This is a genomic window from Streptomyces buecherae (assembly GCF_014295035.1).
Lineage (GTDB): Bacteria > Actinomycetota > Actinomycetes > Streptomycetales > Streptomycetaceae > Streptomyces > Streptomyces youssoufiensis.
In genome coordinates, this window is sequence record NZ_CP060404.1 from 3,752,501 (window position 1) to 3,810,171 (window position 57,671).

39 protein-coding genes, 1 pseudogene and 1 riboswitch (2 of these 41 running past the window's edge) are annotated in these 57,671 nt (G+C 74.1%); of the genes and pseudogenes, 15 read left to right on the forward strand and 25 right to left on the reverse strand.

What is annotated here, in order from left to right:
* Positions 1-1,240, forward strand: the 3' portion of a protein-coding gene (locus H7H31_RS14225) for an MFS transporter (RefSeq protein WP_232109832.1). Its footprint begins 101 nt before the window's first position; the window shows 1,240 of its 1,341 coding nt (coding positions 102-1,341); its start codon lies off the left edge, out of view; it ends in the stop codon at positions 1,238-1,240.
* A gap of 74 nt (positions 1,241-1,314) precedes the next feature.
* Here H7H31_RS14225 and H7H31_RS34985 read toward each other — a convergent pair whose 3' ends face one another.
* From H7H31_RS34985 to H7H31_RS14240, 3 genes and pseudogenes are all read right to left on the reverse strand, one after another.
* Positions 1,315-2,871: an ATP-binding SpoIIE family protein phosphatase gene (locus tag H7H31_RS34985; RefSeq protein ID WP_372455955.1), complete on the reverse strand. Its 1,557-nt coding sequence runs from the start codon at positions 2,869-2,871 to the stop codon at positions 1,315-1,317.
* A gap of 1,365 nt (positions 2,872-4,236) precedes the next feature.
* A pseudogene (locus H7H31_RS34990) lies at positions 4,237-4,575 on the reverse strand (PAS domain-containing protein); the annotation flags it as partial.
* A 239-nt stretch (positions 4,576-4,814) separates the two neighbouring features.
* Positions 4,815-6,110 (reverse strand): NAD(P)/FAD-dependent oxidoreductase, encoded by a 1,296-nt coding sequence (locus tag H7H31_RS14240; RefSeq protein WP_254391223.1) that lies wholly within the window; start codon positions 6,108-6,110, stop codon positions 4,815-4,817.
* A 371-nt stretch (positions 6,111-6,481) separates the two neighbouring features.
* Here H7H31_RS14240 and H7H31_RS14245 point away from each other — a divergent pair, with 371 nt between their 5' ends.
* From H7H31_RS14245 to H7H31_RS14255, 3 genes are all read left to right on the forward strand, one after another.
* Positions 6,482-7,345: a TetR/AcrR family transcriptional regulator gene (locus H7H31_RS14245; protein ID WP_187060087.1), complete on the forward strand. Its 864-nt coding sequence runs from the start codon at positions 6,482-6,484 to the stop codon at positions 7,343-7,345.
* A gap of 1,532 nt (positions 7,346-8,877) precedes the next feature.
* A complete protein-coding gene (locus H7H31_RS14250) occupies positions 8,878-10,698 on the forward strand; it encodes a sigma-70 family RNA polymerase sigma factor (protein ID WP_408648003.1) in 1,821 nt (606 codons plus the stop codon).
* Between the two features lie 364 nt (positions 10,699-11,062).
* A complete protein-coding gene (locus tag H7H31_RS14255) occupies positions 11,063-12,025 on the forward strand; it encodes a glycerophosphodiester phosphodiesterase family protein (protein WP_187060176.1) in 963 nt (320 codons plus the stop codon).
* Positions 12,026-12,189: 164 nt separating this feature from the next.
* Here the strand turns inward: H7H31_RS14255 and H7H31_RS33905 are convergent, their stop codons facing one another.
* Together H7H31_RS33905 and H7H31_RS14265 are read right to left on the reverse strand one after the other, a co-directional pair.
* The gene (locus tag H7H31_RS33905) at positions 12,190-16,353 is read right to left on the reverse strand and encodes an AfsR/SARP family transcriptional regulator (RefSeq protein ID WP_232109839.1); all 4,164 of its coding nucleotides are present in this window, start codon (positions 16,351-16,353) and stop codon (positions 12,190-12,192) included.
* Positions 16,354-16,598: 245 nt separating this feature from the next.
* A complete protein-coding gene (locus tag H7H31_RS14265) occupies positions 16,599-18,908 on the reverse strand; it encodes an asparagine synthase-related protein (RefSeq protein ID WP_232109840.1) in 2,310 nt (769 codons plus the stop codon).
* A 1,272-nt stretch (positions 18,909-20,180) separates the two neighbouring features.
* Here H7H31_RS14265 and H7H31_RS14275 point away from each other — a divergent pair.
* Both H7H31_RS14275 and lhgO read left to right on the forward strand, forming a co-directional pair.
* Positions 20,181-21,761 (forward strand): sporulation protein, encoded by a 1,581-nt coding sequence (locus tag H7H31_RS14275; protein WP_187117920.1) that lies wholly within the window; start codon positions 20,181-20,183, stop codon positions 21,759-21,761.
* A gap of 305 nt (positions 21,762-22,066) precedes the next feature.
* On the forward strand, positions 22,067-23,272 hold the full coding sequence (lhgO, locus tag H7H31_RS14280) for an L-2-hydroxyglutarate oxidase (RefSeq protein WP_187061133.1): 1,206 nt from the start codon (positions 22,067-22,069) through the stop codon (positions 23,270-23,272).
* A 155-nt stretch (positions 23,273-23,427) separates the two neighbouring features.
* Here the strand turns inward: lhgO and H7H31_RS14285 are convergent, their stop codons facing one another.
* From H7H31_RS14285 to H7H31_RS14295, 3 genes are all read right to left on the reverse strand, one after another.
* On the reverse strand, positions 23,428-23,691 hold the full coding sequence (locus tag H7H31_RS14285; RefSeq protein WP_187061134.1) for a hypothetical protein: 264 nt from the start codon (positions 23,689-23,691) through the stop codon (positions 23,428-23,430).
* Between the two features lie 244 nt (positions 23,692-23,935).
* Positions 23,936-24,364, reverse strand: a complete 429-nt coding sequence (locus H7H31_RS14290; RefSeq protein WP_187061135.1) for an MDR/zinc-dependent alcohol dehydrogenase-like family protein — start codon at positions 24,362-24,364, stop codon at positions 23,936-23,938.
* Between the two features lie 36 nt (positions 24,365-24,400).
* Complete coding sequence (locus H7H31_RS14295; RefSeq protein WP_187061136.1) at positions 24,401-25,960, reverse strand: eCIS core domain-containing protein; 1,560 nt, start codon at positions 25,958-25,960, stop codon at positions 24,401-24,403.
* Between the two features lie 512 nt (positions 25,961-26,472).
* Here H7H31_RS14295 and trmB point away from each other — a divergent pair.
* Positions 26,473-27,309: a tRNA (guanosine(46)-N7)-methyltransferase TrmB gene (gene trmB / locus H7H31_RS14300; protein ID WP_187061137.1), complete on the forward strand. Its 837-nt coding sequence runs from the start codon at positions 26,473-26,475 to the stop codon at positions 27,307-27,309.
* A 681-nt stretch (positions 27,310-27,990) separates the two neighbouring features.
* Positions 27,991-29,592 carry a PrsW family intramembrane metalloprotease gene (locus H7H31_RS14305; RefSeq protein WP_187117921.1) on the forward strand — a complete coding sequence of 534 codons (1,602 nt, stop codon included), beginning with the start codon at positions 27,991-27,993 and terminating at the stop codon, positions 29,590-29,592.
* Positions 29,593-29,626: 34 nt separating this feature from the next.
* On the opposite strand, the gene H7H31_RS14310 is transcribed toward H7H31_RS14305, so the two are convergent.
* From H7H31_RS14310 to H7H31_RS14335, 6 genes are all read right to left on the reverse strand, one after another.
* Positions 29,627-30,736 (reverse strand): methyltransferase domain-containing protein, encoded by a 1,110-nt coding sequence (locus H7H31_RS14310; protein ID WP_187063849.1) that lies wholly within the window; start codon positions 30,734-30,736, stop codon positions 29,627-29,629.
* 235 nt (positions 30,737-30,971) lie between these two features.
* On the reverse strand, positions 30,972-31,286 hold the full coding sequence (locus tag H7H31_RS14315; RefSeq protein ID WP_187063850.1) for a DUF7848 domain-containing protein: 315 nt from the start codon (positions 31,284-31,286) through the stop codon (positions 30,972-30,974).
* Entirely contained in the window at positions 31,283-31,840 is a 558-nt protein-coding gene (locus H7H31_RS14320) for a hypothetical protein (RefSeq protein ID WP_187117922.1), read from the reverse strand. Before H7H31_RS14320 ends, H7H31_RS14315 begins: the two co-directional genes overlap by 4 nt.
* Positions 31,841-31,863: 23 nt before the next feature.
* Positions 31,864-32,334: a hypothetical protein gene (locus H7H31_RS14325; RefSeq protein WP_187063852.1), complete on the reverse strand. Its 471-nt coding sequence runs from the start codon at positions 32,332-32,334 to the stop codon at positions 31,864-31,866.
* Between the two features lie 334 nt (positions 32,335-32,668).
* Positions 32,669-33,901: a helix-turn-helix domain-containing protein gene (locus tag H7H31_RS14330; protein WP_232109841.1), complete on the reverse strand. Its 1,233-nt coding sequence runs from the start codon at positions 33,899-33,901 to the stop codon at positions 32,669-32,671.
* A 146-nt stretch (positions 33,902-34,047) separates the two neighbouring features.
* Complete coding sequence (locus H7H31_RS14335) at positions 34,048-35,274, reverse strand: helix-turn-helix domain-containing protein (RefSeq protein WP_187063853.1); 1,227 nt, start codon at positions 35,272-35,274, stop codon at positions 34,048-34,050.
* Positions 35,275-35,483: 209 nt separating this feature from the next.
* Here H7H31_RS14335 and H7H31_RS14340 point away from each other — a divergent pair, with 209 nt between their 5' ends.
* On the forward strand, positions 35,484-35,966 hold the full coding sequence (locus H7H31_RS14340; protein WP_187063854.1) for an SAM-dependent methyltransferase: 483 nt from the start codon (positions 35,484-35,486) through the stop codon (positions 35,964-35,966).
* 102 nt (positions 35,967-36,068) lie between these two features.
* Here the strand turns inward: H7H31_RS14340 and H7H31_RS14345 are convergent, their stop codons facing one another.
* Entirely contained in the window at positions 36,069-37,538 is a 1,470-nt protein-coding gene (locus H7H31_RS14345) for an FAD/NAD(P)-binding protein (protein ID WP_187063855.1), read from the reverse strand.
* A gap of 221 nt (positions 37,539-37,759) precedes the next feature.
* On the opposite strand from H7H31_RS14345, the gene H7H31_RS14350 reads away from it, so the two are divergent.
* On the forward strand, positions 37,760-38,911 hold the full coding sequence (locus H7H31_RS14350; RefSeq protein WP_232109842.1) for a helix-turn-helix domain-containing protein: 1,152 nt from the start codon (positions 37,760-37,762) through the stop codon (positions 38,909-38,911).
* Between the two features lie 184 nt (positions 38,912-39,095).
* Here the strand turns inward: H7H31_RS14350 and H7H31_RS14355 are convergent, their stop codons facing one another.
* Entirely contained in the window at positions 39,096-39,536 is a 441-nt protein-coding gene (locus H7H31_RS14355; protein WP_187063856.1) for a DUF6010 family protein, read from the reverse strand.
* Positions 39,537-40,015: 479 nt separating this feature from the next.
* On the opposite strand from H7H31_RS14355, the gene H7H31_RS14360 reads away from it, so the two are divergent.
* The gene (locus H7H31_RS14360; protein WP_187063857.1) at positions 40,016-40,954 is read left to right on the forward strand and encodes a GlxA family transcriptional regulator; all 939 of its coding nucleotides are present in this window, start codon (positions 40,016-40,018) and stop codon (positions 40,952-40,954) included.
* Positions 40,955-41,128: 174 nt separating this feature from the next.
* On the opposite strand, the gene H7H31_RS14365 is transcribed toward H7H31_RS14360, so the two are convergent.
* Together H7H31_RS14365 and H7H31_RS14370 are read right to left on the reverse strand one after the other, a co-directional pair.
* Positions 41,129-41,653 carry a ricin-type beta-trefoil lectin domain protein gene (locus H7H31_RS14365; RefSeq protein ID WP_232109843.1) on the reverse strand — a complete coding sequence of 175 codons (525 nt, stop codon included), beginning with the start codon at positions 41,651-41,653 and terminating at the stop codon, positions 41,129-41,131.
* A gap of 514 nt (positions 41,654-42,167) precedes the next feature.
* Positions 42,168-42,674 (reverse strand): hypothetical protein, encoded by a 507-nt coding sequence (locus tag H7H31_RS14370; RefSeq protein ID WP_187063859.1) that lies wholly within the window; start codon positions 42,672-42,674, stop codon positions 42,168-42,170.
* Between the two features lie 751 nt (positions 42,675-43,425).
* On the opposite strand from H7H31_RS14370, the gene H7H31_RS14375 reads away from it, so the two are divergent.
* From H7H31_RS14375 to H7H31_RS14385, 3 genes are read left to right on the forward strand one after another with little or no spacing between them, the layout of a single operon-like run.
* Positions 43,426-44,952 carry an ATP-binding protein gene (locus tag H7H31_RS14375; RefSeq protein ID WP_187063860.1) on the forward strand — a complete coding sequence of 509 codons (1,527 nt, stop codon included), beginning with the start codon at positions 43,426-43,428 and terminating at the stop codon, positions 44,950-44,952.
* Positions 44,949-46,043, forward strand: a complete 1,095-nt coding sequence (locus H7H31_RS14380) for a PD-(D/E)XK motif protein (protein ID WP_187063861.1) — start codon at positions 44,949-44,951, stop codon at positions 46,041-46,043. Before H7H31_RS14375 ends, H7H31_RS14380 begins: the two co-directional genes overlap by 4 nt.
* A 1-nt stretch (position 46,044) precedes the next feature.
* The gene (locus H7H31_RS14385; RefSeq protein ID WP_187063862.1) at positions 46,045-49,011 is read left to right on the forward strand and encodes a Z1 domain-containing protein; all 2,967 of its coding nucleotides are present in this window, start codon (positions 46,045-46,047) and stop codon (positions 49,009-49,011) included.
* A gap of 35 nt (positions 49,012-49,046) precedes the next feature.
* On the opposite strand, the gene H7H31_RS14390 is transcribed toward H7H31_RS14385, so the two are convergent.
* The 6 genes from H7H31_RS14390 to H7H31_RS14415 all read right to left on the reverse strand — a co-directional run bounded on the left by H7H31_RS14390 (position 49,047) and on the right by H7H31_RS14415 (position 56,236).
* On the reverse strand, positions 49,047-49,676 hold the full coding sequence (locus tag H7H31_RS14390; protein WP_187063863.1) for a response regulator transcription factor: 630 nt from the start codon (positions 49,674-49,676) through the stop codon (positions 49,047-49,049).
* 845 nt (positions 49,677-50,521) lie between these two features.
* Positions 50,522-51,487 carry an aldo/keto reductase gene (locus H7H31_RS14395; protein WP_187063864.1) on the reverse strand — a complete coding sequence of 322 codons (966 nt, stop codon included), beginning with the start codon at positions 51,485-51,487 and terminating at the stop codon, positions 50,522-50,524.
* 139 nt (positions 51,488-51,626) lie between these two features.
* Positions 51,627-52,748, reverse strand: coding sequence for a M23 family metallopeptidase (locus H7H31_RS14400; RefSeq protein ID WP_372456034.1), 1,122 nt, complete (start codon positions 52,746-52,748; stop codon positions 51,627-51,629).
* A gap of 11 nt (positions 52,749-52,759) precedes the next feature.
* Positions 52,760-52,889: riboswitch (cyclic di-AMP (ydaO/yuaA leader) on the reverse strand.
* A gap of 185 nt (positions 52,890-53,074) precedes the next feature.
* Positions 53,075-54,244, reverse strand: coding sequence for a PP2C family protein-serine/threonine phosphatase (locus H7H31_RS14405; protein WP_232109844.1), 1,170 nt, complete (start codon positions 54,242-54,244; stop codon positions 53,075-53,077).
* 288 nt (positions 54,245-54,532) lie between these two features.
* Complete coding sequence (locus H7H31_RS33910) at positions 54,533-55,471, reverse strand: DUF6227 family protein (RefSeq protein ID WP_232109846.1); 939 nt, start codon at positions 55,469-55,471, stop codon at positions 54,533-54,535.
* A gap of 411 nt (positions 55,472-55,882) precedes the next feature.
* Positions 55,883-56,236 carry a winged helix-turn-helix transcriptional regulator gene (locus H7H31_RS14415; RefSeq protein ID WP_222625400.1) on the reverse strand — a complete coding sequence of 118 codons (354 nt, stop codon included), beginning with the start codon at positions 56,234-56,236 and terminating at the stop codon, positions 55,883-55,885.
* Positions 56,237-56,498: 262 nt separating this feature from the next.
* On the opposite strand from H7H31_RS14415, the gene H7H31_RS14420 reads away from it, so the two are divergent.
* Complete coding sequence (locus H7H31_RS14420) at positions 56,499-57,401, forward strand: alpha/beta fold hydrolase (protein WP_187117923.1); 903 nt, start codon at positions 56,499-56,501, stop codon at positions 57,399-57,401.
* Between the two features lie 12 nt (positions 57,402-57,413).
* Here H7H31_RS14420 and H7H31_RS14425 read toward each other — a convergent pair whose 3' ends face one another.
* Positions 57,414-57,671: the 3' portion of an SGNH/GDSL hydrolase family protein gene (locus H7H31_RS14425; protein ID WP_232109847.1), read on the reverse strand. The gene runs 996 nt beyond the window's last position; only the last 258 of its 1,254 coding nucleotides appear in the window; its start codon lies off the right edge, out of view — the gene reads right to left on this strand; its stop codon occupies positions 57,414-57,416.

The window sequence follows — 57,671 nt, forward strand, 5'->3', positions numbered from 1 at the left end:
GGCACAGGTTCGCGATCTTGGTGCGAGCACCGCGGGCGTGGTGCTCGCGACGTTCGCGGTGGCCGCGCTTGTCGTGCTCCCCTTCACCGGTCGGGTCATCGACCGGCGAGGGCCGCTGCCCGTCGCCATCGCGGGAACGGTCGCCGCGGCCGTCGGGTCCATAGGGCTCGGGCTCGCGTCCAGCGAGCCAGCGGTGATCGCGGCGGCCGGCATGCTCGGTGCGGGTATCGCGGTGATCCAGCCCGCGCTGGCCACGATGATCGTGTGGTGCTCGACGCCGGCGACGCGCTCGCGTGCCTTCGCGACGCAGTTCTTCCTCAACAACCTGGGCCTCGGTCTCGGTGGCCTGCTGGGCGGGCTGCTGGTGGACACGGCGCACCCGTCGAGCTTCGTTCGCCTCTTCGCGATCGAGTCCGTGATGTTCCTGGTGCTGGGCGCGGCGATCGCCACCGTGCGGTTGCCCCAGGTCCCGAAGGTCGAGGACGCGATACCGGCCGACAAGGGTGCCAAGGGCGGATGGCGTGTGCTGCTCGCTGACCGGGCGATGGTCCAGCTCTGTGTGCTGGGCTTCGTGATGTTCTTCGCCTGCTACGGACAGTTCGAGTCGGGACTCTCGGCGTTCGCGGTGGAGGTCACCCGCATCTCACCCGCGACGTTGGGTGTGGCGCTGGCGGCCAACACGGCGGTCATCGTGATCGCCCAGTTCGTGGTCCTCAAACTGGTCGAGGGGCGACGACGCAGCCGGGTGATCGCTCTGGTCGGGCTCATCTGGACGGTGGCCTGGGTGGTCGCCGGGGCTTCCGGCCTGATCCACGGCAGCCAGGCGATGGCCACGGCGGCGATCATCTCGACGTACGCGCTGTTCGGGCTCGGCGAGGCGATGCTGTCGCCGACCGTGGCGCCGCTGGTGGCCGACCTCGCGCCCGGTTCGCGGGTGGGGCAGTACAACTCGGCGTTCGCGCTGGTCAAGCAGCTCGCCCTGGCGGTGGGGCCGGCGGTGGGTGGCCTGATGGCGGGCGGTGGTCTGTACGTGGCGTACATCGTGATGCTCATCGGGTGCTCGCTCGGCATCACGGCGCTGGCGCTGCGGATGGGGCGGCGGCTCACGCCACTCCAGGACAACCCGCTGCACGCCGCGACAACCCCCGCGACCGTTCCCGGCCCCAGCCCGCGCGCGGAGGCCGACGCTGGGGCTCCGATAGCCGAGCCCCAGCGGGGGTCAGTGACCACGGCTGCCTGAGCCCGGAGGCTCCGGCGACGGGTGTGCTGAGCCCGGCCCCGCCACGACACGCCCCGGCTGACGCACGCCGGGGGTCAGTGGCGGGGCAGGGCGAACTCGCACCACACCGCTTTGCCTCCGTCGGGGGTTCGGCGTGAGCCCCAGGACGAGGCGATGGTGGCGATGATCGAGATGCCGCGGCCGGCCTCGTCGGCCGGTTCGGCGCGGCGGCGCCGGGGCAGGTGGTCGTCCCCGTCCGTCACCTCGATGATCAGTCGGCGATCGGTGCGCCGGAGGCGCAGGCGCATGGGGGGTGTGCCGTGTTGCAGGGAGTTGGCGACGAGTTCGCTGGTGGCCAGGACGCCGAGGTCGCGGAGCTCGGTCGGGAACCGCCAGCTCGCGAGGACGCCCGAGGCGAAGGCACGGGCGCGGGGCGCGGCCTCGACACCGCCGAGCAGTTCGAGCGCGGCGTTGTGGAAGAGCTCGGCGTCGTGCCCGGTGCGGGCGGGGTGCTGGAGCACCAGGACGGCGACGTCGTCGTCGTGGTCGGCGGTGATGCCGAGCGACCGGATCAGCCGGTCGCACATCACCTGGGGCGAGCCGGCGGCGCCGGCGAACGCGCGCTCCAGGTCGGCCACTCCCTCGTCGATGTCCCGGTCCCGCCGTTCGACCAGGCCGTCCGTGTACAGGACGGCGCTGGACCCGGGGCTCAGTGGTACCGAGCCCGAGGCGTGCAGCCACCCGCCGGTGCCCAGCGGCGGCCCGGTGGGCTCGGCGGCGCGGTGCACCGTGCCGTCGGGGTCGCGGACCAGGATGGGCAGGTGCCCGGCGGAGGCGTAGATGAGCCGGCCCTCGTTGGGGTCGTGGACGGCGTAGACGCAGGTGGCGATCTGGCTGGCGTCGATCTCGGCGGCTAGGCCGTCGAGGAGTTGCAGCACCTCGTGCGGTGGGAGGTCGAGACGGGCGTAGGCGCGTACGGCGGTGCGCAACTGACCCATGACGGCCGCCGCGCGCAGGCCGCGGCCCATGACATCGCCGATGACCAGGGCCGTGCGGCCGGCGCCGAGGGTGATCACGTCGTACCAGTCGCCGCCGACCGCCGCCTCCGTGCCGCCGGGTTGGTAGGTGGCGGCGACGCGTAGGTCGTCGGGTTGTTCGAGCTTCTGTGGGAGGAGGCTGCGCTGGAGGGTGACGGCGGCCTCGCGTTGGCGGCGCTCGCTGACGCGGAGGCGCTCGACCGCCTCGACCTGGTCGGTGACGTCGGCGGCGTAGACGAGGACGCCCCGGTAGAAGGTGGTGGGGTGCTGGGCGGGCGGGACGGTACCGAGCGGAGCGTCGTCGGCGGGGGCGGCCGGGGCCGGGTGGCTCGGCGTGCCGATGATCAGTCGGGCGGGTGACGGGCCGTCGTCGGTCGGCGCGTCAGGTGGAGTGGGTCGCGGGGCGTCCCCGTCCTGGGAAGCGTCGTGTGACGGTTCGGCGTGTGACGGCCGGGACGCGTCAGGTGCCGCCGGGGCTGCGGCGTTGTGCGCCCGGGACGGGTTCGTCGGGGCGCCGGGGGTGGAGTCCGCGAGCCGGGGGTCGGTGGGCGCGGAGTCGGTGACGGCGGGGGCCGGTGCGGTGTCGGCCTCGGTGGTCGGGTTGGCCTCGGGGATGGCGTGCGAGGCCGAGGGGGCAGTGCTGTGCGGGGTGGGGGTCGCTTCGGTGGCGGCGGCCGAGGTGGTGTCGGGGTGACTGGCGGCGGCGAGCGGTGGCGCGACCTGGATGGGGGTGCAGGTGAAGGTGTAGTAGCTGTCGCGGGCGCGCGGTGCGGCGGCGGGTGCCGCGCGCGGGGCCAGGCGGGCGGCGCCCGGCCAGTGCCAGCCGCGGGTTTGTCGCTCGGGCCCACCCCGGGCGCCGGGCACCGCGCGGGGTTCCGGGTCAGCGTGGTGGAGCGGCTCGATGGCCGGATCGGCGAGCGGGTCGGCGACTGCCTCACAGATGGGGTCGGCGGTCAGGTCGGTGGCCTGGGCTGGAGCCGACGCCGGGGCTGGAGCCGACGCCTGGGCTGGGGCTGGGGCCGGTGTCGCGGGCGAGTCCGTGGTGGACGCCGTGGCGGGCTCGGCGGGGGTGGTCGCGGTACGGGGTGCGCCGGCGTCTCGGGCCCCGCCGCGCATCACGCCCGGGGCCGGGGCCGGGGTCGCGCCGCGAGGGTGGGCGGCTTCGGCGGTGGTGTCCGTGCCGTGCGGGGGGCTCGGGGCGCGGTGCGGTGCGGTGGCCGGTTCGGGTGCCGCTGCCTGTGCCGCTGCCGGGCTGGCGTCCGGGCGACGTTCCGTGGCCGGGCCTCGGTTCGTCGCGGCGTCGCCTTCCGTGGCCGGGCCGTCGTCGGGGGCCGGGTCGCCGTCCACCGCCGGGGCGGGTCCCGTGGTCGAGCCATCTCCCGTGGTGGCCGCGGAACTGGCGGCGGCCGGGCCGGTCGCCGCCGACGCGGTCGGCGTGGTCGCGGTGGTGGCGGCATCGGCCGGTGCGTCACCAGGCGACGCCTCGGCGTGCGGCGTGGAGTCGGGCGGACGGGAGTCGGGCTGGGCCGACGTGTCCGGTTCGGGTGGTGCTGTCGGGCGGGAGGTGACGGGCGGGGCGGACGGTCCGCTGGCGCCGCGGAGCACGCCGCGGAGGAGGGCGGTTCCGCCGATGCGTACCGCCCCGCCGCCGGCGCGCGCCGGCCGGCCGTCGGTGCGGGTCGGGGCGCCGTCTGCCCGAGCCGGGGTGCCGGTGGCGCGGGACGGGGTGCCGTCCGTCGTGGGTGCGTCGTCGGTGGCGAGGGCGGGCGCCGGGCCGGTGGGTGCGGTCGGTGGCGTGTCGGGGCGCGGGGTTGGCTGGGTGGGGGCGCGCGGGCTCGCGTGCGCGGGTTCCGCGCCCGGTGCGGGTGGTGTCGCCAGGCCGCCGCGCGGCACGCGGCGCGACTTGACCGTACGGGGCGTGCCGCTGCGCAGCACCTGGTCCATCAGCGGCAGCAGCCCCATCTCCTGGAGTTCGGGGAGCGCCTCGCGGGCGGGCAGGCCGGGGGTGCAGGTGCCGAAGAGGGCCGCGTACGCCTCGTTGACGTACGCGATGCGGTGGTCAGGGCCGTAGACGACCGCGACCGGGGCCGGGACCTGGGTGAACAGGGCCTGGGCCGACAGTTCTTCGAGGGTGGGGACCTCGGCGGGGTCGGGGCGGGAGCCGGTGGTGGCCTCGGGGCCGGCTCCGGCGGTGCCCCGTTCGCCGCGGGCCGCCGGGACGGAGCCGGCGGCCGTCGACGGGGTGCGCGCCGCGCGGTCACCGCGAGCGGCACGTCGCTGGGAACCAGGGAAGAGGACGCTCCAACGCGTGAAGTTCACAGAGGATTACCTCGCGGAGTCGTGGCAGAGCGGCGCACCGACGCGGGGTGGCGGACAGCAGTGCGGGGGCGTGGCCCCTGGGAGATGCGGCAAACGTCCAGATCCTCGTGCTTGTCACTCTTCGCAGATACGAGCCCACCCATGGTCACACGTCCAGTGTGGCCGACCGGACTGACATCCGTCAGACGCCAGTCGCGCCGGGGGAGTTCCCGGCTCCGCGTGTGCGGTGCGACGCGCCGCTAGCTGGCTTCCGGGTGGCGGCCGGTGCCGGCGGCGAGTTCGAACTCGGCGCGCGGGTGTTCCAGCGAGCCGAGCGACACGATCTCCCGCTTGAACAGCCCGGACAAGGTCCATTCGGCCAGCACCCGCGCCTTGCGGTTGAGGGTCGGCACTCGGCTGAGGTGATAGGCCCGGTGCATGAACCATGCGGGGTACCCCTTGAGCTTGCGGCCGTAGACGTGCGCCACGCCCTTGTGGAGGCCGAGCGAGGCCACCGAACCGACGTACTTGTGCGCGTAGTCGGCGAGCGGCTGGTCGCGCAGGGTGGCGACGATGTTGTCGGCAAGCACCCTGGCCTGGCGCACGGCGTGCTGGGCGTTGGGGGCGCAGAGCGCGTCGGGCTCGTCCGAGGTGACGTCGGGTACGGCGGCGGCGTCGCCCGCGGCCCAGGCGTGGTCGACGTCCTTCAGCCGCAGCGCCGGGGTGCACGGCAGCCGACCGCGGCCGTTGGTGGGCAGGTCGGTGGCGGCCAGGAGCGGGTGCGGCTTGACGCCCGCGGTCCACACGAGCGTGCGCGTCGGCAGCCGGGTGCCGTCGTTCAGGACGGCCACGCGGTTCTCGCAGGAGTCGAGCCGCGTCTCCAGGCGTACGTCGATGTTGCGCCTGCGCAGCTCGCGCACGGCGTACTGGCCCATCTCCTCGCCGACCTCCGGGAGGATGCGGTCGGTGGCCTCGACCAGCACCCATTTCAGGTCATCTGGTGAGAGGTTGTGGTAATAGCGCGCGGCGTATCGCGCCATGTCCTCAAGCTCGCCGAGCGCCTCGACGCCCGCGTAGCCGCCGCCCACGAAAACAAAGGTGAGCGCGGCGTCCCGGACCTCCGGGTCGCGGGTGGACGAGGCGATGTCGAGCTGTTCCAGGACGTGATTACGCAGCCCGATGGCCTCCTCGACGGTCTTGAAACCGATTCCAAATTCGGCCAATCCGGGGATCGGGAGAGTACGGGAAACGGACCCGGGCGCGAGTACCAGCTCGTCGTAGTGAATCTCGATCGCGCCGGCGCCTTCCTCGGCGGTCGCGAGAGTGCGGACGGCGGCGGTGCGCTTGGCGTGATCAATCGTCGTGACCTCGCCAATGACCACCTGGCATCTCGGCAAGATCCGGCGCAGCGGCACCACTACGTGCCGCGGGGAGATCGAACCGGCCGCCGCCTCGGGGAGAAACGGCTGGTAGGTCATATACGGCTCGGGGTCGACCACGATGACCTGGGCCTCGCTGCGCTTCAGCTTCCGCTGGAGGCGCAGCGCGGTGTACATCCCGACGTAGCCACCGCCGACAACAAGAATGCGCGCGGGTTCCTTCACCCTCCCATGACGCACCCCCAACCGGACTTTGTCCACAGCCCTGACGAAATGTATGACCGGAGGGTTCGGGGGAAGTGGAGGCTTTGGTTCGGTCACATGACTGGAAGGTGCGCAGGTCAGCGCGCGATCGCGGGGCATTGGGCCAGCGGCGAATCGGGAGAGATCGGCCGCGTACTCCGATCGGGGGGCGCTCTGGACGGAACTACCCCTTCATTCTTGACCTGGGCTCAACTATGTTCGTACTTCGTCGGGGTGTCGACACAGCCCCGGCAGCCAGGGCGGGGAGTCTCCGGGGGGAGACGTTCATTACCGGGGGATCGGTTATGCACATTCAGAGTTCGCATTGGTCATCCAGCGTTGCCACGACGGACGGGGGGAATGGCCGCAATACGCCGCTGCGCGTAGACGCTCAGCGCAATCTCGAACACGTGCTGCGAGCTGCCCGTGAGGTGTTCGGGGAGCTTGGTTACGGGGCGCCGATGGAGGACGTGGCGCGCCGGGCCCGAGTCGGGGTCGGCACGGTCTACCGGCGGTTTCCCAGCAAGGACGTGCTGGTCCGCCGGATAGCCGAGGAGGAGACGGCGCGCCTCACTGACCAGGCGCGCGCCGCGCTCCGCCAGGAGGACGAGCCGTGGTCGGCGCTGTCGCGCTTCCTGCGGACCTCGGTGGCATCCGGCGCGGGCCGGTTGCTGCCGCCGCAGGTGCTGCGGGTGGGCGTCGACGCGGAGGCGGAGGCCGAGGAGGCCCGTGTTCCGCACCAGCGACAGTCGCCGCCCGCCGCACCGGAGTTGCGGCTCGTGGAGCAGCGCAGCACGCCGGACTCGCCGGAGGGCGTCGGAACCGACGTCGCGGCGGGTGTGGGCGCGCCGGGTGCCGGCTCGGGCGCGATGGCGCCGGTGGCCGCCGCGCCGACAGGGCCCACGGCGGTGCACGGCACGGTGAGCAACGGAACGGCGCAGCAGAATCCGGACGACGGCGGTGCCACGGCGCTGCTCGAGGTCGTCGGCAAGCTCGTGGACCGCGCGCGGGCCGCGGGTGAGCTGCGGGCGGATGTCACGGTCGCGGACGTGCTGTTGGTGATAGCGACGGCTGCCCCGTCGCTGCCCGACGCGGCACAGCAGGCGGCGGCGTCGGCCCGGCTGCTCGACATCCTGCTGGACGGGCTCCGCTCGCGCCCGGTGGCCTGACCTCACCGTCACCCACCAGCGCGGCGAGCACCCGCCGGGTGCGGGCACGTGCCTGTGCCCGTATCCGGCGAGATCGACGGTCGCTCATGGGCCCGCGTTCCGTTCCCACGGCGCGCGGGCCCATGGGGCCGACGCCTGACTCGGCCACGGACCAGCTAGCCAGTCAGGCAGCCAGGCAGCCAGGCAGCGCCCTCCATCGGCTCGTGCCCGTTGGCCGCTGGCCTGGCCAACCCATCGCCGGGCAGGCCCCTGCCAGCCGGCCAGCACTCGGCCGGCCCGCGCTCGGCCAGCCTGTGCTCGCCGGCCCGCGCTGAGCCAGCCGTAGGCCGAGCCAGCCGTACGGGCGGCCAACCCTCCGCGGAGTCGCCCCGCCGCGAGACCAACCCGCCGCGCGGCCACCAGCGCCGCGGGGCCGAGGCCAGCCGTGGAGCCGGCCCGCCAGCGCGTCGGCCCGCCGTCGGGCCAGCCCACGCCGAGGCCGCCGCCAGCGCCGCCAACTCGGCGCGAGACCCACCCTCACGGAGCACCTCCGCACGGAGCAATCCCGCACGGGGCCAACCTCACACGGGACCGACCCCGCGCGATGCCGACTCGTCGCCACGCCCAACCCAGCACGAGGCCGACTCCGCGCGTGAGCGACTGTTCGCTCCGGCAACGCATGTGGCCAACACATCCGATCGCTCGGCCGCCCGGCGCGCTGGCGACCTGCCGGGGCACCCACCCGCCGGTTGTGCGGACGTCAGGGGTTGCCGTGCGGAGGGTGGTGTGGGGGTGGGTGGGTCGGGGTGAGGAGTGCAGAAAGGGTTCCCCATTTGGGTGAACCGTGGGGGCTCACCCTTGCGAAGCAACCCCGGGAGGGTGGTTGCTGGAAGGGACAGGACTGGGTCAGCAACCGCTGTGACACGCTTGCCGCGTGTTCGGGTCTGAGGGTGCGTACGGGGGCTACGTCGATGGGCGTTGAGGGGCCGGACGAGCGATGCGGTCGTGAAGAGGACGGGGTGACCGACGCCGAGTCGTACCCCTCCGACGGCGGCCTCCCGCCCGGTCAGATACCTGGCCAGGGCGGTCCGTCCGAGCGCCAGTCCGTCCCCGGGCCGCCACCACCCAGGAACCGACCGAGCGAACCCCGGCCCGCCGAACCCCGGTCCGCCGAATCGCGACCGGCCGAGCCCCGACCGGCTGAACCCCGGTCCGATGAACCCCGACCGGCCGAACCCCGGACCGACGAACCCCGGTCCGCCGAACCGCGATCGGCCGAACCCAGCGTCCCGCAGCAGCGGGCCAGGACCGGTCAGCAGGCGCGGCCGGGGCGTGGCGGGGCGCGGCCGGACGGTGGTGAGTCGGCGGATGGCGGAGCCGGCGCGGGGGGCGGGACCGGTGTGTCGGCCGGGGCCGACGAGGCGGCCGGGGCCGGCGTGGTCGCTTCGGGGGCCGGGGAGACCGCCGAGGCCGAGGGACGGGTCGCGGGTGGGGATTCCTGCGGTGGCTCGGTGGGTGATCCGCCATTGCCCGACACGGAGTTGCTGGACCAGATGCGGGCCGGCGGGGACGAGGCGTACGGGAGCGCGTACGAGGAGCTGTACCGGCGCCACGCGCCAGCCGTGCGCCGGTACGCCCGGAGCTGTTGTCGGGACGCGGACACGGCGGACGACCTGACGGCCGAGGTGTTCGCCCGTACGTTGCAGGCCGTGCGGGGTGGCGCCGGGCCGCGTACGGCGGTGCGGGCCTACCTGCTGACGACGGTGCGCCGGGTGGCGGCGGCGTGGACGAAGACCGCCAGGCGCGAGCAACTGGTCGAGGACTTCGCGGTGTTCGCCGAGACGGCGGCGGCCCGGGCGGCGGCACGCGACGAGGGCACCCCGGGGTTCGACTTCGACGCGGGCGCGGACGTACGGGCGATGCACGAGGCGGAGCGGACGCTGGCGGTGCGGGCGTTCCGTAGCCTGCCCGAGCACTACCAGACCGTGTTGTGGCACACCACGGTGGAGGACGAGCCGTTGCGCGAGGTCGCGCCGCTGCTCGGGCTGACGGACAACGCGACCGCGGTCCTCGCGCACCGGGCGCGCGAGAAGCTCAAGCAGGCGTATCTCCAGGCGCACGTCAACACGGCGCAGGTGGCGAGTGGGGAGTGCGCGCGGTACGCGGACCGGCTGGGGGCGTACGCCAGGGGCGGGCTGCGGGTGCGGGCCGAGCGCGGGTTGCGCAAGCACCTTGAGGAGTGCGCCGCGTGCCGCATGGCGGCGCTTGAGGTGGCGGACGTGAACGCGCGGCTGCGGGCGGTGCTGCCGGTCGCGGTCATCGGTTGGTTCGCCGCCGGGTACGCGGCCAAGGCCGCGGGCATCGCGGCCGGCGCCACCGGCGCCGGGGCGGCCACCGGCGCGGCAGCGGCGGCGAGCGGGTCGACGGGCGGAGCGGCCGGTGGCCTGGCCGGCTCGGGCGCGGCGGCCTCCGGCCGCGGGGCCACGGGAGGCGGGGCGGGCGCCGGGGCCGGCGCGGCCGGGGAGGGGCTCGGGTCCACGGCCAAGGTGGGCATCGCGGCGGGCGTGGTGGTCGTGGCGGGGGCGATCCTCGCGTACGCGCTCTCGGGCGGGTCCGAGCCGAAGGAGGAGCCGCAGGCCAAGGAGCCGACGATCGCGGTGCCCGGCACCCCGCACAACCCGCCGCCGGAGCCGAGCCCCCCGCCGCCCCCACCGGCCGAGCCCGCGCCGCCACGGCCGAAGCCGGCCGCGACCAGGCCCACGCCGGCCCCAAGGCCCGAACCCACGCCCAAGCCGACGGTGCCCACGCCGGCGCCCCGGCCGACGCCTTCCACGCCGGCCCCCCAGCCGCCCCCGCCGAGCCCGACACCGCCACCCGCGACGACTCCCCCGCCCAAGCCCAAACCCACCCCGACACCTACGCCCACGCCGAGCCCGGAGCCGACGGTCTACCAGGTCAACCGGTTGGAGTACGCGGGCGTCGGCGACGGCACCAAGCCGGAGCTGCGGCTCGTCGAGAGCAGCCCGTTGTGGCAGCGCGAGGAACTGTCGATCGGCGGCAAGCGGTACGCGCACGGGGCCACGATGCACGCGCCGGCGTCGGTGACGATCGACCTGAACCGCACGTGCACGACGTACGAGGCACACGTCGGACTCGACGACCTGACGCAGGGCGTGGGCGCGGCGCGGTTCGCCGTCTACGGCGGTGAGACCAGGTTGTGGCGCTCCGGGATCGTGCGGGCGGGTCAGCCGGCCGTTCCGGTGCGCGTCTCGCTGGCCGGGCAGGAGTCCATCCGGCTGGTGGTGGAGCCGCACTCGGTCTTCGGCCGGGTGGCGCTCGGGGACTGGGCCCAGTCGCGCATCGGGTGCCGGTAGGGCGGGTGCCGGCGTGGGCGGGTGCCCGTAGGGGCGGGTGCCGGCGTGGGCCTACGGACGCATCGGTGGCCGTACGTGCGCATCGGTGGCCGTGCGTACGTGCGTGCGTGCGTGCCGGTCATGGTGCGGGCGGGGGGAACGTACCGGTGGCAGGTCGGGCGCGGTCGGGAGCCGGTGGGTACGGGCTGGGGCAGCGGGCTGCGGGACGGTGGGCAGCGGGGCGGTGGGACGGTAGGAGGCGGGTGTTCCGGTTGCCGTCCTTTTCGCCTGGTAGACCCGTTTGGTTCATCAACGGGGGTTAGCTTGCCCGGCAGCGACCCCCCGGGTCGCGGCGTCCCTCCCCCGTGTCCCCGCAGGAGTTCCCATGCGTCGTCATCTCTCCGTGCCGGTGGCCGTCGCCGTGCTGGCCGCCGCCGTCCCCGCGCTCACCGGCAGCAGCCCGGCCACCGCGCGCTCCGGCGACGCGGCGCCCGGCCACGCCCGGTCGAAGCCGCTGGTGATCGCGCACCGCGCGGGCACGGCCGACGCCCCGGAGAACACGCTGGTGGCCATCCGTACGTCCCTGCGGGCCGGGGCCGACGGGCAGTGGCTGAGCGTCCAGGCAACCCGGGACGGCGTTCCCGTGCTGTACCGGCCCACGGACCTCTCGTCACTCACCGACGGCTCCGGGGCCGTCGCGGACCACCGGTTGCGCGACCTGGCCCCGTTGAACGCGGGGTACCACTTCAAGGACGAGCGGGGCGGGTACCCGTACCGCGCGCGTCCGGTGCGCATTCCGACGCTGGCCGCCGCGTTGGACGCCGTCCCCGTGGGCAAGCAGGTCTACCTCGACCTCAAGCAGGCGCCGGCCCGGCACGTCGTGGACGCGGTGACGCGGGTGTTGGACGAGAAGCGGGCGTGGGGGCGGGTGCGGTTGTACTCGACCGACGCGGAGGTCACCGGGTTGCTGGCCAAGGACCCGCGGGCGCGGGTGGCCGAGTCGCGGGACGCGACGCGGCAGCGGCTCGCCGAGGTGGCCCTGGAGCGCGCGTGCAAGAGCACACCGCCCGCGGGCTCGTGGGCCGGGTTCGAGTTGAAGCGGCAGGTGACGCTCCAGGAGAAGTTCACCCTGGGCACCGGGGAGTCCGCCGTCACCGCCCAACTGTGGACCCGCGAATCCGTCGACTGCTTCCGCTCGGCGGACAAGGGGCGTCCCAAGAGCCGCACGCCCATCGTGATGCTCGGCATCAACACGCCCCAGGACCTGCGCACCGCGACGCGGCTCGGCGCCACCGCCGTCCTCGTCGACTCCCCCCGGCAGATGATCCGGGACCGGCACGACCACTGAGCCCCGCGCGCCTACCGGCCGACCCCGCGCGCCCGCCGCCCGCCACGCACCGCTGAACCCGCCAGCCCGCCCACTCGCCAACCCACCAACCCGCCAGCCCGCCAGCCCGCCAGGCGAAGGCGAGCTGGAACGGGTCAGGACGGATCAGGGTGGGTCAGGACGGGTCACGACCCGGCCGGGGCGGGCCCGGGCGGTGGTGGGTCGGACGCCGCCAGGACGTCGCTGATCAGCGCGACCGTGGCGGAGACCGAGAGCCCACGGCCCGCCGCGCGCAGGGCGGCGCACTCCGTGTCGCCGATTGCCTCCCCCACCGCGCGGGCGGTGCCGTCCGTCGTGGCCCGGGCCAGCGGGGTGCGTGGCAACCGGTCGCGCCAGCCGTCGGCGGCGCCGAGCAGCCTGGCCGCCGCGCGTTGCTCGCCCCGCTTGACCAGTACGTACGCGGTGGTCTCGGCCGCGTGGGCGAGCAGCACCTCCGTACAGTTCGCCGCGCTGCCATCGGCCAGCGCGTCCCGCAGCCGGCGCAACCCGCCGCGCGCGTCGCCCTCCTCGGCGGCGATCCGCCCCTCCAGGCTGCTCAGCACCACGGTGAACTGCGGGGGCGGAGAGGCGTGCCGGGCCGCCTCGCGGGCCTGGTCGGCCAGGGCGCGGGCGCTCGCGACGTCGCCGCGCGTCAGCTCGATGGACGCGCGCAACGACCTGTTGAACGCCCGCGCCTCCACCCCACCGAACCGCTCCGCCTCCGCTTCCGACTGGTCGAGCAGCGCGAGCGCGGCGGTGGGGTCGCCGCAGGAGAAGGCGAGTTCGGCGAGGCGGGAGATGAGGAAGGGGGTCTCGGTGTACGCGCCCAGCTCGCGCGCGAGGCGCAGGGCCTCGCGGTAGTGGGCGCGGGCCTCCGCGTAGCGGCCGTGGACCGCCGCCAACTCGCCGCTGGCCTCGTTGACCTGGGTCAGCATCCAGCGGTCGCCCACCCGGCGGCAGATCTCCTGTAGTTCGGCCCAGTCGCGGTCGACGCGGTGGATGCCGCCGGTCATGTCGATGGTCAGGTGGGTGCGGAACATCAGCGTGACGCCGAGCGCCCAGTCGTCGCCGTCGCGGCGGCAGTTCTCCGCCGCCTGGTCGAGCAGCGGCGCGACGCCCGCGTGCCCGTCCGTGAGGTACCCGGCGAACGGCCACAGCAGCCCGGGGAACCGCACGCCGACCTTCCCCCGCTGGCCGGCGTACGCGTCGCGGATGGCACGAGCCGCGGCCAGCGCCTCCGGGTCGCCCAGCACCTCGGCCGACCGCTGCTCGGACAGCAGGAGGTAGAGGAGGAGTTGCAGGTCGAGGCGGCGCCAGTAGCGCGCGACGGCGGCCGGGTCGTCCGCCGACGGCGGGCCGTTGAACTCGGGTTGCGCGCCGGAGCCGCCGCGCGCGTCGGGTTCGTGGATCGCGGGCCAGGCGCGGGTCCGGGCGCGGGCGGCCCCGCGCTCGGCGGGACCGCACCCGGCGGAGTCGCGCCCGTTGCCGTCGGTTCCGTGGGAGGCGTACGTGTCGGAGACGTACGCACCGGGGCCGGGCGTTCGGGTGCGGGGCGGCTCGTGCGCCGCGAGGTGGTGCGCCGACTCGAAGGCCAGCGAGCGGCGGACCCAGCCCGCGCCCTCGGCCCGGTAGTCGCGCAGCCACCAGAACCAGCCGAGGGCGAAGACGAGGTCGACCGCCATCTCCGCGTCGGCGATGCCGTTGCCACGGTCGTGGTCGTGGTGGTGGCCGTGGAGGTTGTGGATGTGGTCGTGGTCTTTGTGACCGCTGTGACTGCTGTGGCTGCGGTCGTGGTTGTCGCTGAGGCCGCCGCTGGCCGGGTGGTCGGGGCTGGTGGGGCGCGTGGTGGCGGTGGTGGCAGGGTGCTCGGCCGGAGTGAGGCAGCGGTGCAGCGCCGCGCGGACGTTGTCGAGTTCGGTCTCCACGCGGCGCAGCCAGGGCAGTTGGTCGGCGGAGCGGAGCCGGGGTTCGGCGGTCTGGGCCAGGTCCCGGAAGTAGCGGGCGTGCCTGCGGGCGGTCACGGTGCGCTCGGCCCGGCCGCGCGGGCTGGCCAGCGCGCGTTCGGCGACGCGCTCGCTGACGTACTCGTGGATGGTCTCCAACATGCGGTACCGCGCGTCGCCGCCGGTACCGTCGGCGGCGACCGGCGTGTGCCTGACGACCAGGAGCGACTTGTCGACCAGCGCGCCGAGCAGGTCGAGCACGTCGGCGGGGTCGATGGCGTCGGCGGACGCCGTGGCGGGGGCGGGCGCGGCGGAGCGGGGCGCGCGGGCGGAGTCGAGGCGCGCGGGCGGCTCGGGTGGCGCGTCCGAGCAGACCGCCTCCGCCGCCGACAGGTCCCACCCACCGGCGAAGACCGAGGCGCGGAGCAGCACGGTGCGCTCGCGCTCGTCGAGCAGGTCCCACGACCAGTCGACCACCGCGCGCAGCGTCTGCTGGCGCGGCAGTACAGTCCGGCTACCGCTGGTGAGCAGGCGGAACCGGTCGTCAAGCCGGTCCGCGATCTGGCGCGGCGACAGCATCCGCAGCCGGGCCGCGGCGAGTTCGATGGCCAGCGGCAGCCCGTCCAGCCTGCGACAGATCTCGGCGACCGCCCCGGCCGTCTCCGGGTCGCGCGCCGGGTCGAAGCCCGGCCGCACGACCGCGGCGCGCTCGGCGAACAACTGGTGCGCCGGCGCGGGCGCCAGCGGCTCCACGGGGCGCACCGCCTCGCCCGGCACGCCGAGCGGCTCGCGGCTGGTGGCGAGCACGGTGACCTGCGGGCAGTGCGTGAGCAGGGTCTCGGCGAGTTCGGCCGCCGCCTCGATGACGTGCTCGCAGTTGTCGAGGATGAGCAGCAGCCTGCGGTGCGCGCAGTGTTCGACCAGGCGCGCGGTGGGCGACGTGCTCTCCGGCGCGGTGCGCGGTTCGAGCCCCCCGGCGTGCAGGTTCGTGTCGCGACGGCCGACGGCGCTGAGTACCGCGCCGGACACGTCGGCGGGGCTGTCCAACGGGGCGAGCTCGGCGATCCACACGCCGTCGGGGTACCCGGCGGCGACGGTGGCGGCGGCCTCCTCCGAGAGCCGGGTCTTTCCGGAGCCGCCGGGTCCGGTCAGCGTTATCAGCCGGGCGCCGGCCAACTCCCGCCGCAGCGACTGGATCTCGGCCCGCCGCCCGACGAAGCTCGTGAGCCGGGACCGCAGGTTGCCCCGCGGCGCCCCGGCGATCCCGCTCCCCGCTCCGGCCCCGGCCCCCGCCGCCGCGCCCGGCGTACGAGGGGCGCCCTGAGCGTCCGGGCCGCCCTGGGCGCCCTCTGCTGGCGCGGCCGGTCCGACCGGCGCCACCGGCGGCGCGGGCGAGGCGGAGGTGCCCCGGCCGGCTCGTTCGGGCCGCTCGTCGGGTCCGGGCTCCGCTGCCGCGGGCTGCTCCGTTCGTACGGCCTGGTCCGCCCGTACGGCCTGATCTGCTGGCACAGCCTGCGCGGCGGGGCCCGTACCCAGCTCGTCGGCCCCGACCCCAACCCCGACCCCGGACCCGGACCCGGCGCCGGGACGAGGCGGCGGCGTGTTCCGGCGGTGGGGCGGATCGGTCGGGGGCGGTGGGCTCGTCAGGAGTTCGGCGTGCAGGTGGCGCAGTTCGCTGCCCGGGTCGGTGCCGAGGCGGTCGGCGAAGATGCGGCGGGCCTCCTCGTACGCGGCCAGGGCGTCCGCCGAGCGGTCGGCGGCCCGCAGGGCGCGGATGAGTTGGGCGCGGAAGGGCTCGTCGAGCGGGTGTTGGGCGATGAGTTGGCGCAGCTCGGGTATGACGTCGGTGCCGTGGCCGAGCGCGAGCTCCGCGTCGATCCGCTGGTGGAGCGCGGTGAGGTGGAGCGCGTCGGCGCGGGCCGCGGCCACCGCGCGGTCCGGCAGGTCGGCGAGGGCCGGGCCGCGCCACAGGGCCAGCGCGTCGCGCAGCAGCGCGGCGGCCGTCGCGGCGTCGCCGGCTTCGAGGGCGCGCCGCCCGGCGCCCGCGCGCTGCTCGAAGACGGCCAGGTCGATCTCGTCGGGCGCGGCGGCGAGCCGGTAGCCGCCGGGGGCGGACTGGATGGCGGGCTTGCCCAGGTTGCGGCGCAGCCGTCCGACGAGCGCCTGGAGCGCGGCGGAGGCGTCGTGCGGCGGCTCGTCGCCCCACACGTCGTCGATCAGGGCCCTGGCCGGGACGAGCGCGGTGGCCGGGCGGGTGGCGTGCGCGGCGAGCGAGGTGAGCAGCGCGCGCAGGCGCGGGCCGCCGACGGGCAGGGGTTGCCCTCGGTGGTCGTACGCCTCGGTGGTGCCCAGGATCAGATACCGCACTCGCCCATTGTCCTCGTTCAGTTCGTCGAACCGCCGCTTTCACTCTCGCCGTCGCCCCCGGCGCCACCCGCCTGACGTGCGCCGATGCCGGACCGCTCGCGGGCCGGGCCCGGCGGTGCGGCGGCCCGGGAGCGACGACCACGAGGCGTTGACCATACGTCGGCTCGGCGCGACCCGCCGTCCCCGTGGCGGCGTGCCGGCGGTGGGAGGGGTGTCGCGGGGTGGTGAGGGGTGTTGAAGGGACGTCAGAGGCTGGGGCGCGGGACGACTCCGCCCGCCACGGCGCGCTGGCGGGGGGCCGCGCTGCCGGTCCAGCAGGTGCCGCGGCGGGCCAGCAGGCGGCGCAGCCACACCTCGGTGGAGACGAGTTCGGCGATGCCGTCCAGCGGGACGCGTTCGCCGTCGGCGGCGGCGCGCAGCGCCTTGCGCACCACGCGGGCCTCCACCAGGCCCGCGTCGGCGAGCAGCGGGGCGTCGAAGAGCGCGATCAGGTCGTCGATGGCGTGCCGCAGGCCGGCGCGGGCGGCGACGGTGTGGCTGGCGTGCGAGGGCGTGCCCCAACCGGGCGGCAGGTCGCGGATGCCGGCCCCGGCCAGCACGGCGCGCAGGACGGAGGACCGCGCCCCCGGCTGCACCCGGAGCGCTTCGGGGAGCGCGCGGCAGGCCCGTACCACCTGGTTGTCCAGGAACGGCGCGTGCAGTCGCTGGCTGCGGATCTCGGCGGCCTGCTCGAAGACGCGGTGGTCGGCGGCGTGCCGGGCCAGCGAGGCGTCGGCCCGGCGCTCGCCGGGGCGCCGTAGGAGGACCGGGCGGGCGGCGGCCGTCTCCAGACGAACCGATACTTCGGCGAGTGCCTCGCCGGTCAGCCAGCGCGCGGCCGGGCCCGGGCGGCACCAGGCGAGGGCGGCCAGCGACGCCCCGACGGCGCCGCCGATGCCGTCGCTCTCCGCGCCGTCGGCCTCGGCGAAGTGGCGGTCGAGCAGCTTGCTGGCCACCGCCTCGACGCCCTCGCGGTAGGGCGTGCGGGCCAGCTTGCGGGCCGCGCGGTAGACGGTGAAGGGGACGAAGAAGGAGTGCGCGGACGGGCCGTCGGCGCGGGCCAGGGCCGTGGCCGGGCGCAGCAGGTGCCGGCGGCGCCGGTCGAGGAGCAGGTCGGCGAGGCGGGCTGGGTGGGCGTCCAGGACCTGCCGCGCGCCGTGCCCGACGAGGTGGTCGGCGCTGCCGGCGGAGAGTCTGCGCCGGTGCCGCTCGGCGCTGACCAGGGCGGGGCCCGGTTCGTCGGTGAGCGGGCCGCGCTCCAGGGCCGCGTACGGCAGGGCCTCGGCGCCGGCTGCGACCACGACGTGGTGCAGGCGGGGGTTGGCGGCGATGACGCGGGCGCGTTCGAGTTCGGCCTCACGGACGCGGCCGGCGATCGTCGCCAGGTCGTTGAAGGTGACGGCGAGCAGCCGCTCGCCGGCCTCCGTGCCGTGCCCGAGCGGGGTGCCGGGCACGCCGGGCAGCCCGGCCGCGAGCAGCGCGAGGGTGCCGGAGGCGCTGCCGCCGGACAGGTCGGCGCCGACGCCGGCGGCGGGCGCGCCCCGGGCGGCGCGCCGCTCGGCGGGGCCCATGCCGGGCACGGGCCCCGGGTCGAGGCCCGGGCCCTCGGCCTCGGGGGCGTGCCGGGGCGCGGCGAGGCGCACCCGTACCGCCTCGATGAGCGCCTCGCGCACGCCCTCCACGGCCTGGCCGGGGTCGAGCTGGGGGGCGGCGACGGCGAGCGAGGCGGTGGGCTCGTAGCCGATGACGTCGCGCGAGCCGCCGCGCTGCGCGCCGCGCGAGCCGGCGTGCCGGGTGCCGTAGCCGGCGTCGCGGTAGGGCCCGTCGCCGTAGGCGGCGCCGTACGCGCCGTCGGCCCGGTGCGCGGTGCCGTACGGGCCGCCCGCCTCGTACCCGCCGGGCGGGTGACTCACCGGCCCGGCGCGGCCGTTGGCCCGGCCGTCCCGGTCGAAGCCGTCGGTGGGCGAACCGCCGCGCAGCACCAGCGCGTGGCCGGGCGGTACCCGGCGCACGCCCTGGTACGGGGTACCGTCGCCGATCGCCTCGGGCGAGTCGGGGCAGGCCAGCAGGGCGGCGAGGTGGCCGATGTCGAGTTGGGCCTCGATGAGGTCGGCGAGCGGCAGCGCGGCCGTCGCGTACGCCGTGCCGCCCTCCCAGGGCGTGTAGAAGACGGGGCGCGCGCCGGCCAGGTCGCCGGCGATGGTCAGGCGGCGGCCGATCTGGGCGACGGCCGTGTAGCTGCCGGGCCAGGCGGTGAGGTGGCGCAGGGCGCCGCCCCGGGCCGCGAGCAGTCCGGTGCGCAGCTCGTCGTCGCTGGCGCCGCAGCAGCCGAGCACGGCCAGCCGCGCCGCGCCGTCGGCGTGCACGACGCGGACCTCGTCGGGGCGCCAGTCGCCGACGGCCCACAACGGATCGAGGTCACCCCAGATGAGCTGGGCGCCGACCGGTTGCAGGGCGCCTTTCCGGGCGAGGGAGGGCCCCGAGGCGATGTTGCCCCACCCCACCAACCACCGCATCGCCGCCTCCACAGGCTGTGGACAACTAAGAAGGAGCAGCCATCATGCACAGTAAGCCCGCGCTTTCCGCATCGCCGGAGCCAACACGCGGGCGCCGGGAGCGCGCGGCCACTCCCCCAACGGGCCGACCACCACCGCGTGGTGCCTCTCCGTCGAGGCCAATGCTGCCACGTCCACGCGATTCGGGCGGGACGCGGTACGAGCCCTCACAGCCGAGCCCAGCAAAGCGAGCGACAGGCGAACCCGGGCCCACGTCACCACCACGTCGGGGCCAACTCCCGTCGAAATCCGGTCACTCATGCGCCATCTGGAAGGCCCGCCACCACCCCGCAGCGGGGCCTCTTCGTCACGCTGTGTGCTCACCCATCGGTCGGGCGAGGCCGAAGCGGAGGGACAGCGGAGCATGCGGGCGCGCGCCCGGAGCGGCTCAACGGGGCGCGGCGGCGGTTTGGTTCGGGAGAGGTCGCTCCGCCGCGGCACGGGCCCCGGGCGGCCGGCGCGGGGGCGGGGCCAGCCGCCGGGGCGGGGTGCGCGGCAGGCGGCGTACGGGCCGCGCGGCCGGGCCCGAGGAGGCTTGCGGGCGGGGGCCGGCCGGGCCTCGGGGGCCGCTCGGGCGGCGGCCGGCGGGCGGGGCGACCATGGCCCGAGACGCACGGACATCGATGCCGGCGGGCACCGCGCCGACCGCGGGCAGCGCCTCGCGGGGCCGGGTGCGGAGGGCGGGCGACCGGGCGCCGCCGGGCGCCTGACCGGCGCGGCGTGGGCTCCGGGTCGACGCTAAGCGGAATCCGTGGCGGTGCCCCGGGCACCTCGGGCGCGGCGGAACCGCCGGGGATGTGAATCGGCCAACCTCATCGCGGCGTTCGGGGCGCCCTCCACCCCGGTCGGGCCGACCGCCCGGGCCGCGCCGTCGATCGCGGCGCGCGGCGGGGCCGCCGCGGCGGTCCGAGAGGCGTACCACGCCTCTCGGACCGCTCCGCCACCCGCGGGGAATGAGGCGGCGGCGTCCCCCAGCCCACTCAGCCAGCGCACAGCGGGCCGACCCACGCACCCCAAGAGAAGCGCTCCCACTCAGGAGCGGGCAGAGCGCACGGCCGGGCGCACGGCCACACATGACAGGAGCACACGCCAGACCTCGCACGCCGTAACGGACCACAATCCCGCCATCCAAGACAGCGGCCCTTAACGGTCGGGATGCGGCGAACTACGCTGGGTTTACGAATGCCCCGTGCCTATGCCGGGGCGGCCGTCGGGTGCTGTCGAGGGGTGCGCATGTCCAGGGAGCTACGCGGGCCGAACGAGAAGCTCGGCACGGTTCTCGCCCTCGCGGGAATCAGCAATGCCGGGCTCGCGCGCCGGGTCAACGACCTCGGCGCGCAACGGGGTTTGACCCTCCGCTACGACAAGACGTCGGTGGCCCGATGGGTGTCGAAGGGGATGGTGCCGCAGGGAGCGGCCCCGCACCTGATCGCGGCGGCCATCGCGAGCAAGCTCGGACGCCCCGTCCCCCTGCACGAGATCGGCCTCGCCGACGCCGATCCCGCGCCCGAGGTGGGCCTGGCCTTTCCGCGCGATATCGGCCAGGCGGTGCGCTCCGCGACGGATCTGTACCGGCTGGATCTCGCCGGTCGGCGCGGCGGCGGGGGCATCTGGCAGAGCCTGGCCGGATCGTTCGCCGTCACCGCCTACGCCACGCCGGCCTCGCGCTGGTTGATATCGCCCGCCGACAGTTCGGTGGCCCGCGAACCGAAGACCGCGCCGCCCACCCCACGCACCGCGCCCGCCCCCGCGGCCCAGCCCGCCGCGCCCGCCTCGCGCGCCCCCTCCACGCCGCGCGCCCAGCCCGCCCCACAGGGCCAACCCGTCCCGCCACACCCTCCGCACCAGCCCGCTCACCTGCACCAGCACACGGTCCCGGGCCAGGACGGCGCGCCGCAGCGGGTCGGGCACAGCGACGTGAAGAAGCTGCGCGAGGCCGCCGAGGACGCCCGGCGCTGGGACTCCAAGTACGGGGGCGGCGACTGGCGCTCCTCGATGGTGCCCGAGTGCCTGCGGGTCGACGCGGCGCCGCTGCTGCTCGGCGCGTACACCGACGAGGTGGGTCGCGCGCTGTTCGGTGCCGCGGCCGAGCTGACCCGGCTGGCCGGCTGGATGGCGTTCGACACCGGCCAGCAGGAGGCCGCGCAGCGCTACTACATCCAGGCGCTGCGGCTGGCCCGGGGCGCGGCCGACGTGCCGCTGGGTGGGTACGTGCTCGCGTCGATGAGCCTGCAGGCCACCTACCGAGGCTTCGCCGACGAGGGCGTGGACCTGGCGCAGGCGGCCCTGGAGCGCAACCGCGGCCTGGCGACGGCGCGCACCATGAGCTTCTTCCGGCTGGTCGAGGCCCGCGCCCAGGCCAAGGCGGGCGACGGCCCCGCGTGTGGCGCGGCCCTGCGCGCCTCCGAGGGCTGGCTTGAGCGCTCCCGCGACGGCGACCCCGACCCGTCCTGGCTGGACTTCTACTCCTACGAGCGGTTCGCCGCCGACGCGGCCGAGTGCTACCGCGACCTGAAACTTCCCCGCCAGGTGCGCCGCTTCACCGAACGCGCGCTGGCCTGCCCGACCGAGGAGTTCGTGCGCTCGCACGGGCTGCGGCTCGTCGTGTCGGCCGTCGCCGAACTGGAGTCCGGCAACCTGGACGCGGCCTGTGCCGCCGGCACCCGCGCGGTGGAGGTCGCCGGCCGCATCTCGTCGGCGCGCACCACCGAGTACGTGCGGGACCTGCTGCACCGGCTGGAACCCTATGGTGACGAGCCGCGCGTCGTGGAGCTGCGCGAGCGGGCGCGGCCCCTGCTGGTCGCCCCGGCGTGAGCCCGGGCCCGGCCGCACGCCAGGCCGCCGGCCGATCGCCCCGCCGTGGCCCTCGCGGCGGGACGGGCGGACACGGCCCCGTCACCCACGCGTCGCCTTTCGCACACCCGGTCGGAACGCAAGCGCCGCTTTGGTTTCGGCCGGTTGTCAGTGGCGCAGGTCATGATGGTGAGCGTCGGTGATGTGGGCGGGTGTCGCGGCGGTGTTTCGCGCCGCGTGTGTGCGGATGCCCTGGTTTGTTCGGGCCGCCCGGCCCGCGCGAGCCGGGCGTGCGGGGCGACGATCGGACGCGTAGGGGAGGTGACGTGGTGAGGTACGACGCTGACGTGCTGGTGATCGGGGGCGGGATCATCGGCCTGTCGACGGCGTACGCGATCACGCGCGCCGCGCCGGGCACCCGGGTCGTCGTGCTGGAGAAGGAGGACGGCCCGGCCCGCCACCAGACCGGCCACAACAGCGGCGTCATCCACAGCGGCGTCTACTACCCGCCCGGCTCGCTCAAGGCCGCGTTCGCCCTCCAGGGCTCGGCGGAGATGGTGAAGTTCTGCGCCGAGCACGGCATCGCGCACGAGGTCACCGGCAAGCTCATCGTCGCCACCGACCGCTGTGAGCTGCCCCGGCTGCACGCGCTGGCGCAGCGCGCCCGGCAGCACGCCATCCCCGTGCGCGAGCTGGGCCCCGCCCAGATAGCCGCGCACGAGCCGCGGGTGCGGGGCCGCGCGGCGCTGCACATCGGGACGACCGGGATCTGCGACTTCGGCGCGGTCTCGGCCCAGCTCGCCCAGCTCGCCCAGGACGCGGGCACCTCGGTGCGGTACGGGGCGCGGGTGAAGGTCATCGGCCGGCGCGCGAGCGCGGTCGCGGTCCGCACGGCGACCGGCGAGGTGCTGCGCGCGCGGGCCCTGGTCAACTGCGCCGGCCTGCACAGCGACCGGGTCGCGCGCCTGGCGGGCGACGACCCGGGCATGCGGATCATCCCGTTCCGCGGTGAGTACTACGAGCTGCGCCCAGCCCGCGCCGACCTGGTGCGCGGCCTGGTCTACCCGGTGCCCGACCCCGCCTTCCCCTTCCTCGGCGTCCACCTGACCCGCGGCATCGACGGCAGCGTGCACATCGGCCCCAACGCGGTGCCCGCGCTGGCCCGGGAGGGTTACGACTGGCTGACCGTGCGCCCCGGCGAGCTGGCCCGCACGCTGGCGTACCCGGGCTCCTGGCAGATAGCCCGCCGCCACTGGCGGTACGGCATGGGCGAGCTGCACCGCTCGCTGTCCCGCCACGCCTTCACCCGCGCGGTGCGCCGGCTGCTGCCCGACGTCACGGCCGACGACCTGATACCCGCCCCGGCGGGCGTGCGGGCCCAGGCCCTGCTGCCGGACGGCACGCTCGTCGACGACTTCCTGTTCAAGGAGTCGCCCCGCATGGTGCACGTACTCAACGCCCCCTCCCCCGCGGCGACGGCCTCCCTGGCCATCGGCCGCGAGGTCGCCCGCCGAGCCCTGCGCCACATCTGACGCGCGCGGGCCCGCGCGGGCCGGGGCCCGTTCGGCGAGCACGGTCGCGCGTACGGGCACGGCCACGCGCACGGGTGCGGCCACGGCTCCACGTACGTCCACGGCTCCGCGTACGGGCACGGCCACGGTCCCGCGTGCGCGTGGGAGAGGCGGGGTCAGTGGGGCGAGGTCTCCTGGACGTGGCCGCCGCCCACCCGTGGGCCGCGCTCCGCACGCTCCTCGCCGAACGCGTCCCCGGCGGCACACAGCAGCGTGGTGGCGATGGCCCCGGTGATCAGCCCGGTCAACAGGCGGGCCCGGCGCGGCCGGGACGGCGACAGGGTGGGCAGGGGCCGCCGTTCGGGCGGCGGGCTGAACCACAGCGCCCCGCGCCGGGCCCCCACCGGCGCGTCCGGTACGTCAAGTCTCTCCCAGGCCATTCCCTCGCCCCCGTATGCTCGCTTCCTGCCGGCCTCACCGGCGCACATGTTCCTGACAAGTGCACCGTCTATGTTCGCCTCACGAGGCCACTTTTGTCACAGCCGTCACGCGCATTTCGTACGGCGGGTGAGCCTGGTCGCGGTGGTAGGCGCCGGTCGCTCGGGCGGGTGGGCGCGCTCGCCGGCCGGTTCCCCGGCTCGGCTCGCGTGCCGGCGGGGCGATAGCAGCCGGTATCGGCTTCGATCACGGCGTCGATGACCGCGCGGCGACCCACGGCGGCCAGGGCTCAGCGCACAGCGCGGCGAGGTCGTCCGAGCTGGGGTAGGCGTGGTGGTGCGCGCTGGCAGTGCCGATGACGCGCGTTCCACGGGCGACGGCGATCCGCACGCCGAACGAGCCGACTCCGCCGGAAGCCGCGTGGATCAGCACAGCGTCCTCCCCGCCGATGCCGAGTCGCTGGGCGGCCTGGTAGGCCGTCAGCCCGGCCAGCGGCAGCCCGGCGGCCTGTAGCCAGTCGAGGGACGCGAGCTCGCTGGCGATGGCGCGCACGGGAGCGGACACGAGTTCGGCGTAGCAGCCGTGCCGCACCCAGTCCTTGCGGAGGTAGCCCACGACCTCGTCGCCGACCTCGCACCCGGCGGCGTCGAGACCTCTGGCTTCGACGACTCCCATGGCCGGGGTCTCGCACCAAGCGCGCCGCGACGTTGTTCAGAAGGACCCTTGCCTGGCACTTTTCGCGGTCGGGGTCGGACCGCTGGACAGCCCCGGGCCACCCAGCGCGGCCCTGGTGGCCGCGCGGTACTGCTCCTTGGTCGGCATCTGCTGCTTGCTGTCGTCCAGCTCCGGCAGCTCGGTCATCTCGGCGGTCGCCTTGAACGGGCTTGTGGTGGTGAACTCCTGTCCCGCCGGAGGCAGTTCGGGCGCCTTGGTGACCTTGAACCTGGTGCCGGGCGGGAAGACCGTCTCACCTTCGCTCTTCTGCACCACGTTGATCGCCGACGATATCTCGCCACCGTGGAACCCCTGCGCGTCGATGCGCAAGGCGACCACGTACACGGGCTTGCCCGGGAGGTCCAGCGTCACGCCGAGCCGCCGCGTCGCCGACTCGAACTGCACCGCCGTGTACTCCTTGCCCTCCTCGAACTGCTTGGCGTAGGCAGTGAACTGCTCGCGCGTCTCGAAGGACAGCGTGCGCTGAACCAGTTGCTCGGTCTTGGCGATGCGTGCCAGACCCTGGATCATTGTGGACGTTTGCTCGGCCACCCCGTACCGCTTGATGACGTCCCCACTGCGCAGCGCCTTGTTCCACCCCGCGTACTCGCCACCCTGGTACCTGTCGAAAAGATCCACCTGTTCAGGGGTCAGGCCCCATTCGGCGCGCAGATTGGCCCTCAGTAGCCGGACCAGCTCGACACCGCTGCTGAGGTCGCGGTTCTGTGCCGGGTCCTCGATCAGCGCCTTCAACGCCTTGGTCTCGGACGGGGTGGGGTCCGCCGTCTGGGCCGCACGCACGTGCCCGCGCGCCTCCTCCAGTGTCAGCTCCTTGCCCTGGTACGTCAGCGTCCGCTGCACGGAAGCAGCGTGATCCGAGGCGTCCCGTACCGCCGCGCCACCTCCGGACGGTGGCGGGTGGACAGCGCCGTGCGCGGCCCCGGCGGCGGGGACCGGGCGGCGCATCACCGCGGCGGCGTTGGCCTCCGCCGCGCGCTCGAACCGGTCGGTCGGGTCGCTGAGGCGCAGCCCCCCGGAGGTCTCCGTGCCAGCCACCGCGCCCGCGCGTTGCTGGATGACATGGGTCAGCTCGTGGGCGAGGGTGTGCTTGTCCGCGCCGCTCTCGCCGACCACGATGTGGCTGCCCGAGGTGTAGGCCCGCGCGTTGATCTCCTTCGCGGAGCGCCGGGCGGCGGTGTCGGTGTGCACACGCACGTCGGAGAAGTCCGCGCCGAGCCGCGCCTCCATCTCCGCCCGCAGCGGCTCCTCCAGTGGGCGCCCGGACGAGCGCAGCACCTCGTGCACCGCTGAACGCCGCACCGAGGGCGGCGTCGCCCGCTCGTGGTCGCTTCCGTCGTCGTGCGTGTCCTGGCCCCTCTCCAGAGCACGCAGCACCGCGGCGTTCCCGGCGCCGTGTGGCAGGGCCAGTGGTGCGCCCTTCTCCAGGCCGCCCGCCGCGGGCCGGACGGGGCCCGGCCGGGCCCCGCGCGAGCGGACGGCCGAAGCGCGGCGCGGCTGAGCGCCCTGCTGCGCCCTGTCGGGCTCGTGGGAACGCATGGGACTTCCCTCCGTCGGCGTGACGTGATCTCCCCCCGCTACGCATACGCCCGTCGCGCGCGGCCCGGAAGGTACTGGCGGACGCCCGCGAGGGCAGTCTCCGTGTCCGGACCGGCCCGGACCGTCCGTGTCCGGACCGGCCCGGACCGTCAGCGTCCGGAGTCCGCCGCCGCGAACGGCCCGCGTCCGCCTCGGCCTCCCGCGCCCGCTCTGACGGGCCACCGCTCCGTGACGGGCTCGGCGCGGGGCATACGGGGACGCGCGGGCCGGCAGGACGGCAGGACGGTGAGCGGGCCGTGCGGATTCCGACGTTCCAGGGGCGCGGGGAGCGGGCTCCGTGGCCGGACGGGGCTGGTCGGGGTGGCCCGTAGAATCGAACCACTGTGTCCGAGAACCACACCGCCCCCCAGCAGCCCACCCCGCATGCCCCACCCGTCCCAGGGAGCACGCGCCCATCGGACGATCCCGACGCGGCCGGTGCCGCGAGCGGGGGCGCGGCGGGGGCCACGCGGATGACGCGGTTCCCCGATGGTCCGGCCGTCGATCCGGCCGGGTCGCACCACGAGCGGCGCATCCGCTCGTTCCGGCCGCGCCGCGGCCGGGTGACCCCGGGCCAGGGTGAGGCGCTGCGCCGGCTGTGGTCCCGGTGGGGGCTCGACATCGACGGGATGCGCCGCCTGGACCTGGGCGAACTCTTCGGCGACCGCGCGTTGCCGGTGGTCCTGGAGATCGGGTTCGGCATGGGCGAGGCCACGGCGCGGATGGCGGCGGCCGACCCCGGCACCGGCATCCTCGCCGCTGACGTGCACACCCCCGGCCAGGGCAACCTGCTCGCCCTCGCCGAGCGCGCGGGCCTGACCAACGTACGGGTGGCCAACGGCGACGCGATCATCCTGCTCCGCGAGATGATCGAGCCCGAGGCGCTGGCCGGGCTGCGCGTGTACTTCCCGGACCCGTGGCCGAAGAAGCGGCACCACAAGCGGCGGCTCATCCAGCCCGAGTTCCTCGCGCTCGCCGCGTCCCGCATGGCCCCCGGCGCGCTGCTGCACTGCGCCACCGACTGGGAGCCGTACGCGGAGCAGATGCTGGAGGTCCTGACCGCCAGCCCGTACTTCGAGAACACCCAGGCCGACGGCGGATTCGCGCCGCGCCCTGATTTCCGGCCGCTGACCAAGTTCGAGGGCCAGGGCATCGACAAGGGCCACCCGGTGCACGACCTGCTGTTCCGGCGCGTCCAGGCCCTACCGGCCGGCGCCGACGACGCGCACGCCGGGCACGCGGGCGAGCGCGCGGCCGAGCCCGCGCGGCCCGTTCACGCCGACGCCGGAGACGACCCCGCACGACCGTGAGGGGCCGGGCATAATCCGGAGAGCCACCACTGCCCCCTTCGTTAGGGTCGCCGAGTGCACGAGTCCTCGTCCCCGCACCACCCCGCGTCACCGGACCACGCGAGCCGCCACCCGGCCGCGGCCCCTCCGGAGGGGGTGACCGAGGGGGCGCAGCAGTCCGACGCGGTACGGGCCGAACCACCCGTCCCGCGCGAGACCGGCGCGCCACGGCCCGACCAAGACCGGCCGCCACACCCCGCGCCCGCCGAACCACGCCCCGTCACGCCACCGCCGGCGGCGGAACCGCCGCAACCCGCGACGGAGCAGTCCGCGACGGAGCAGCCCGTTGCGGCCGAGCCGCAGCCCCAGCCGGCACCCGAGCCCGGGCAGCAACCGCAACCGCGGCCCGAGCCGCAGCCACAACAGACGGCCGCCCCCGCCACACCGGCACCGGCACCGGCAGCCGCACCAGCAGCCGCACCACCAGCGCCACCGGCACCACCGACCCCGATCCCGACACCACCACCGACCCCACCGCACGCCCCCGCCCCACCTCCGTACGCACCCGCGTACGGAACCGAACCCGGGGCCGGATACGGGTACGGGTACGGGGCTACGGCGGCGGCGCCGCACGGTGACGGCGGCGACGGTGGTGGTCGGTGGCAGCGGACGTGGGCCGGCTGTCGGGAGAAGTGGGAGCGGATGCGCCACAGCCGGGCGCTGCGCGCCGCCGCGCTGATCGTGCTGCTTTCCCTCTCCGGCCTGGTCATCCTGGCCCTCGTCCGCGAGCAGACGGGCACCGAGGGTTTCCTGGTGGGCCTCGGCCTCGCCATCCTGCCCGTGCCGCTGCTCGTAGCGGCGTTCCGCTGGGCTGACGGCGTGGAACCCAAACCCTGGCGCAACCTGCTGTTCGCGTTCGCCTGGGGGGCGTGCGCCGCGACGCTCGTCGCGCTGCTCGCGAACAGCCTGGCCACCGACTGGCTGATGACGACCGTCGTGGAGTCATCGTCGGCCGACCGGGATACCTGGGGCGCGACGCTGGTCGCGCCCGTGGTCGAGGAGACCGCCAAGGCCGCCGCCGTACTGCTGCTCTTCCTCTACCGGCGGCGCGACTTCAACGGCGTCGTCGACGGCGTGGTCATAGCCGGCATCACGGCGACGGGCTTCGCGTTCACCGAGAACATCCTCTACCTGGGCAACGCCTTCGTCAGCGACCAGGAGTTCGGCTACTCGGGACTCCAGTCGACGACGGCGGCGACGTTCTTCATCCGGGCCGTGATGTCGCCGTTCGCGCACCCCCTGTTCACCGCGGTGACCGGCATCGGCTTCGGCATCGCGGCGGCCCGCCCGCTGCGCCAGCGCACCCGGCGGGTGCTGATCCCGATCGCCGGGTTGCTGTTGTCGATGGTGCTGCACGGCGCGTGGAACGGTTCGGCGTCCATGGGCGGCTACGGCTTCCTGGCGGTGTACGGGCTGTGCATGGTGCCGCTGTTCGCGCTGCTCACCTGGTTCACGATCTGGTCCCGTGGCAAGGAGCTGCGCACCATCCGGGCCCAGCTCCCCGCGTACCAGGCGACGGGGTGGATAACGCCGCCCGAGCCGATCGCGCTGTCCTCGATGCGAGCCCGGGCCATAGCCCGCGACCTCGCCCGCCGCACCCGGGGCCCGGCGGCGGCGCAGGCGGTGGCGGACTACATCGCGAGCGCCACCTCCCTCGCGTTCCTCCGCCACCGCGCCTACCGGGGAACGGCGGGCCCCAACTTCCCCACGCGGGAACAGGCCCTCCTCGACCGCCTCTGGCAACGCCGCGACATCGCCCAGCCGGCCCTGGCCCACGCCGCCCTCTCCGTCCCGACCCCGCCACCCCCACGGCAGTGGCCGTACGGCCTCCCACCGGGTTACGCCTACCTGCCGGCCGCCCCCCTGCACGGCCCAGGCCCGATGCCCGGCCAGGGCCCGATGCACGGCCAGGCCCCTCTGCACGGCCAGGCCCCGGCATACGGCTGGCCCCCGCCCGGCCCCCACCCCACCCCGGCCTGGCCCCACGCCACCGCCCCCGCACCGGTCCCCGGCTGGGCCCCGCCACCGGGCGGGCAGGCCGCCCCCGGCACTCCCGCTGGCCCGGCTGGCCCAGGCGTCCCGGGCCCATGGCAGCAGCACCCGTACCCGCCGCCGTACGCGGGCCCGCCGTGGGGCGCGCCGCCGCAGGGCGCGTACGGGGGCGGGCCCGGCCCGCAGGGGCCGCACGGTCCGTACGGGCCCCCGAACGCCTGGAACGGGCAGCAGCAGCCGGGGCAGTCGTAGGGCGGGGTGCTGGAACGGGTACGGGGAAGCCGTCCTAGACCACAGCGGGCACGACCGGCACCGGACGACTGGGCGTGTCCAGCCAGACGCGCTGCCCTGCGGCGGTCACGGTCACGCCGAAGCGCTCCCGGCCCGGCCGATCGTTCTCGACGTACAACGCGTACGCCGCCTCCACCGCGTCCCACAGCAGACGCGGCCCGGTCTGGCGGACGGTGCCGCCGCTGACGCGCGCCCACGCCGCGTCTCCGCCCCACAGCTCCACGGCCGTCACCTGCCCGTCGTCAGCGCGCTCCCAGGAGAGCACCGTCTCCGGCGCGACGAGAGAGAGCACGAAACGGAACGCCTCGTCCGAGGTGACATCGGTGAGATCCAGGTCCGTGGCGCGTGTACGCGCGGTGCCCGGCCTGCCTGGATGTGCCGGGGCGCCGGTGGCGCCAGCCTCCCGTACGGCCATGAAGTACGAGCCTTCCGGCAGGAACCGTCCCTCGGCGGCGCGGCCGTCATCGGTGACGACCAGGCGCACGGTCCCCCAGCCGACGGGGCAGACGATGAGACCGGTGGGCCGCACCTGTGCCAACCACGCGGCGGGCACGGTGGCGAAACCGCAGGTAGCGATCAGCCGGTCGTACGGGGCTCCGGCCGGGCAACCGTCACGGCCGTCCCCGACCCGCACCAGGGGGTCGAATCCGCTGCTCCGCAGCCGCGTCTCCGCCAGTCGGGCCAACACCGGATCGACCTCGACCGTGACAACCCGCTGGCTACCAAGCCGCTCGCACAGGAGCGCCGCGTTGTAGCCGGTGCCGGTCGCGATCTCCAGCACGCGGTGACCGTCCGCGACATCGAGGGCCTGGAGCATGACCAGCATGAGGCCGGGCGCCGTTGACGACGAGGTGGCGACCCCACCGGTGAGCTGTGTGGCGAGAGCGTCGTCCGAGTACACGACGTCCAACCAGTCCGGGTCGGCAGAGTTCACGTGCCGCCTCTCGCCACCGGCGAGGACCCAGCACTCCGGCACGAACCGGTGACGAGGCACGGCCTCGAACGCCTTCCGCCAGACCGGGTCCACCAGTTGGTCACTGGCCTCCAGGGCGTCGGCCAACGCCGTGCGCGACTGAGTAGCGCGCTGTTCCGTGTGTGTCGTCAAGGTCACCCCTTGGCCAGTAGGTCGGCGATGCCCGCGGCAATGGGCAGACCCGTTCTGTTCTGAATCCAAGACCACTCACCGGACGGGTTGCACTCGAACATCACCCAGTCCCCGGACGGGGTGACAGCGAAGTCGAACGCACCGAAGTTGAGCCGAAGGCGTTTCAGCCAACCCAGCACGCCGGCCCTTGCGGCAACGGCTGGTGCCGCACGACTCATCGCCCCCTCCCCACACCTCACCCCGCCGGCGCCGTCGGCCCGATGTCCTCGTTGGGTGTGACGCGCCAGTGGAGGGTGACGGTGGCCGTGTAGCGCAGATGCCGCCCGTCGGGATGGTCCCGGGCCGCGTGGGAGGTGCACCAGCGTTGCGCCTGGTGGTGCATGCCGGTGATGGTCTCGGTGGGTTCGGGGACGGGTGACTGCTCACCGCAGGTGGCGCAGGTGGCGTGGACGGTGTACGGGGTGGCGTCGGGATCAGGCGCCAGGGTCATCTCGACGTAGCGGTAACGCCGCCGCCCGTGCTGCCGGGTCGGGCGAGACTGGTGGTTCACGCGCGCGGCTCCTGGCTGTTGGCGCGCAGGCGGGCCGCGCGGGCACAGGCCGGGTGAACGGACAGCGGCTGGGGCGCGGCGTCGCCGGCCGCGCGGCGGCCGTGCACGGTCACCGCGTACGCCGGGTCCAACTCCCGCTCACACCACGCACACTGCCCCGGCAACGCCCCAGGCCCATGCGCCAGACAGACGGCCGAGGTCAACACCGCACCCAGGTAGTACGGCTGCGCCAGGTAGCGGCCCGACCACTCCCCCGTGATCCGCCAGTGCAACCCCGGCCCCGCACGCCGATGCGAGGGCGGCACCCCCACGTAGTGCGTGCCGCTGCCCGCCGCGAGCAGGGTGACGTACTGGCCCAGCCGCTCCCAGTGCGCGAACCCACCCCGCTCCCCCGGCGGCAACAACCAGTAGACCCACCCCGCCCGCGCGTCCACGATGGCCGCGCAGTTCTCCGTACCGTCCAGAATCGGAAACGCGGCCTGCGCGACAGCCGTCGAGGTGCGCACCGCGTCCCACTCACAGCCCGCCGGCAACAACGCCACGTCTCCACCCACCGGCGGAGCCCAACCCAGGTTGATCACGGCCGACCACCCGTCCTCGGCCGCACCACCGCGAACGCGTCCGCGAGCAGCTCGGCGCTGGTGATCAACCGGTCACACGTGGGAGTGACCCGCCACCACACCGTGTGGTCGCGCGTCATGCCGGGGACGAAGAGGTAGCTGTCGTCGTTACCGGCGAGGGTGACCTCGGGGTGGTCGCGCAAGTGCTGGACGGCCGCCGAGTCCGGCTCGATCAACCAGGCGAGCCACTGCTCCACGTCCTCCTGAATCACCGCCCCACCCGCCTCACCGAGCGCCGACAGCACCCGGTTGCCCAGGTACAACGGCAGCGTCAGGCTGTGCCACCCCAACTCCCCCACCCGCGTCCAACGAACGCCACCGCCAGGCGGAATCCAGTCGTGGGGTGGGGGCGGGGGCACGAACCCGCTGGCGGCGTCAGCGAGGTCGGCCCGCCGTAGGCGGTCTTCGGGGCTGCGGTTGGTCGTCATGTAGCGCTCCGCTCGTCTGGTGTGGGAGGGAACGGCTCAGCAATGAGGTGACCAAGATCGGCATAGAGGTCAGCCGCGTCCTCGTACGTCAGAACCAGGTCTGCGACCCCGAGGTGTTCACCATCGCGTTCGACGGAGAGAGGCACGGCGAACCGGCCCGCGGAGGTCCTTCGTAACAGACCGGTTCGCTTGATGCGCACGCCCTTTGACGGGTTCGCCGTCACGTGACTCCTTCGTCGCTTTCGCTGCGTCGCCATCACGTGACTGACCGTAGAGCGGTAGTGGCAAAGCGACCCGGCAGGAGATTCCGGGTCGCTTGTGGTTCCGGCTGTGCCTATGCCAGCACGCCCACGTGCTCGGCGATGCGGTGCAGCTCAGCGCGCATTTGCGGGCGCGAGCGCTTCAACAGGGTCTGCACCGTTCCCTGCACCAGGGGGAAATACTTGATCTCTTCGGGGGACAGCTCCATGATCTGACGCAACGTCCACAGGGCGCCGAAGTCGTCGCCGCTGAGCCGGTGCGCGTGCATGACCTCGACCTGGTAGCGGGTGGTGCGTTCCAACGGGAGGACGCCACCCGGCCCGGGCACCTCGACGTCGTCCGCCAGTCGGAGCGCCTCGCTGACGTCCCCCTCCTCGGTTGCCAGGTGCACTCCGTGCATCCGCACGTTGGTCGGTCCGAAGCTCGTGTGGAAGTCGTTCCGGTCGGAGCCCAGTCGGGAAGCCACCGAGTCCGCCGACCGGAGCAGATCCCATGCGGTGGGTGCCTTACTGTCGCGGACAGCGGCGATCACGGCGGCGAGGTGCAGGGCACCGTACGCCGACAGGTGCTCGGGAGTGGCGTCGTCGCCGGGGCGGCAGTGCGCGATGGTCTGACGGGCGAGTTCGAGCGACTCGGCCACCTCACCGCTTGAGGTGAGGATGCCGCAGACGTTCCACGCGGCGGCGGCGATCAGGGTGAGATCGCCCGTCTCGTCCGCGATCTGCATCGCGCGGTCAGCCGCGCGCAGCGACAGCTTGCGTTCGCCGACCCGGCGCAGGAACACCTGATGCAGGTGCAGCAGTGACACCAGCGCCCGGGTCGCCAACAGGTCGTCATCGCCGCGCGTCTGCCGGAGCGTCGCGTACGCCTCGGCGAGCAGTCCGGGCAACATGTCGCCGACCGGACCGTAGCGCTCGGTCTGCGTCTCGTAGATCTCCCATGCCTCCACGACGCGCTCGCCCAACTGCCGCGCGGTGAGAGCATCGCCGGGCAACCCGAGCCCGAGCAGTGAGGGTGGTGTGTTGAGCCCTTGTCGGATCGAGGGCACGGACGGGTGTTCAGGGCCATTCCTCAGGCTCACGTCGAGGGTCGGTCCGACCAGGTCGCCCACGTTGTCGAGGCCCAGCTCGCGGGCGATCCGGGTCAGCATGCTCAGGGAGTCGATCTGATGCACACCCCGCTCGACCTTGCTCAGCCAGTCCTCAGAACGGGACACCAACCCGGCGACAGCGGCCTGGGTACGCCCCGCCTTGGTGCGGTAATACGCGATCCGCTCCCCGGTGGTCATGCCAGATGGATTGATCATGTATTCCCCTTGATGGGTGCGAACACTCAATATCCAGCGTACGGGGGAGCGTTGACGCCGTCCGGTTCATTCCGGGTGCCCCCGCGCTGATGGGGCGGTCGGGACGGAAGGTCAGAACTGGGTCGGTTGAGGCTCCGGGCCCGACCTCACGCCCCAGCCCACCGCGCGAACGCCGCCAACTCCTCGTCCCGGGAACGGTCGAGACGCACCAGCGTGCCGGACACGGACCTGACCGTGGGATGGAACCGGGTGTGGTGGGGGCTGATCGTGCGTGCTCGGCGCAGCGAGGCGAAGGAGCGGGCGCGGTCGCCCTCGGCGAGGTGGGCCGAGGCCACGTCGATGTGGTGGTGGCTCGCACGCTCGGCGGCGATGCCGCGCGCGGGTTGCCACTCGTCACTGCCCCGCTCACCACCCCACTCCGCGAGTCGGGCGAGCGCCCGTTCCGTGTCGCCCCCGTCGATCAGTGCCGCGATCTCGTGGATGCGTACGTTCGTCGGACCGAAGCTCATCTCGTAGTGGTCCGAGTCGCGCTGCCCCATGAAGAGAGCCACGGCGCGCGCGTCGGCGAGACGCTCCGCGGCCCGCTCCGGACGGCCGTCACGGGCCTCCACCACGGCCAGCTTGAGGAGAATGGCCCCTTGCACGGCGAGTTGCTGGTCGGACAGCGACTCCTCGGGCGCCAGCCGCGAGACCTCGGTCTCCAGCCCCTCCAACACCCGCCGCGCGGACGGGAAGCTGCCGACCCTGAGCATCGCTCCGGCCTTCAGGTACGCGGCCGTCACCTGCATCAACGGGTCGGCCGACCGGTCGGCCGCCCACTGCACGCGCTCGATCGCCGTCATGCTCAGATCGTGGTAGCCCAGCTTGTGTGCCAGCGAGTTGGAGGCCCGGTAGCAGCGCGCCAGCCACCAGTACGCCCGCTGTTGTTCCGCGCCGCGCGCGCCGAGCGCGACGTGCGTCAGCTCCGTCAGCAACCCCGGCAGCAGCGGCCCCATGGGAACGTACCGGCCGTCCTGGCGCATCCGGGCCACGGTCCGGGCCTCAGCGGCGAGTTCGGGCAGTGTGCGTGGTGCGCTCGACAGCGCGTCCGGGTTGTCGTACGTGATCATGATGCGGCGTAGGTCCGGGATGACGGCCTGGATCTGTTCGTCGGCCTCCGCACCGTTGAGGTACGGCTGCCCGGTGATGCGCTCGGGCCCCACCGCCAGCGCGCTGGCCAACTGGGCGATGACGCCTGGTGGGACGGTTCGGGTGCCACGCTCGTACTTCTCCATGCTGGAGACGGAGACGTTGATCCGCGTGGCCAGTTGTCGTACGGAGAGTTTGCGAACCTTGCGGAGCTCGGTGATGTTCTGCCCGATGTGCCTCGTCATGGTGCTCCCAGCGTGCTCGGCGACGCGGCCAGCGTACGGCGGACGGGGTTGGCCATAGCTGGTCTTCCCTGAACACTGGGGCCCCAGGCGTCGTGGTGCCGCACCGAGCATCCGGTACGCGATCCGCCTGGCCGAGGGGCGAACGCGTCCCGGCCACGCGAGGCGCCCAGCACGCCAGCAGGCCCCCGCCCCCCTCCCAAGGAGCCGCAATGCCGCACCCTCTCACCGTCACCCCCGTGGCCACCGTGATCGGTGGGCACCAGGAACCGAGCGACGACTACCAGGGCGGGGTCGAGTCCGTCATCCGGCTGCACGACGGGTATCCCCTGGAAACCCTCCAGGGACTGGGCGAGTTCTCCCACCTCACCGTGGTCTGGCACTTCCACCGTGCCTCACCCGACGATGTGGCCCTGCACGCCCGCAGCCCGCGCGGGAATCCCCGGTGGCCGGCGACGGGCACCTTCGTACACCGCAACCACCGCCGGCCAAACCAGTTGGCGACCTCCTACCCGCGCCTGCTCCGCGTGGAAGGGCGCGACCTGCACGTGACCGACCTCGACGCCGTCGACGGAACGCCCGTCATCGACCTCGCCCCGTACTTCCCGCAGATGGGTCCGCGCGGACCGGTCAGCGTCCCGCCGTGGGTCGCGGAGATGCTCCCCGACTACTGGCGCGACGCCGACCAGCGCTGACAACGGCTCACCGCCGGCCGTCCCACCCGTCCAACCCGTCCAACCCCGTCCCACCCCGGCGGAGCCGCACCGTACACCCGGCTCCCGCACAGCGCCGAGCGCTCAGCGCCCGAGCACCCCCGCCACCCGCGCCGCCTGCGCGGTGACGCCCGCGATGCTCGACGTGAGGAACGGGCCGCCACCGGCCAGGTCGCCGACCACGTGGAGGCGGGGGTCGGTGGGGACCACGCCGCCCGCCGGGTGAGGGGTGGCCAGGCCGGCGTGGGTCAGGGAGTGGACCAGGTGGCGGGCCCCGGTGGGGACGGCCTGGGGGGCCGCGTTCACGGCGTTGACCAGGGCGCTCGCCGTACGCTCGCCGTCGGCGTCGCGTATGCGGAACCGTCCGTTGACCGGCTCGACGGCGCGCACGCCGGCAGAGATGGTGAGTTGCCCGGAGTTCGCGAGCCGCAGCAGGACGGACGCGTTCACCGGCACCATGGGCGAGACGACGCTCGCGGCCGTCCGCAGGTGGCGTCGCAGCCAGGCGCGGTCGGGCTCGCGCAGCAGGCGCCAGGCGTACGGGCCGACGGAGTGGGCCGTCTCCTGCAACACGCGGCGCCCGATCCGGGCGTCGCCGACCTCGGCGAGCTGCTGCCGGAGGCGTTCGACCGGGTCGTCCGTACGCGTGGCGCGGAGGTGGGCCGCGAGGGCGTCGAAGTCCTCCCCGGCCTCCGCCATCTCCGCGCGCAGCAGTCCGGCGAGGTCGGTGAGCGCGAGGTGTCCCCGCGTGTCACGCAGCTCCGCCACGCGTTCCACGGTCACGTGGGTCGGGCGGCGGCCGGTCGGGCGCTGCCAGACGTACGGGAGCACACCGCCGCGCGACAGGAGCGAGATCCGTCCCTGGTAGCCGCGCGCGGCCAGCGCCACGACGACGTCGACGGCGGTCAGGCCGCTGCCGAGGACCGTCACGTCGTCGCTCGCGGCGACGGCGTCGAGCGAGTCGGCGAGCGGGTACGGGTCGGCCGTGAAGCCCGCCGCGCCGGCGAGCCCGTACGGGTCCGGGGGCGTGCCGCCGCCCACGCACAGCGCCACGCGGTCCGCCGCGTACTCCCGCCCCTCGTCCGTGCGCAGCACCAGCCGCGCGTCCGGGCGGACGGCGACCTCCCGCACCCGCGCCCGTACGACGCGCACCGGATGGCCCTGTTCGCCGAGCGCGACCACGGCCTTCTCCGCGCAGTCGACCAGGTACTCGCCGTAGAGCGCCCGGGGGACGAGGGGTTGGCCGAGGAGCGGGTCGATGTGGTCCGCGTCGCGCTGGCCGAGCCAGGCCGCGAAGTGGTCGCGGTCCCCGGCGCGGACCGACATGAGCGCGGGCGGCGTGTTGACCAGCACGGCCGCCAGGTCCGGACCGTACGGGCGGCCCCGCCACAGGTGCGGCGACGGCTCGAAGACGGTGAGGGTGCCGATCCCGCCGGCGGTGGCGTCCGTCGCCCCGGGGGCGTCCGTCGCGCCGGGGGCGTTGGGCAGGTGGGTGGCCAGCGCGTCCAGCAGTCCGACGGCCGCCGCGCCTCCCCCGATGATGGCGATGTCCATGGTCTTCCTCTCCGAACGGTCGGTGTGCGTGCGTCACCGAACCTGCCGGCTCCGCGCGGCCGGCCCCATCCCCCGTTTCCGGGGGATCGGCGGGCGTCGACCCCCTCAGATGAGGGGTTCTTTTCGGTGGGGTGGCAGGGCAGGCTGAGGGGCGTGGACCGGACGCGGCGCGGGGCCGAGACAGAGGCGGCGGGCGGCCGGGGACAGGCGAGGGGACACGCGTGACCGATCACCACCGGCATCACCACCGGCACCACCAGTCGGTGCTGGCCGCCGCCGACGAGGCGAGCGACGCGCTGGAACTCTTCAGCCGCGTCTCGGCCCGGCTGCGCCGCCTGGTGCCGTTCGACTCGGCCGTGTGGACCGCCGCCGACCCGGACACCGGCCTGATCACCGCCCCGATGCTGGTGGAGAACCTGGGCCAGGGCGAGGGCTGCGCCGCCTACTGGCGCAGCGAACTCCTCGAAGAGAACGTCCTGCCGTTCCGCGAGTTGGCCCGCGCCGCCGTGCCGGCGGCCGGGTTGCGCGCGGCCACCGGCGGCCTGCCCGCGCGCAGCTCCCGGTTCCGGCGGCTGCTGCGGGACCAGGGGATGCACGACGAGTTGCGCGCGGTGTTCCAGATCGGCGAGCGACCCTGGGGGCTGCTGAGCCTGTTCCGTACGGCCGAGTCCTTCGACTCGCGGGAGACCGCGCTGCTCGCCGGCCTGTCGCTGCCGCTGGCCGAGCGGCTGCGGACGTTCGCCCGGCCGACCGTGACCGCGCGCGGCACCGACTCGCCGGCGCCCGGCCTGATCCTCTTCGACGAGAACGGCGAGGCCACCTCGGTCAACGAGGAGGCGCGGCACCACCTCGCCAGGTTGCCGCAGGGGCCCTCGTTCCCCACGGCGTTGGGGCTTGAGCTGCCCATCTGGGTGATCGGCGCGGCGCTCCAGGCGCGCGCCGTCAGCGCCGGACACGACCGCGGCAGCGCCCGCGTGCGCATCCGGACCACCGAGGGCCGCTGGCTGACCTGTCACGCCTCGTCCCTCACCGGCGCCGGCGGCGGGCCGGGACCGGTGGCCCTGGTCATCGAGCCGGCGACCCCCGCCGACCTGGCGGTGCTGGTCGCCGAGGCGTACGGACTGACCCCTCGCGAGCTGGAGATCACCCAGCTCACCGCGCGCGGGCTGACCACGGCGGAGATCGCCACGACGCTGTTCATCTCGCCGCACACCGTGCGCGACCACCTCAAGACGGTGTTCACCAAGGCCGGCGTCGCCAGCCGGGGCGCGCTGGTCGCCCGCCTGTTCACCGACCACTACTGGCCCGCGATGCCCGAGTCGGCGGAGGTCCGCCGCCCGGGGCGACCGTCCGTCTGGGCCCGCGCCGTCTGAGCTGGGCGGTACGCCACCACCCGCGCGCTCGCGGGCGGTACGCCAACCACCCGCGCTCGTGGGCGGTACGTGTCACCGCCCGCGCTCATGGGCCCGCCGCCCCGGCCGGCCCGGGACGTCGTCTCGGGAGGCGGGGGCGGTCTGCCGGCTCGCGGGCCGGCCGCCCGGTGCCGGTGCGGTCCGGTCAGGAGGGGGCGGAGACGTGGTCGTGCGCGTGGTCCGCTGTCCGGCCGGGCCGGAACCGGCGGCGGGCGAGCGCGATCAGGGAAGGCCCGCCGCGGAAGCACCACAGGGCGATGACCGGATCGCAGATGGCACACGCCAGGGAGGCGTCGTGGTAGAAGGGCAGGATCGAATTGCCCTTGAGGTGGTGGGCTATGTCCCAGGCCGTGTGGAGCAGCCAGCCGACGCCGATGAGGTTCCAGGAGTTCAGGCCGCGGTAGGCGACGTAGGCCGTGAGTGCGACGAACGGGAACTCCCACGGGCCGAAGCCGCCCCCGCTCAGATAGGCGGCGCCGGCCCCGCCCACCATGACCGCGTTGAAGTGGCGTCGGTACGGTTCTTTGATCAGGGACATCAGCAGGCAGTAGACGATGCCGACGATCACTGGTGACACGAGGTTCATGAGGGGATGACTTCTTCCTCCTGGGGCGGGCCGCGTCGCCGCAGTCGAGCTGTCGCGGCGCGAGCACCGACGTCGTGGTCAGTGCGCGGTCCCGGGTGGGCGGGGTCAGGAGTGTCCGTACGCCGGCGGCCGTCGCGGGCAGCGCGGCCGAGGCCGCCGCTGACGGTGGCGACGGCGGTCTCCGGCGCCACCGCCCGCGTGGGCGCGCTCCGGGTCGAGGGCGCCGACGGCGCGCGACGTCCGTCCTCCGGTGCCGCTGACGACCTGGATGTGCATGGGTACGCGGTTCCTTCGGCGTCGATTTCCATCGGGACGCTCCGAAGTCAACCGGCTTCCCGGGTGCTCGCCCAGTGGCACGAGTGACAGGTTTCAACGGAATAGTGCCAACGCCCTTCCCCTCGCGTGGAAACCGCGCTGACGTGGGCGTTCGGGAAGGGCGACCCCGGTCCGGCAGGCAGGTGGGGAGGTAGGTTCTGGCCATGCATACGGTTGCCGTGCTCGCGCTGGACCAGGTGATCCCGTTCGACCTCTCGACCCCGATCGAGGTGTTCTCCCGGGTCCGCCTGCCCGACGGGCGGCCCGGCTACCAGGTACGGGTGTGCGCCGAGCGCGACGAGGTCGACGCCGGAGCCTTCACCCTGCGGGCCCACTGGGGCCTGGCGGGCCTCCAGGACGCGGACACGATCATCGTGCCGGGCGTCGCCGACGTCGCCGCCCCGCTCCCTCCCGCCGTGCGCGACGCGCTGCGGTCGGCCGCCGCCGACGGCACCCGGATCGCCTCCATCTGCGTGGGCACCTTCCCGCTGGCCGCCACCGGGCTCCTCGACGGGCTGCGCGTCACGACCCACTGGCGCGCGGCGGGACTGCTGGCCGCCGCCCACCCGGACCTCGACGTCGACCCGGACGTCCTCTACGTCGACAACGGCCAGTTGCTCACGTCGGCCGGCGCCGCGGCGGGCGCGGACCTGTGCCTGCACATGATCCGCCGTGACTACGGCTCGGCCGTCGCCGCCGACGCCGCCCGCCTGTCCGTCATGCCCCTCGAACGGGAGGGCGGGCAGGCCCAGTTCATCGTCTACGACCACGCGCCCACACCGCAGGGCTCCGAGTTGGAGACGCTGCTCACCTGGCTACGGGAGAACCTGGCCCGCGACCTCACCCTCGCCGACATCGCCGAGCGGGCCGGAACCAGCACCCGGACCCTGATCCGGCGCTTCCGCGACCAGACCGGCACCACACCGCTCCAGTGGCTCCACCGGGCCCGCATCCGCCAGGCACAGCACCTGCTGGAAACCACGGAGCACTCCGTGGAACGCATCGGCGGCCAGGTCGGGTTCGGCTCCCCCACCACCTTCCGTGACCGCTTCAAACGCACCACCGGCGTCAGCCCGCAGACCTACCGACGCACGTTCAGTTGAGCAGCCACGGCAGACGACCTCTTGGGCGAGCGAACGCGGGTGGCCGGCCGGCCTGCGGCGTACGCGTCACCGGCGTACGCGACGCCCACGCCGCGCCCCGCGCCGCGCCGCGCCGACCAGCACAGCCCAGCGCCGCCCCGCGCGCCAGCGGGGGGGCGGCGCCGCGTCAGTGGCTCACAGCGAGGTCAGGCTGACCTGCTCGCCCTGGATCGTCCAACGGTGCTGCGGATCGGAAGAGTCGCACGGTTCCACGTTGACGATGCGGGTCCGGGGGAAGTCGGTGGCCAGACACATACCGGGGTGCGCGGACTGGGAGACCAGCTCGCCGCTGACCGCCCAACGCTGTTTGGTGGAGTTGGAGTTGCACGACTCGACGTTGACCGCACGGGTGCGCGGATAGTCGCTGGACAGGCACATGTCCCAGTGCGCGGACAGTCGGAGTAACTCGCCGCTTCTGCTCCAACGGTGCTGCGCGTCCGAAGAGTTGCACGACTCCACGTTGACGATGCGGGATCTCGGATAGTCGTGCGCCAGGCAGGTGGTGCCGGCGGCGACCGGAGCCGGGGCGGCGGGCGCGGTGGCCCGTACGGCGGCCGTGGGGGCGGTGGGCGCGGTGGCCGCCACGGCGGTGGACGGCAGCGCGAGGGACGCGAGGGCGAGGAGTGCGGGCACGGGCAGCTTGCGAAGCGCAGGACGCACGAGAGAACCCTTCGGGTCGGTGGATCCGCACCGGTCATTCGGCCGTGACATGGCTGCTGGCCCGGCCAACGGATCTGGGTAGTTACGGCCTTGGGAAGGTCCCCTCATTCCCCACGCCGTATGCGCCGCGACGCCCCAGAGTGCCCCGCCCTCCTGGCGAATCGCCCCCTGCCCCGGCCCACCGTGCACCAGGAGCACCCTCTCATTCGCGCAAAGAGGAGGAGCCTGTTCGCCCCGCCGTCTCTGTGCGACAGTTCCTACTCGGCCTAGATCACACGCCGTTTCCCACTACCGAACGGACTGCGGTCACCCGGCGGTATGACGCGGCTTCGCTACTGCCGCTTGATGGCGCTCACCGGTCACTTCGATGGCCGCGCGGACCACGACGTTGCGGAGGGCCAACTAGGCTATCTGGCGTGAGACGCCGACGGCACTGGTCTGCCAGGTGCCGGCTGGTTCGAGCCAGGCGTCAACAACGGTCAGGCCGAATCCGTGAATGCGGCAACCCGTCGTTTCACGACGCTTGCCGGATTGCGGTCCACCCCGCTTCGTTGAACTGCCTATCCCCGGGTGCGACGATGGCCGGGCGCGACCTCTTTTCCGTCACCTCGGCGGCACGCTCCATGTCGTCGGGGCCGATCTTCCAATCCCCGTTCTCCCAGTGCGCAGCAGCCACGTTGCTGGTATACGACACTCGCTCCTCCTCCAACTCGCCGGCACTGGCCGTGACACGGCTCAGCAGCCAGGCGCTGACCTGATCGTCGGACGACTCGACGATCCGGAAGCCAAGAACGGTCGCGCGCATATAGGCCCCCGGCGGCAACTTGCCGTCATTGGGTAGCCCCATGGACTGGCGTAGCGCCGCGTCGTTGCGCGCAGCGATATCCGCAGCCTTGCGCTTGTACTCTTCGGTGCGGTTGGACTCTCTGGTCATGTAGGAGTCGTAGATCTCCATCAGCTCGTCTGCCATGCTGTGCTCCCCTTGGGCCTCAGTCTCGTTGGCCTTGACCAGCATCGCCACTGCCCCCTGAACGGTATGGGGGAAGCGGATCATTCGGCCTCGGCTGTCCGTCTCTTCGCCCCGAGGCAGGACCGCCCAGCGACTGGGTTCGGACCATTCATCCGGAGGCTCGTAGCCGGACGCGGAGGGCGCAGGTGATTCCGTGGCGATGCGACCGCGCTCGGCCACCTCGCTGTGCGGTCCTCCGCTCTCACCGTCTCCGCTGCCTGTGGCACAGGCGGCCAAGGCCAGTACGGCGACGGCGACCCCGCTCGCCCCCCAGACCATCGCTCGGTGTCTCGATGCCATCCGCGTCACGCTGGGGTCCTCTCGAAGTGCCACCGTCATCACTAACTGCCGCCCTAGCCAGCCCGGCTAGGCAGCAACGAGAGTCCTCATGTGAGCAACTCAGGTGACGCTGGCAACCCCGTGCCGCGGATAAGCAGCCTCGTCCGCTGCCTGTTCGAGCCGTAGAGCCCTGCATCACCAAAGCCTAACGTGACCGGAGAGGCACGTTTGGTAGTGGGCTGGGGTAAGAGCGGGCGAGACCGTGTGCGCGTCCTAGTCGCCTCACCAGCCAGCCGTTGTCCACGGGGAAACCGCGCGCCGCGCCCCGAAGTGTCGAAAACTGACTTTCGCCGACTTCTCCCTGTTCCACACTCCGACGGGTACGATCTGCCTCGATCCCAGGAACCCTCCGGCGTGCGTTTCCCCCCACCGCCTCCGTCCGGGCGGGAAACGTTGCGAGCAGTGTTTCTGAGGCAGGTAGGCCATGAGCGACTGGCATTTCGAGGTTCCCACCACCGGCAGCAAGCGGCTTCCGCCGGACCCGCGCTTCATCGACGCGTTGAGCAGTCAGGGATACGGGTTCGAGGTCGCGTTAGCCGACCTGATCGACAACTCGATCGACGCCGGCGCGAAGGACGTCGTGATCCATGTGCTGCGCAACGGCGACGAGTTGGTCAGCCTGCTCGTCGTGGACGACGGGCGCGGCATGGACGAGGAGGCGCTCGACGTCGCCATGACGGTCGGCGGGCGGCGCGAGTACGGCGAGAAGTCGCTCGGCGTCTTCGGTACGGGCCTCAAGTCGGCCTCGCTCAGCCACGCCGAGTCGGTGACGGTCATCAGCAAGACCAAGCGCAGCCGCGCGGTGGGCCGGCGGTGGGTGACCGCGCAGGCCAAGGAGAGCTTCCAGTGCGACATCGTGGAGTCCGGCTACGCGCAGGACCTCATGGACCGCTATCACGACCGGCCCATCACCTGGCAGGGCACCATCGTGCGGTGGGACGGCGTACGGGACTTCCCCAAGCACGGCGGGGGCGGCCAGACGGACCGCTACCTGACCCGCATGATCCCCAAGCTCGGCCTGCACCTCGGGCTGTTCCTGCACCGGTTCCTGGCCCGCGACGACTTCAACATCACCATCGCCGTCGAGGACGTGCAGACCCGCACCGTCTACATGGACTTCGGCGTGGAGTCCCTCGACCCGTTCGGCTACCCCGTCACCGGCGCCCCCGGCTTCCCCAAGGTGTTCACCGCCCACGTCGAGGGCGCCGGCGCCGTGCCGCTGACCGGGCACGTGTGGACGCCGAAGTCGAACCTGGACGAGTACCGCGCGGTCGGCACCGTCCTGGACAAGCAGGGGTTCTACTTCTACCGCAACGACCGGCTCGTGCAGGCCGGCGGCTGGAACGGGTTTCGGCAGCCCGAGCCGCACCTCGCGCTGGCCCGGGTCGCGGTCGAGCTGCCGCCGGAGGGCGGTGACGCGTTCCGGCTGACCGTGAAGAAGGCGGGCGTGGAGGCGTCGCCCGCGTTCGCGGCGGCCCTGGGCGAGGCGACGGACGCGGAGGGTTACGCCTTCAAGGAGTACCTGGACGCGGCCGAGGCCACCTACCGCGAGGCGCGCAAGCGGGCCGGCGTGGACCGCAAGCCGGTCATCGCGCCCGGCAAGGGCATGGCGGCCGAGGTGAAGCGGACCGTCGAGGAGGAGCTGCCGCTCATCCCCGGCGAGGAGCCGGTGGCGCTGCGCTGGGAGAAGCTGGGCAGCGACGTGTTCTTCGCGATCGACCGCGAGGAACGGGCGATCCTGCTGAACAAGACGTACCGCCCCGCGCTGCTCGGCGGCCGGCGCGGCGGGCTCAACGACGCGCCCATGGTCAAGTCCCTGCTCTACCTGCTGCTGCACCAGGTCTTCGAGAAGGAGTACAGCGGCTCGCGGGAGAAGGACAACCTCCAGCTCTGGCAGTCCATCCTGCTCGCCGCCGCGCGCACCGAACTGGACCGGATGGACGAGCAGTGACGAGCGGGCCGCCACCGGCCGGCACTCCGCACGTCGAGTGGCCCACGGTGGCCGGCTACGTGGACGACGGCACGCCGACCGTCATCCCGCTGGCGGGCGAGCCGCGCATCGAGTTCTTCGTGGACGCGTACGGGGCGCGCACCGGGCTGCGCATCGCGCTGGAGCCGAGTGACCGGGTGCCGCTGTCGAGCCTGACGGCGGTGGTGGTCCGGCCGGTGGCGGCCCAGGGGCGCCGCATGCTGGAGATCGCCACGGCGGAGCGGGCGCTGTTCCGCGACTTCCACGACCTGCTCCAGGGCGTGGCCGAGCGGGTGCGGCGCGCGGGGCACAGCCCGGCCCGCGCGTTCACCGAGACGCTGGCCTCGTGGACCGAGCTGCTCGCGCGCAACCGGGGCATCAGCGAGGAGAAGCGCGTCGGGCTGCTGGGCGAGCTGCACGCGCTGGAGTGGTTCGCGCACCACTTCGGCTGGCCGGTGGCGGTCGCGTCCTGGCGCGGCCCTTCGAGCGAGGAGCACGACTTCGGGCTGCCCGGCTACGACGTCGAGGTCAAGAGCACGGCCAGCGAGCGCCGGCTGCACACCGTGCGGGGCACCACGCAGCTCGTGCCGACCGGCGACCGGCCACTGTGGCTGCTGTCCCTCCAGTTCACCCGGGGCGGCTCGGCCGGCCACACGCTGGCCGAGCGGGTGCGTTCCGTGCGGGAACAGGTCGCCGAGCACGCGCCGGACCTCGGGCCGCGGCTGACGGAGCTGCTGGCCCGGTGCGAGTGGCTGGGCCCGCTGGCGGCGGCGCCCGACCCGGAGCGGTGGTCGCTGCGGAGCGCGCCGCTGGTCGTGAGCGCCGCCGACGAGCGGGTGCCACGGCTCGGCCCCGAGGTGCTGGCCGCGCTGTCCGGCGAGGCCAGGCAGCGGATCGTGGCGCTCACCTACGGCGTGGACCTGACCGGCCTGCCGGACGCCGCCGACGCGCCCGACGCGCTGCGGCCGCCCGCCGCCGACGGGCTCCCGCTCGCCGGGCAGCCCACCCGTCCGCCGCCGGCGGGCGGCACCCCGCTGGCCACCGCCTCCCCCCGCACCACCCGGAGCGCCTGACATGAGCGACGACCCCACCCTGCGGCTGCACACCATCGTCCTCGCCGCGCTGCGCCAGGCCGGGCCGCAGCCGCTGGCGCGCGGGCTGGGCTACTGGGCGCAGGGCGTGACGCCCGCGCCCGACACCACCGAGGAGGGGTTCCGGGACCGGCTGCTCGGCGGGTACGCGGGCCACCCGTTGGTGGAGCTGTGGCGGCGGGCGGTCACCGCCTGGGACTTCGCCGGCGCCCCGGCGTGGTCCACGTCCCCGCCGTGCACGGACGCGCGCCGCGCGGACATCTACGCGCTGCTCGCGCTGGACGAGCGAACCCGCAAGGTGCTGACCGAGCTGGTCCCGGTGGCCGTGGCCGACGCGCCGACCGTCATCAGCACCGAGTTCACGCCCTGGTACACGCCGGCCGCGCAGCAGAGCCGCAACTGGTACTGGCCGGCGTACGAGCGGGTGTTGGAGCGCAAGGGGTGGCACCCGGAGGCGCTGGCGGCCCTGGACGAGGCCACCGACCGGGTGGTGGAGCGGCTGGCGAACCCGGCCACCGGCACCGTCTACCAGTCCAAGGGCCTGGTCGTCGGGCACGTGCAGTCGGGCAAGACGGCCAACTTCACCGGCGTCATCGCCAAGGCTATCGACTCCGGCTACCGGCTGGTGATCGTGCTCGCCGGCACCCTGAACCTGCTGCGCCAACAGACCCAGCGCCGGCTCGACATGGAGCTGGTCGGCCGCGAGAACATCCTGCGCGGCGGCGACGAGATCGAGTCGGACTACGCGGACGACCCGGAGTGGCACCGTGGCGGGTTCCTCACCCACGGCGGGCTCCCGTCGGTACTCGGCGCCTTCGACATCATGCGGATGACCACGCGCGACAACGACTACAAGCGGCTCCTACAGGGCATCACCGCGCTGGAGTTCGAGAAGCAGGAGCCCGCGCTGCCGCTGCACGACCCGCGCAACCTGCACCGCAGCGCGGCCCGGCTGATGGTGGTGAAGAAGAACAAGACGGTATTGACGAAACTGCTGGGAGACCTGAAAAAGATCCGCACCCCGCTCGCCGAGATCCCCGTCCTCATCATCGACGACGAATCCGACCAGGCGTCCGTCAACACCTCCGACCCCCGGAAACTCCGCGAGGGCAAGGCCGAACGCACCGCCATCAACGGCCTGGTCTCCAGCCTGTTGGCACAGTTGCCACGGGCGCAGTACGTGGGGTACACGGCGACCCCGTTCGCCAATGTCTTCATCGACCCCAGCGACACGGCCGACATCTTCCCGAAGGACTTCATCGTCTCGCTGCCGGCGCCCCCGGACTACATGGGCATTCGGGCCTTCCACGACCTCGATTCCGGAATTCCGTGGTCGGAGCGCACGTACGCCAATTCGCAGGGCAAGGCGCACGTACGCGATATCCCGCCGACCTCGGGCGAGGCGGACGGCGCCTCGCTCCAGCAGGCCATGGACGCGTTCGTGCTTTCGGCGGCCATCAAGCTCTACCGGGAGCGGCACGACCCGCGCGACGTGTCGTACCCGCACCACACGATGCTCGTGCACGAGTCGGTGCGCACCGCCGACCACCGGGCGCTGGCCGAACGGCTGACCGCGATGTGGCATTCCGCGGGCTATCTGGGCCCGATCGGGCACGCCCGGTTGCGCGCCCTGTTCGAGACCGACTTCGCGCCCGTCTCCGCCGCCCGCCACGCCGGCTACGCCACCCCGGCCAGCTTCGCGGAGGTGGCCGAGCACATCGGCGCGGCCTACATCCGCATCGGCGGCGACGAGAACCCCGTCCTCGTGGTGAACAGCGACAAGGACATCGAGCAGGGCACCGCCGACTTCGACAAGCGGTCCCTGTGGAAGATCCTGGTCGGCGGCGCGAAGCTGTCCCGAGGCTTCACCGTCGAGGGCCTGACGATCTCCTACTACCGGCGCACCACGACGCAGGCCGACACGCTGATGCAGATGGGCCGCTGGTTCGGCTTCCGCAAGGGCTACCGGGACCTGGTGCGGCTGTACATCAGCCGGGGCGAGGCGTACGGAAGGAAGGAGATCGACCTGTACGACGCGTTCGAGGCGGTCTGCCGGGACGAGGAGAGCTTCCGCGCCGAACTGGACCGGTACGCGCCGCTGATCGACGGGAAGCCGCAGGTCACGCCGGCGCAGGTGCCGCCGCTCGTGGCGCAGCACCTGCCGTGGCTCAAGCCCACGAGCGCCAACAAGATGTACAACGCCGAACTCATCGAGATCCGCTCCCCCGGCACCTGGATCGAGCCGGCGGCCTACGCGGGCCAGCCCGCGTCCGTGCGCCGCAACGCCCAGCGCTGGCAGCCGCTGCTGGCGGAACTCGGCGGCGCAGACGTGCCGTTCACCAACCCGCCGGACAGCTCCAGCGCGCTGGTACGCCGCTTCCCGGCCCGCACGACGATGGTGGGGCACGGCAGGCTGGTGAGCGTCCTGGAGAGCCTGGAGTGGAGCCGGCCCGACCTGTTCCAGCCGCACCTGACCTACCTCAAGCAGTTGGACGGCAGGCTCGCGCGGGTGGACGACTGGCTCCTGGTCGCCCCGCAGTTGGTCGCCAGGGACCGGTTGCGGGCCACCATCATCGACTCGCCGCCGCTGTCCCTGGCGCAGCGCAGCAAGGCCCCGTTCCGCGACTCGTTCAGCCGCGTCACCGGCTTCGAGCACCGGGTCGCGGCCGAGCGGCTGATCGCCGAGGCGGGCCGGCCCGGGTCGTTGGTGAACCCGTCGCAGGGGGTGGCGCTGCTCTACCCGGTGCTCGACATCACCGGCGACCGCCCCGTACACGACGCCATCACCGACGGCGCGGCCGACGCCTCCCGCGTGATCATGGCGTTCGCGCTGCTGCCGCCGCGCAGCGCCATCGACACCAAGCGCCGCCTGGTGCACTTCCGCGCGAAGATCTCCGCGCTGCGGGACGCGCCCATCGTGGACGTCCGCGAGGCGCCGGCCGACCGCTGACCCGAACGCCGCCGCCACGGGCGCGCCCGGCCGGGCTACTTCACCGCGGTGACGCGCGCGTTCCGGTCGTACGCGTGGAAGACGGCGGCCAGTTGGGCCCGGCTGCGGCAGCCCAGCTTGCGCAGCACGTTGGAGACGTGGAACTTCACGGTGCTCAGCTCGACGCTCAGCCGGTCGGCGATCTCGGGGTTGGACAGGCCCTCCGCGACGAGCACCGCCACGTCCTCCTCGCGGCCGGTGAGCCGGCCGGCGGTGGGCGGCTGCGGGGCCGGCGGGCGCTGGGCCGCGCCGGGGCCGGCGAGCACGCAGGGCACCAGCTCCGGGGAGATCCAGCCCCGGCCGCTGAGCACCTCGCGCACGGCGGCCACATAGCCGTGGTCGGGGTCGTCGCGGCCCACGACGCCGGCCACCGACTGCCGCGACGGCGAGCGCCAGAACGGGTCGCTGACGCCGTTGACCAGCGCTATGACCCGGGTTCCGAGGCGGGCGAAGGAGGGTTCGGCGGCGAGGGCACGGGACTCCACGACGGCCACGTCCACGGCGGGCGTGAGCCGACCGCGCTGGGTCTTGGTCCAGGAGGCGACACCCCAGCCGGGCGCCGTCAGCGCGTCGCCCACGCGCCGGTGCAGCGAGGGAGAACTGATGACGAGAACAATGCGACCCATGGCTTCCCCTTGCCTGGATTCAGGTCGACGGCCGCGCCGCCGATGCGCCTGAACAGGGCGACCAAGCCGACAGAAACGCCCGGCGAGCGCACACTTTTCGTAGTCGAACGCTTCCGGGAAGTCAGCGTGAATAGCCGCTCGACGTTGGTCAGACGTCGATCAGCGCCGGCCATCGGCAGCCCCATCGAGTAGCCGGAACTTAGCACATCCGGTTGACGAGACTTAGTACGCGTGCACAATCCCCCGCTGTAGTCGGCGAGTAGCGGATGAGTAATCGCGGGCAATGACGCGTAATACCTCACGGCCCGCCGAGGGTTTCCCGCTGCGCCCAGGCGGCGTTCGGCGGCGGGTAATGCCTGGGCAATGGGGGAGTTATGGATGGGCGCCGCGCCCCCTTCCCCGATGCCCGAATCGGCGCATTCTCTTTGCCCGAAAAATGCCCGGAGTTGAGAACCGAAGCGGCCGTTTTTCCCTCCGCGCCCGCCGGCCCGGGCCCGCGTCGCGCACGCCACCGCCCGACCGGGCCGGTAGCCGGCCCCCGGCGGGGGGCCGCTCCGGCGGGCTCCACCTCGTCGGCGCATGTACGGGGTTCGGCCGACCGGCGGCCGTGCGAGGGAAGTTGACGCCCCGTCCGCTCGCCGCGCGCGGCGCGTCCGAGCGCCCGGACGGGACCCGGGCACGCGGACGGGCGGCATCCGGGCGGGCGGCGTACGGATGCCGGAGTACGCGGGCACGGGCGCGTGGCGTAGGGACGCGTGGCGTACGACCACGGCCAGTGGGCGTCATGGGCGCGTGGCCTGCGGTGAGGACCGGTGCTCGTCCCGGCGACGCCGGCGGCTACCGGCTCAGGCCGACGCCTCGGTCAGCGCGGCGATCTCCGAAGCCGTGAGGTCCAGGTCGGCCACGGCCAGCAGCGGCGGGAGCTGCTCCAGGGTGCGGGCGCTGGCGATCGGGGCCACCACCGTGGGCTGCGCGGCCAGCCAGGCCAGGGCCACCGTCGCGATCTCGACGCCGCCGTGCGCCGCGGCCACCTCGTCGAGCGCGGCGAGCACCCGCGGCCCCCGCTCGCTGTCCAGGTACCCCTGGACCGACGCGGTGCGCACCGAGTCCTCCGGTGTGCCGCCGGGGCGGTACTTGCCGGTGAGGAAGCCGGCGGCCAGCGCGAAGTAGGGGACCGTCGCCAGGCCCCGCTCGGCCGCGACGCGGGACAGTTCGCCCTCGTAGGTGTCCCGGGAGACCAGGTTGTAGTGCGGCTGGAGCGCCACGTACCGCGCCAGGCCCTCCCGCTCGGAGGCGTCCAGGGCCTCGGCGAGCCGGGCCGCCGTGATGTTGGAGGCCGCGATCTGGCGGACCTTGCCCTGTCGGACCAGGCCGTCCAGGGTGGTGAGGAAGTCCTCGACCGGCAGCGACTCGTCGTCGTAGTGCGTGTAGTACAGGTCGATGTAGTCGGTGCGCAGCCGGCGCAGGGACGCCTCCACGTCGGCCTTGATCACCTCGGCGCGCAGCCCGCGCCGCTCCGGCGAGCCGCCGCCCACCTTGGTCGCGATGACCACCTCGTCACGCCTGCCGCGCGCGGCGAGCCAGTTGCCGATGATGGTCTCCGACTCACCGCCCGAGTTGCCCGGCACCCAGGCCGAGTAGACGTCGGCGGTGTCGACGAAGTTGCCACCGGCCTCCGTGTAGGCGTCCAGGATGGCGAAGGACTGCGCCTCGTCGGCGCCCCACCCGAAGACGTTGCCCCCGAGCGAGAGGGGGAAGACCTCGATGTCGCCGATCCGGCGCGTCCGCGTGCTCTGCGCATGTTCGACCATGTGCGAATTCAACGGCACGGCCCGGCCCCCTATTCCCCGCCACCCCGCGCGCGGCGGCGCCGGCGGGAGCGCGCCCCCGGCGGGAGCGCGCCCCCGGCGTGCGGGCGGAGGAAGGGCGCGGGGCCCGCGCCCGCCCGCGCTACGGCTGGAGCCCGTGCTCCCGCAGCCACGCCATCGGGTCGATCGGCGCGCCGCCGCTCGGGCGCACTTCGAGGTGCAGGTGCGCGCCGGTCACGTTGCCGGTCGCGCCCACCCGGCCGATGACGTCGCCGGTGGAGACCTCGCCCGAGGTCTGCGTCATGGACGACAGGTGGCAGTACCAGACCTCGGTGCCGTCGGGCAGCGTCAGCACGATCCGGTAGCCGTACGAACCGGCCCAGCCGGCCTGCGTGATGGTCCCGCCGTGCACCGCCTTGACCGGCGTGCCCGTCGGGGCGGCGAAGTCGAGGCCGGTGTGGTTCGCCGACCACATGTCGCCGGCCTGTCCGAACGTGGAGGTCACCGTGTACGAGCTGAGCGGCATCGCGTAGCTCGCGGCGAGCTTCGCGCGGCGCTCGGCCTCGGCCTTGCGCCGGGCCTCCTCCTCCGCCTTCCGCTGGGCCTCCGCCTCGGCGGCCCGCTGCCTGTCGACCTCGGCGGCCTTCTTGCGGGCCGCCTCGTCCGCCGCCTTGCGCGCCGCCGCCCGCTCGGCGGCCTCGCGCTCGGCCTCGTCGGCGGCGCTCTGCTGGGTCTCGGCCTGCTGGAGGATGCGGGCCCGCAGCACCTCGCCCGCGTCGGTCGTGCCGTTCGCGGACTCCTCGGCCGTCAGGCCGGCCTGGCTGAGCGGCGCCTGGTCGGCGACCCGCGGCGCGGCCTCGTACCGCTGGTCGCCGCTGCCGCCGTCGGATATGAGGGACCCGACGCCGGGAAGCTCGTCGGCGTCGGGCAGGGAGTGCATGACCTCGTCGGCGACGTGCCCGAGGTCGGGCATCGATATCGCGGCCTTGGGCCGGTCCTTGGCGCTCGCCATGCCGCCGGCGCCGACCGCCGCGATGACGCCCACGCCGAGCACGGCGCCGCCGCGGGCCATCGTGCCGCCGCGCTGCTTGACCACGCGGTGCCGGCCCCGGACCGGGGCGACGGATTCGGCGGTGGGGTTCCACTCCTCCCAGGGGCCGTCGCGGAGGTCGTCCCGGGGCTCCCCCCAGGGAGGCCCGGCGAGTTCGTCGATCCCGTCGTGCGCGGGTGAAGCCTGGTCGAGGGCAGACCTGTTGGACGCCACGGAGGCGTGCTCCTTTCCTTCCTTCTCGCCTACCGGGTTAGCTGACGGGTTCGGAGCAGGAAGGTCTCCTACGGGTCGCGTACGACCCGATTCACCCCAAGGGTTGGTTCCCCGGTTCCCTCGCCTCGGCACCGCGCTGATCCGCGGTGACGCGCCTACGGGATTCGGCGACGGCGCACGGTGCCGCCCTGGGCGGCGGCTGTGACGACCGCGCTGCGTTATCGAACGTTAATAGAGGGCCGGGTGTGATTCCAAGCCGTTCCGGGGAATAGGGGCTCCGCTTTGACGAGGCGCCAGCACATCGTCAGCACAGTGGTCAAGATCGGCTACCCAGCGCGTTCGTCGGCCGCCCGCTGGCCGCGTCGGACGGCCACCATGCCGGGCGCGCCGGCCCGGCGCAGCGCGAGCAGCGCCATGTCGTCGGCGCGCTGGCCCTCGGTGTGCCGCATCACGTCGGCGATCAGCGCGTCCAGGAGGGCGTCCGGGCTGGCGAACCGACGGCCGCTCAGCCGCCGCGCCGGCTCGTAGAACCGCCCGCTCGCGTCGCGCGCCTCCGTCACCCCGTCCGTCAACAGCAACAGCGCCGCCCCGGCCGGGAACGGCAGCTCCTCCACGGTGTCCCGCCAGGCCGCCACGTCCCGCATGCCGAGCGGCAGGGCGTCGGTCTCGGGGCTCAGCTCGCGCACCTGGCCCGTGGGGAGCAGCAACAGGGGCGGCGGGTGGCCCCGGTTGATGAGTCGCAGCCCGCCGCTGCCGTCGCCGATCTCGGCCAGCACGGCGGTGGTGAACCCCTCGAACTGGTCGAGGCCCACCCGCCGGTCGCCCTCCCGGTCCAACGCCCGCTCCAGCCGGTCGACCAGCCCCTCCAGGGTCCGCTCCTGCTCGGCGGCCTCCCGGAAGGCCCCGATCACCACGGCGACGGCCTCCACGGCCTCAAGGCCCTTGCCCCGTACGTCGCCGATGATGGCCCGCACGCCGTGCGGCGACTCCTGCACGGCGAACAGGTCGCCGCCGATCCGCGCGTCGGTCTGCGCCGCGACGTACCGCGCGGCGATCCGCAGCGACCCGATGCGGCTCGGGGGCGTGGGCAGCACGGCGCGCTGGGCGGCCTCGGCGACGACGCGTACGGTCGCGAGTTGGCGGAAGTTGCGCCGCACCACCCGGTTGATGGCGAGCGCCAGCAGCGCGACGGTGCACACGGTGACGACCTCGGTCACCGAAAGCGCCTGGTCGTCGCCGCTGTGGAAGGCCGCGAGCAGCACCGAGGTGACCGCCGCCGTCGCGGCCACCGCGGCCGTGCCGCGCAGCGAGAGCAGCGGCGCGGCGACCAGGGAGGCGGCGGACAGGAAGGGCGACGCGGTGTAGTGCATCGGCATCAGGAGGTCGAAGACGACGCCGCCGACCAGCAGGACCGCGGGCAGCCAGCGGGCGACGCTCCGGGCCCACGCGGCTCGCGGCGAGTCCGCGCCCGCACCGGCCCACCCAGGACTCCCCACGCGTCGCTCCCGCTCTCGGCTGGCCCGCACCCGGCACAGCGCCCCGCCGGATGCGTCCGTCCCAGCCTGGGGCCCACGCGCCGGGCGAGCGACCCGGAGGCGGCCAAGCGGGCGTATGCCACACCTGCCGTGGGTTCCACCGGCCGTGGGTCCGCCTGCCGTGGGCCGCGCCCGCTGTGGGTTACGCCCGCCGTGGGGCCGGGCGGCTGGGTGGCCGGGAGCCTGGGTGGCCGGGCGGCCGGGAGCCTGGGTGGCCGGTGGCCTGGGCGGGGCCGGCCCGGTGCGGGGTTACAGCTCGACGCCCAGGGCGCGGGCGTGACGGTCCGCGGCGCACTCGGCCGCGGCCTCGTCCAGGTACACCTCGCACACCAGCCGGCCGTCCGGCGTCAGGTTGTGCTCCAGCTCCCACAACACCACCTCGTCCCCGCCGGCCAGCAGGAACGCGTGCTCGTAGAACCGGCACCAGGTGGCGTCGGGGCCGCCGGTGCGCAGCCGGGGCTTGGTCGCGAGCGCGATGTCGTGAGCGAACGCGGTGGCCAGTCGGGCGCGCACGTCGTCGCCTGGGCGGTCCGGGTTCTCCGCCCGGCGCAGCACGCGTCGCGCGTGGTCGGCGGAGTCGTCGACGGCGTACGTCCGCCGCGACGCGAAGGGGCCCACCGGCGTACGTAGTTGCTCCGGCAACCACACGGGAACGCTGTCCAGCTCGTCCCAGAGCGCGCCGCCGATGCGCTCGTGCACCCGGCGCTCGGCGATCTCCAACGCGCGCTCGTCCGCGTACACCTCGTAGCACAGCTGTCGCGCGGCGGCCGGGGCGCCGCGCGGTCCGCCGCCGGGGCCGGCCGACGGGCCGGACGGGCCGGATGGGGTGCCCGCACCGGCCTGGCCTGCGTCGATCCGTCGCTCGCCGGGCGCCTCACGCTCCGCGTACGGCTCGCCCGGCGCGGCGGGCGAGCAGGGTCCGGCGGCCGGTGTCGTGTTGTGCTCCAGCTCCCACAACAGCTCGCTGCTGCCGTCCGGGAGCAGGAAGACGTGGCGGTAGGTGTTGCACCCCACGGGGGCCGTACGCCCGTTGCACTGGCGGCAAGAGCGCAGCTCAGACTGGTGCATCAACGCGCCGCGCAGCCGCTCGACCTGCGCGTCGGTGATCTCGAACCCGTTCTGGGCCCGGGTCAGCAGCCCGTCGAGGTGCGCGGCGGAAGGTTCTCCGCCCGGTTGTGCGTGCCCCACGTCCCTCTCCTCCCGACCATTGCCACGCCGCGCCCCCCAGCGACCCCCTCGCCACTTACGGTAGCGAAGTGGATACTGCGGGCGCGGCGGGTTTCCCGGATGCGGCCCACGCGATGCGCTCGTACGTCGGTTCCGCGCCACCCCCGAGCCGCCCGGCGCGTCCGGCTCCGCGGTCGGCCGGCCGGCCTCCGCGACGAGCGCTGAATGCGCCGGCGCACGCTCCCAGCCCGTCATGCGCCCCCTGTGCGCCCCATGAGTTTGCCCGTACTCACCCGCAAATCCCCACCGGCTCGCCGGGCCCGGACACCGCGCAACTGTGACGCGAAATCGGCGTTCGTCGCCGGACCGCACCAGCCCCAGGCTTCGCGGCCACCCCGGATGACCCAGCCGACCCAGGTGTCCCAGCGGCGCTCAGGCCCCGTCCGGTGGCGCCGCGTCGGCGCGCCGGTGGGCCAGGTCGATCTCGGCCATGTGCTCCTCGGCCCAGGCCCGCACCCGGGCCAGCGGCTCCTCCAGCGAGAGGCCGAGCGGCGTGAGCCGGTAGTGCACCCGGGGCGGCACGGTGGCCTCCACCCGGCGGCTGACCAGCCCGTCCCGGGCCAGCCCGCGCAGCGTGGTGGAGAGCATCTTCTGCGAGACGCCCGCCATCCGGCGTTGCAACTCCGCGAAGCGGACCTCGCCCGGGGCCGCTTCGGCCAACACCTTGATCGCCATGGACGTCCACTTGGTGCCGATCCGGTCGAGCAGTCGCCGCGTCGGGCACAGCGGGTCGAAGAGGTCCCCGCGCGCCCGCGCGGCAGGCCCGGGCGCGCCGGAGGCGTCAACCGCGTCGCGGGGCCCGGCGGAACCGGAAGCGCCGGCGGGGCGGGACGAGGGGGTCACCTGGAGCTCACCACCTGGGGGGAAAGTGCCGTCTGGTACGTGCCCAGGTTAGTTACCTATCGTCAGGCCGTCACCTTTCGTAACCCCCGCGCCCGCCTGGCATGCCGTCAGCCGGTGCCCGCCGCCCCGCCCCAGGGAGCCCGCCATGTCCACCGCTCAGCCCACGTCCACGGCCCCGCACCCGGCGCCGTCCCCGCCACCCGCCCCCGGGCCGCCCGGCGTCGAGACGCGCCGCGTCGCGGTCCGGGGCGTCGAGCTGAACGTGGCGGTCGCCGGCTCGGGACCCGCGGTCCTGCTGCTGCACGGCTTCCCGCACACCTGGCGGGTGTGGAGCCACGTCATCGGCGAGCTGGCCGAGCGCCACCGGGTGATCGCTCCGGACCTGCGGGGCCTCGGCGCGAGCGCGCGGCCGACGGACGGTTACGACGCCGGCAGCCTCGCGCACGACGCCGAGGCCCTGCTCGACGCGCTCGGCGCGGACACCGCGTCCGTGGTCGGCATCGACGCGGGCACCCCGCCGGCCTTCCTGCTCGCCATGCGCCGGCCCGACCGCGTCCGCCGCCTGGTGGTCATGGAATCGCTGCTCGGCGAACTGCCGGGCGCGGAGGACTTCCTCGCCGGCGGGCCGCCCTGGTGGTTCGGCTTCCACGCGGAACCGGGCCTGGCCGAGTCCGTGCTGGCCGGCCGCGAGGCGGCGTACGTCGACTGGTTCCTGCGCGCGGGCACGCTCGGCGACGGTGTACCGACCGCGCTGCGGGACGCCTTCACGCACGCGTACACCGGGAGCGAGGCGCTGCGCTGCGCCTTCGCGTACTACCGGGCCCTGCCCACCAGCGCCCGGCAGCTCCGGCGGGCCGTCGCCGCCGGCCGGCTGACCGTGCCGACCCTCGCCGTCGGCGCCCGGCCGGTCGGGCGGGCCCTTGAGCGGCAGTTGCGCCCCGTGGCCGACGACCTGACGGGCCACCTGATCGAGGATTGCGGCCACATCATCCCGTTGCACCGCCCGCGCGCACTGCTCGCCCTGCTCGGCCCCTTCCTGGCGGCCTGACCCGCCGCCGGTTCAACCGCGCCGGGGCGCGACACCCCGACCAGAGGCCGCGCCCGCGCCCGTGCTCGCGGTGTCGAACGGGCCGCCAGGCCCGAAGGCGAGGCGGGCGAAGCGCTCGCCGATGCGCCGCTGGGTCGCGTCGTCGGGGTGGAGCTGGTCGGGCAGCGGCAGCTCGGCGAAGTCCCGCTCGCCGTACAGGGCCAGGCCGTCGAGGTAGTACAGGTTCCGGTCGGTCTCCGCGCGTTGGGCGACGACGCGGCCCAGCTCGCG

Bases quoted from the DNA above. Each gene is read 5' to 3' on its own strand.
- H7H31_RS14330 (WP_232109841.1), bottom strand. From the start codon at position 33,901: ATGATCAATCCATCTGGCATGACCACCGGGGAGCGGATCGCGTATTAC.
- H7H31_RS14355 (WP_187063856.1), bottom strand. From the start codon at position 39,536: ATGAACCTCGTGTCACCAGTGATCGTCGGCATCGTCTACTGCCTGCTG.
- H7H31_RS14385 (WP_187063862.1), top strand. From the start codon at position 46,045: ATGAGCGACGACCCCACCCTGCGGCTGCACACCATCGTCCTCGCCGCG.
- H7H31_RS14340 (WP_187063854.1), top strand. From the start codon at position 35,484: ATGCCGCACCCTCTCACCGTCACCCCCGTGGCCACCGTGATCGGTGGG.
- H7H31_RS14375 (WP_187063860.1), top strand. From the start codon at position 43,426: ATGAGCGACTGGCATTTCGAGGTTCCCACCACCGGCAGCAAGCGGCTT.
- H7H31_RS14395 (WP_187063864.1), bottom strand. From the start codon at position 51,487: ATGGTCGAACATGCGCAGAGCACGCGGACGCGCCGGATCGGCGACATC.
- H7H31_RS14245 (WP_187060087.1), top strand. From the start codon at position 6,482: ATGCACATTCAGAGTTCGCATTGGTCATCCAGCGTTGCCACGACGGAC.
- H7H31_RS14325 (WP_187063852.1), bottom strand. From the start codon at position 32,334: ATGACGACCAACCGCAGCCCCGAAGACCGCCTACGGCGGGCCGACCTC.
- H7H31_RS14250 (WP_408648003.1), top strand. From the start codon at position 8,878: ATGCGGGCCGGCGGGGACGAGGCGTACGGGAGCGCGTACGAGGAGCTG.
- H7H31_RS14335 (WP_187063853.1), bottom strand. From the start codon at position 35,274: ATGACGAGGCACATCGGGCAGAACATCACCGAGCTCCGCAAGGTTCGC.
- H7H31_RS14390 (WP_187063863.1), bottom strand. From the start codon at position 49,676: ATGGGTCGCATTGTTCTCGTCATCAGTTCTCCCTCGCTGCACCGGCGC.
- H7H31_RS14255 (WP_187060176.1), top strand. From the start codon at position 11,063: ATGCGTCGTCATCTCTCCGTGCCGGTGGCCGTCGCCGTGCTGGCCGCC.
- H7H31_RS14265 (WP_232109840.1), bottom strand. From the start codon at position 18,908: ATGCGGTGGTTGGTGGGGTGGGGCAACATCGCCTCGGGGCCCTCCCTC.
- trmB (WP_187061137.1), top strand. From the start codon at position 26,473: ATGACGCGGTTCCCCGATGGTCCGGCCGTCGATCCGGCCGGGTCGCAC.
- H7H31_RS14360 (WP_187063857.1), top strand. From the start codon at position 40,016: ATGCATACGGTTGCCGTGCTCGCGCTGGACCAGGTGATCCCGTTCGAC.
- H7H31_RS14345 (WP_187063855.1), bottom strand. From the start codon at position 37,538: ATGGACATCGCCATCATCGGGGGAGGCGCGGCGGCCGTCGGACTGCTG.
- H7H31_RS14285 (WP_187061134.1), bottom strand. From the start codon at position 23,691: ATGGCCTGGGAGAGACTTGACGTACCGGACGCGCCGGTGGGGGCCCGG.
- H7H31_RS14240 (WP_254391223.1), bottom strand. From the start codon at position 6,110: ATGTACACCGCGCTGCGCCTCCAGCGGAAGCTGAAGCGCAGCGAGGCC.
- H7H31_RS14275 (WP_187117920.1), top strand. From the start codon at position 20,181: ATGTCCAGGGAGCTACGCGGGCCGAACGAGAAGCTCGGCACGGTTCTC.
- H7H31_RS14305 (WP_187117921.1), top strand. From the start codon at position 27,991: ATGCGCCACAGCCGGGCGCTGCGCGCCGCCGCGCTGATCGTGCTGCTT.
- H7H31_RS14295 (WP_187061136.1), bottom strand. From the start codon at position 25,960: ATGCGTTCCCACGAGCCCGACAGGGCGCAGCAGGGCGCTCAGCCGCGC.
- H7H31_RS14290 (WP_187061135.1), bottom strand. From the start codon at position 24,364: ATGGGAGTCGTCGAAGCCAGAGGTCTCGACGCCGCCGGGTGCGAGGTC.
- H7H31_RS14420 (WP_187117923.1), top strand. From the start codon at position 56,499: ATGTCCACCGCTCAGCCCACGTCCACGGCCCCGCACCCGGCGCCGTCC.